Source organism: Clostridium frigoris, assembly GCF_018861865.1.
Classification (GTDB): Bacteria; Bacillota; Clostridia; order Clostridiales; family Clostridiaceae; genus Clostridium_AD; species Clostridium_AD frigoris.
The window spans coordinates 1-57,671 of the sequence record NZ_JAHLDV010000002.1; the positions used below are offsets into that span (position 1 = coordinate 1).

At 29.7% G+C, this 57,671-nt stretch carries 57 protein-coding genes, 1 tRNA gene, 2 pseudogenes and 1 other annotated feature (1 of these 61 running past the window's edge); of the genes and pseudogenes, 41 read left to right on the plus strand and 19 right to left on the minus strand.

Features of this window, described 5'->3' with window-relative positions:
* Positions 1 to 234: 234 nt before the first annotated feature.
* The 6 genes from ubiE to KPL37_RS01015 form a co-directional block, all read right to left on the minus strand.
* Positions 235 to 942, minus strand: coding sequence for a bifunctional demethylmenaquinone methyltransferase/2-methoxy-6-polyprenyl-1,4-benzoquinol methylase UbiE (gene ubiE / locus KPL37_RS00990; RefSeq protein WP_216145362.1), 708 nt, complete (start codon positions 940 to 942; stop codon positions 235 to 237).
* A gap of 157 nt (positions 943 to 1,099) precedes the next feature.
* The gene (locus KPL37_RS00995; RefSeq protein WP_216145363.1) at positions 1,100 to 2,494 is read right to left on the minus strand and encodes a 4Fe-4S binding protein; all 1,395 of its coding nucleotides are present in this window, start codon (positions 2,492 to 2,494) and stop codon (positions 1,100 to 1,102) included.
* 19 nt (positions 2,495 to 2,513) lie between these two features.
* Positions 2,514 to 3,041, minus strand: a complete 528-nt coding sequence (locus KPL37_RS01000; protein ID WP_216145365.1) for a FixH family protein — start codon at positions 3,039 to 3,041, stop codon at positions 2,514 to 2,516.
* 44 nt (positions 3,042 to 3,085) lie between these two features.
* A complete protein-coding gene (locus KPL37_RS01005; protein WP_216145366.1) occupies positions 3,086 to 3,604 on the minus strand; it encodes a DoxX family protein in 519 nt (172 codons plus the stop codon).
* 61 nt (positions 3,605 to 3,665) lie between these two features.
* Complete coding sequence (locus KPL37_RS01010) at positions 3,666 to 4,487, minus strand: polyprenyl synthetase family protein (protein WP_216145367.1); 822 nt, start codon at positions 4,485 to 4,487, stop codon at positions 3,666 to 3,668.
* Between the two features lie 171 nt (positions 4,488 to 4,658).
* Complete coding sequence (locus KPL37_RS01015; RefSeq protein WP_216145368.1) at positions 4,659 to 5,081, minus strand: hypothetical protein; 423 nt, start codon at positions 5,079 to 5,081, stop codon at positions 4,659 to 4,661.
* A 161-nt stretch (positions 5,082 to 5,242) separates the two neighbouring features.
* Between KPL37_RS01015 and KPL37_RS01020 the strand changes: the two genes are divergently transcribed.
* The 14 genes from KPL37_RS01020 to nadE (KPL37_RS01070) all read left to right on the plus strand — a co-directional run bounded on the left by KPL37_RS01020 (position 5,243) and on the right by nadE (KPL37_RS01070) (position 15,436).
* On the plus strand, positions 5,243 to 5,371 hold the full coding sequence (locus KPL37_RS01020; protein WP_216145369.1) for a FeoB-associated Cys-rich membrane protein: 129 nt from the start codon (positions 5,243 to 5,245) through the stop codon (positions 5,369 to 5,371).
* Positions 5,372 to 5,642: 271 nt separating this feature from the next.
* On the plus strand, positions 5,643 to 6,326 hold the full coding sequence (locus tag KPL37_RS01025) for a response regulator transcription factor (RefSeq protein ID WP_216145370.1): 684 nt from the start codon (positions 5,643 to 5,645) through the stop codon (positions 6,324 to 6,326).
* Positions 6,326 to 7,702, plus strand: coding sequence for a sensor histidine kinase (locus tag KPL37_RS01030; RefSeq protein ID WP_216145372.1), 1,377 nt, complete (start codon positions 6,326 to 6,328; stop codon positions 7,700 to 7,702). Before KPL37_RS01025 ends, KPL37_RS01030 begins: the two co-directional genes overlap by 1 nt.
* 207 nt (positions 7,703 to 7,909) lie before the next feature.
* Positions 7,910 to 8,374, plus strand: a complete 465-nt coding sequence (locus KPL37_RS01035; protein WP_216145373.1) for a hypothetical protein — start codon at positions 7,910 to 7,912, stop codon at positions 8,372 to 8,374.
* Between the two features lie 333 nt (positions 8,375 to 8,707).
* Positions 8,708 to 8,977 (plus strand): FeoB small GTPase domain-containing protein, encoded by a 270-nt coding sequence (locus tag KPL37_RS20225; protein WP_343216203.1) that lies wholly within the window; start codon positions 8,708 to 8,710, stop codon positions 8,975 to 8,977.
* 188 nt (positions 8,978 to 9,165) lie between these two features.
* Positions 9,166 to 9,978 (plus strand): nucleoside recognition domain-containing protein, encoded by an 813-nt coding sequence (locus tag KPL37_RS20230; RefSeq protein WP_343216206.1) that lies wholly within the window; start codon positions 9,166 to 9,168, stop codon positions 9,976 to 9,978.
* Positions 9,979 to 10,044: 66 nt separating this feature from the next.
* A complete protein-coding gene (locus tag KPL37_RS19615; protein WP_246578080.1) occupies positions 10,045 to 10,644 on the plus strand; it encodes a nucleoside recognition domain-containing protein in 600 nt (199 codons plus the stop codon).
* A 448-nt stretch (positions 10,645 to 11,092) separates the two neighbouring features.
* Entirely contained in the window at positions 11,093 to 11,284 is a 192-nt protein-coding gene (locus KPL37_RS01045) for a hypothetical protein (protein WP_216145374.1), read from the plus strand.
* Between the two features lie 15 nt (positions 11,285 to 11,299).
* Positions 11,300 to 11,569 (plus strand): FeoC-like transcriptional regulator, encoded by a 270-nt coding sequence (locus tag KPL37_RS01050; RefSeq protein WP_216145375.1) that lies wholly within the window; start codon positions 11,300 to 11,302, stop codon positions 11,567 to 11,569.
* A gap of 86 nt (positions 11,570 to 11,655) precedes the next feature.
* Positions 11,656 to 11,952: a hypothetical protein gene (locus KPL37_RS19620; RefSeq protein ID WP_246578081.1), complete on the plus strand. Its 297-nt coding sequence runs from the start codon at positions 11,656 to 11,658 to the stop codon at positions 11,950 to 11,952.
* Between the two features lie 120 nt (positions 11,953 to 12,072).
* Entirely contained in the window at positions 12,073 to 12,810 is a 738-nt protein-coding gene (locus tag KPL37_RS19625) for an FTR1 family iron permease (RefSeq protein ID WP_343216204.1), read from the plus strand.
* 393 nt (positions 12,811 to 13,203) lie between these two features.
* Positions 13,204 to 14,007: an NAD(+) synthase gene (nadE, locus tag KPL37_RS01060; RefSeq protein WP_216145376.1), complete on the plus strand. Its 804-nt coding sequence runs from the start codon at positions 13,204 to 13,206 to the stop codon at positions 14,005 to 14,007.
* A gap of 124 nt (positions 14,008 to 14,131) precedes the next feature.
* Entirely contained in the window at positions 14,132 to 14,398 is a 267-nt protein-coding gene (locus KPL37_RS01065; protein ID WP_216145377.1) for a radical SAM protein, read from the plus strand.
* A 234-nt stretch (positions 14,399 to 14,632) separates the two neighbouring features.
* Entirely contained in the window at positions 14,633 to 15,436 is an 804-nt protein-coding gene (gene nadE, locus KPL37_RS01070; RefSeq protein ID WP_216145378.1) for an NAD(+) synthase, read from the plus strand.
* Positions 15,437 to 15,514: 78 nt separating this feature from the next.
* Here the strand turns inward: nadE (KPL37_RS01070) and KPL37_RS01075 are convergent, their stop codons facing one another.
* The gene (locus KPL37_RS01075) at positions 15,515 to 17,158 is read right to left on the minus strand and encodes a methyltransferase (protein WP_216145379.1); all 1,644 of its coding nucleotides are present in this window, start codon (positions 17,156 to 17,158) and stop codon (positions 15,515 to 15,517) included.
* Positions 17,159 to 17,453: 295 nt separating this feature from the next.
* On the opposite strand from KPL37_RS01075, the gene KPL37_RS01080 reads away from it, so the two are divergent.
* From KPL37_RS01080 to KPL37_RS01120, 9 genes are all read left to right on the plus strand, one after another.
* Positions 17,454 to 18,014, plus strand: coding sequence for a nitroreductase family protein (locus tag KPL37_RS01080; protein ID WP_216145380.1), 561 nt, complete (start codon positions 17,454 to 17,456; stop codon positions 18,012 to 18,014).
* A gap of 111 nt (positions 18,015 to 18,125) precedes the next feature.
* Positions 18,126 to 18,202 (plus strand) — tRNA-Lys (locus KPL37_RS01085).
* A gap of 192 nt (positions 18,203 to 18,394) precedes the next feature.
* Positions 18,395 to 18,625 (plus strand): hypothetical protein, encoded by a 231-nt coding sequence (locus KPL37_RS01090; RefSeq protein ID WP_216145381.1) that lies wholly within the window; start codon positions 18,395 to 18,397, stop codon positions 18,623 to 18,625.
* A gap of 579 nt (positions 18,626 to 19,204) precedes the next feature.
* Entirely contained in the window at positions 19,205 to 19,579 is a 375-nt protein-coding gene (locus KPL37_RS01095; RefSeq protein WP_216145382.1) for a BlaI/MecI/CopY family transcriptional regulator, read from the plus strand.
* Between the two features lie 183 nt (positions 19,580 to 19,762).
* Positions 19,763 to 20,713: a M56 family metallopeptidase gene (locus KPL37_RS01100; protein WP_216145383.1), complete on the plus strand. Its 951-nt coding sequence runs from the start codon at positions 19,763 to 19,765 to the stop codon at positions 20,711 to 20,713.
* Between the two features lie 292 nt (positions 20,714 to 21,005).
* Positions 21,006 to 22,673 (plus strand): DUF4158 domain-containing protein, encoded by a 1,668-nt coding sequence (locus tag KPL37_RS01105; protein ID WP_216145384.1) that lies wholly within the window; start codon positions 21,006 to 21,008, stop codon positions 22,671 to 22,673.
* 227 nt (positions 22,674 to 22,900) lie between these two features.
* Entirely contained in the window at positions 22,901 to 23,188 is a 288-nt protein-coding gene (locus KPL37_RS01110) for a hypothetical protein (RefSeq protein WP_216145386.1), read from the plus strand.
* Between the two features lie 406 nt (positions 23,189 to 23,594).
* Positions 23,595 to 24,371 carry a LytR/AlgR family response regulator transcription factor gene (locus tag KPL37_RS01115; protein WP_216145387.1) on the plus strand — a complete coding sequence of 259 codons (777 nt, stop codon included), beginning with the start codon at positions 23,595 to 23,597 and terminating at the stop codon, positions 24,369 to 24,371.
* Complete coding sequence (locus tag KPL37_RS01120; RefSeq protein WP_216145388.1) at positions 24,358 to 25,614, plus strand: sensor histidine kinase; 1,257 nt, start codon at positions 24,358 to 24,360, stop codon at positions 25,612 to 25,614. Before KPL37_RS01115 ends, KPL37_RS01120 begins: the two co-directional genes overlap by 14 nt.
* Here the strand turns inward: KPL37_RS01120 and KPL37_RS01125 are convergent.
* Positions 25,600 to 25,737: a hypothetical protein gene (locus KPL37_RS01125; RefSeq protein WP_216145389.1), complete on the minus strand. Its 138-nt coding sequence runs from the start codon at positions 25,735 to 25,737 to the stop codon at positions 25,600 to 25,602. The genes KPL37_RS01120 and KPL37_RS01125 overlap by 15 nt on opposite strands.
* 2 nt (positions 25,738 to 25,739) lie before the next feature.
* Positions 25,740 to 26,306, minus strand: a complete 567-nt coding sequence (locus KPL37_RS01130; protein ID WP_216145390.1) for an accessory gene regulator B family protein — start codon at positions 26,304 to 26,306, stop codon at positions 25,740 to 25,742.
* 263 nt (positions 26,307 to 26,569) lie between these two features.
* On the opposite strand from KPL37_RS01130, the gene KPL37_RS01135 reads away from it, so the two are divergent.
* The 5 genes from KPL37_RS01135 (at position 26,570) to KPL37_RS01155 (ending at position 30,414) form a co-directional block, all read left to right on the plus strand.
* Positions 26,570 to 26,995: a PALP domain-containing protein gene (locus KPL37_RS01135; protein WP_216145391.1), complete on the plus strand. Its 426-nt coding sequence runs from the start codon at positions 26,570 to 26,572 to the stop codon at positions 26,993 to 26,995.
* A 114-nt stretch (positions 26,996 to 27,109) separates the two neighbouring features.
* Positions 27,110 to 27,889 carry a hypothetical protein gene (locus KPL37_RS01140; RefSeq protein WP_216145392.1) on the plus strand — a complete coding sequence of 260 codons (780 nt, stop codon included), beginning with the start codon at positions 27,110 to 27,112 and terminating at the stop codon, positions 27,887 to 27,889.
* 400 nt (positions 27,890 to 28,289) lie between these two features.
* A complete protein-coding gene (locus tag KPL37_RS01145) occupies positions 28,290 to 28,757 on the plus strand; it encodes a hypothetical protein (RefSeq protein WP_216145393.1) in 468 nt (155 codons plus the stop codon).
* Between the two features lie 80 nt (positions 28,758 to 28,837).
* Complete coding sequence (locus KPL37_RS01150; protein WP_216145394.1) at positions 28,838 to 29,476, plus strand: ABC transporter ATP-binding protein; 639 nt, start codon at positions 28,838 to 28,840, stop codon at positions 29,474 to 29,476.
* A 113-nt stretch (positions 29,477 to 29,589) separates the two neighbouring features.
* The gene (locus KPL37_RS01155; protein ID WP_216145395.1) at positions 29,590 to 30,414 is read left to right on the plus strand and encodes a hypothetical protein; all 825 of its coding nucleotides are present in this window, start codon (positions 29,590 to 29,592) and stop codon (positions 30,412 to 30,414) included.
* A 251-nt stretch (positions 30,415 to 30,665) separates the two neighbouring features.
* Here the strand turns inward: KPL37_RS01155 and KPL37_RS01160 are convergent, their stop codons facing one another.
* From KPL37_RS01160 to KPL37_RS01170, 3 genes and pseudogenes are all read right to left on the minus strand, one after another.
* Positions 30,666 to 31,064: an ATP-binding protein gene (locus tag KPL37_RS01160; RefSeq protein WP_246578082.1), complete on the minus strand. Its 399-nt coding sequence runs from the start codon at positions 31,062 to 31,064 to the stop codon at positions 30,666 to 30,668.
* Positions 31,064 to 31,651 (minus strand): annotated as a pseudogene (locus KPL37_RS01165) (Mu transposase domain-containing protein); the annotation flags it as partial. The pseudogene KPL37_RS01165 and the gene KPL37_RS01160, both read right to left, overlap by 1 nt.
* 41 nt (positions 31,652 to 31,692) lie before the next feature.
* Positions 31,693 to 34,776 carry a Tn3 family transposase gene (locus tag KPL37_RS01170; RefSeq protein ID WP_216145396.1) on the minus strand — a complete coding sequence of 1,028 codons (3,084 nt, stop codon included), beginning with the start codon at positions 34,774 to 34,776 and terminating at the stop codon, positions 31,693 to 31,695.
* A 162-nt stretch (positions 34,777 to 34,938) separates the two neighbouring features.
* Here KPL37_RS01170 and KPL37_RS01175 point away from each other — a divergent pair, with 162 nt between their 5' ends.
* Positions 34,939 to 35,541, plus strand: a complete 603-nt coding sequence (locus KPL37_RS01175) for a recombinase family protein (protein WP_216145397.1) — start codon at positions 34,939 to 34,941, stop codon at positions 35,539 to 35,541.
* Between the two features lie 360 nt (positions 35,542 to 35,901).
* Here the strand turns inward: KPL37_RS01175 and KPL37_RS01180 are convergent, their stop codons facing one another.
* From KPL37_RS01180 to KPL37_RS01190, 3 genes are all read right to left on the minus strand, one after another.
* Positions 35,902 to 36,318, minus strand: a complete 417-nt coding sequence (locus tag KPL37_RS01180) for a YjdF family protein (protein ID WP_216145398.1) — start codon at positions 36,316 to 36,318, stop codon at positions 35,902 to 35,904.
* 410 nt (positions 36,319 to 36,728) lie between these two features.
* The gene (locus KPL37_RS01185) at positions 36,729 to 37,238 is read right to left on the minus strand and encodes a DUF445 family protein (protein ID WP_216145399.1); all 510 of its coding nucleotides are present in this window, start codon (positions 37,236 to 37,238) and stop codon (positions 36,729 to 36,731) included.
* A 5-nt stretch (positions 37,239 to 37,243) separates the two neighbouring features.
* Entirely contained in the window at positions 37,244 to 38,320 is a 1,077-nt protein-coding gene (locus KPL37_RS01190; RefSeq protein WP_216145400.1) for a DUF445 domain-containing protein, read from the minus strand.
* Between the two features lie 355 nt (positions 38,321 to 38,675).
* Here KPL37_RS01190 and KPL37_RS01195 point away from each other — a divergent pair, with 355 nt between their 5' ends.
* Positions 38,676 to 40,898 carry an SPFH domain-containing protein gene (locus KPL37_RS01195; RefSeq protein ID WP_216145401.1) on the plus strand — a complete coding sequence of 741 codons (2,223 nt, stop codon included), beginning with the start codon at positions 38,676 to 38,678 and terminating at the stop codon, positions 40,896 to 40,898.
* A gap of 64 nt (positions 40,899 to 40,962) precedes the next feature.
* On the opposite strand, the gene KPL37_RS01200 is transcribed toward KPL37_RS01195, so the two are convergent.
* Positions 40,963 to 42,450, minus strand: a complete 1,488-nt coding sequence (locus KPL37_RS01200) for an alanine/glycine:cation symporter family protein (protein ID WP_216145402.1) — start codon at positions 42,448 to 42,450, stop codon at positions 40,963 to 40,965.
* A gap of 434 nt (positions 42,451 to 42,884) precedes the next feature.
* Positions 42,885 to 43,310, minus strand: coding sequence for a hypothetical protein (locus KPL37_RS01205; protein ID WP_216145403.1), 426 nt, complete (start codon positions 43,308 to 43,310; stop codon positions 42,885 to 42,887).
* 246 nt (positions 43,311 to 43,556) lie between these two features.
* Here KPL37_RS01205 and KPL37_RS01210 point away from each other — a divergent pair, with 246 nt between their 5' ends.
* The 3 genes from KPL37_RS01210 (at position 43,557) to nhaA (ending at position 47,360) form a co-directional block, all read left to right on the plus strand.
* Positions 43,557 to 45,143: a ClC family H(+)/Cl(-) exchange transporter gene (locus tag KPL37_RS01210; protein ID WP_216145404.1), complete on the plus strand. Its 1,587-nt coding sequence runs from the start codon at positions 43,557 to 43,559 to the stop codon at positions 45,141 to 45,143.
* 21 nt (positions 45,144 to 45,164) lie between these two features.
* Complete coding sequence (locus tag KPL37_RS01215; RefSeq protein ID WP_216145406.1) at positions 45,165 to 45,785, plus strand: GGDEF domain-containing protein; 621 nt, start codon at positions 45,165 to 45,167, stop codon at positions 45,783 to 45,785.
* A gap of 67 nt (positions 45,786 to 45,852) precedes the next feature.
* Positions 45,853 to 45,911 (plus strand) — a sequence feature (sodium ion sensor (DUF1646 type); this cis-regulatory element may regulate processes involved in with the transportation of sodium ions).
* A 255-nt stretch (positions 45,912 to 46,166) separates the two neighbouring features.
* Positions 46,167 to 47,360, plus strand: a complete 1,194-nt coding sequence (nhaA, locus tag KPL37_RS01220; protein WP_216145407.1) for a Na+/H+ antiporter NhaA — start codon at positions 46,167 to 46,169, stop codon at positions 47,358 to 47,360.
* Positions 47,361 to 47,497: 137 nt separating this feature from the next.
* Here the strand turns inward: nhaA and KPL37_RS01225 are convergent, their stop codons facing one another.
* Entirely contained in the window at positions 47,498 to 48,040 is a 543-nt protein-coding gene (locus tag KPL37_RS01225) for a recombinase family protein (RefSeq protein ID WP_216145409.1), read from the minus strand.
* 175 nt (positions 48,041 to 48,215) lie between these two features.
* Here KPL37_RS01225 and KPL37_RS01230 point away from each other — a divergent pair, with 175 nt between their 5' ends.
* From KPL37_RS01230 to KPL37_RS01255, 6 genes and pseudogenes are all read left to right on the plus strand, one after another.
* On the plus strand, positions 48,216 to 49,661 hold the full coding sequence (locus tag KPL37_RS01230) for a SulP family inorganic anion transporter (RefSeq protein ID WP_216145411.1): 1,446 nt from the start codon (positions 48,216 to 48,218) through the stop codon (positions 49,659 to 49,661).
* A 35-nt stretch (positions 49,662 to 49,696) separates the two neighbouring features.
* Positions 49,697 to 50,116, plus strand: a complete 420-nt coding sequence (locus tag KPL37_RS01235) for a universal stress protein (protein ID WP_216145412.1) — start codon at positions 49,697 to 49,699, stop codon at positions 50,114 to 50,116.
* A 183-nt stretch (positions 50,117 to 50,299) separates the two neighbouring features.
* Positions 50,300 to 51,640: pseudogene (locus KPL37_RS01240) on the plus strand (ribonuclease J).
* Between the two features lie 197 nt (positions 51,641 to 51,837).
* Complete coding sequence (locus KPL37_RS01245; RefSeq protein ID WP_216145414.1) at positions 51,838 to 52,314, plus strand: NADH-quinone oxidoreductase subunit NuoE family protein; 477 nt, start codon at positions 51,838 to 51,840, stop codon at positions 52,312 to 52,314.
* Between the two features lies 1 nt (position 52,315).
* A complete protein-coding gene (nuoF, locus tag KPL37_RS01250) occupies positions 52,316 to 54,190 on the plus strand; it encodes an NADH-quinone oxidoreductase subunit NuoF (RefSeq protein ID WP_216145416.1) in 1,875 nt (624 codons plus the stop codon).
* A gap of 4 nt (positions 54,191 to 54,194) precedes the next feature.
* The gene (locus KPL37_RS01255) at positions 54,195 to 55,874 is read left to right on the plus strand and encodes a [FeFe] hydrogenase, group A (RefSeq protein WP_216145418.1); all 1,680 of its coding nucleotides are present in this window, start codon (positions 54,195 to 54,197) and stop codon (positions 55,872 to 55,874) included.
* Positions 55,875 to 55,965: 91 nt separating this feature from the next.
* On the opposite strand, the gene KPL37_RS01260 is transcribed toward KPL37_RS01255, so the two are convergent.
* A complete protein-coding gene (locus tag KPL37_RS01260) occupies positions 55,966 to 56,544 on the minus strand; it encodes an NUDIX hydrolase (protein WP_216145420.1) in 579 nt (192 codons plus the stop codon).
* 305 nt (positions 56,545 to 56,849) lie between these two features.
* On the opposite strand from KPL37_RS01260, the gene KPL37_RS01265 reads away from it, so the two are divergent.
* Together KPL37_RS01265 and KPL37_RS01270 are read left to right on the plus strand one after the other, a co-directional pair.
* A complete protein-coding gene (locus KPL37_RS01265) occupies positions 56,850 to 57,242 on the plus strand; it encodes a hypothetical protein (RefSeq protein WP_216145422.1) in 393 nt (130 codons plus the stop codon).
* 116 nt (positions 57,243 to 57,358) lie between these two features.
* On the plus strand, positions 57,359 to 57,671 hold the beginning of the coding sequence (locus tag KPL37_RS01270) for a VgrG-related protein (RefSeq protein ID WP_216145424.1). 605 nt of this gene lie beyond the right edge of the window; 313 of the gene's 918 nt are visible here — the first part of the coding sequence; its start codon is at positions 57,359 to 57,361; its stop codon lies beyond the right edge, outside the window.

A 57,671-nucleotide genomic window follows, 5' to 3' on the forward strand; every position in this document is an offset into this window, starting at 1 on the left:
ATATCAATTCCTATAACTAATGTACTTTCTGTTATTGACATTATCTTTTCATTTTGTGTATAATTCATATTGAGTACCTCCACTGATAATTATAAATTAGGGATAAAAGTTCGAACTGTTATACCCTGTATTTTATCAGTAGGTGCTCTTTTTTTCAAAGTTCATTTTAATTCATAACAGGAATGCTCCTTTTTATTTAAAGTTTCTTTAAAATAGCAAATCAAATATTTATTTTTATAAGGGTTTAATGCCATAATGGATAGAAGCTATTCCACAAGTTAGGGATTTAAACTCTGAGTTTTCAAAGCCAACATTTTTGAATTCATGTCTTAGTTGCTTTTTTGTCATAAACCCATTTACTGAATCTCTTAGATAGTAATAAGCTGCTTTATCTTGGGTGCCTAAGTAGCCAATAACTGGTAGTACATAGTTGAAATATAAGTTATATACATTTCTGAAAATAGGTATTTCTGGCTTAGATAATTCTAAGCAAACTACCTTTCCACCAGGTTTTAAAACTCTATACATTTCAGAAATAGATTTTCGTTTATTAGGTATATTTCGCAGTCCAAATGCTATGGTAATACAATTAAAGGTACTATCCTCAAAAGGAAGCTCCATGGCATCTCCTTGCATTAAGCTGAATTTATAGTTAGTTAATGATTTATTAAGGTTTTTGTATCCTACATCAAGCATCTCTTTATTAAAGTCTAGGCCTACAACTTCAGTATTTTCACCTACTGCTCTACATTCAAGTTCTACCATTTTACCTGTGCCACAACATAAATCTAATACCCTATCATTTTCTTTTATGGTGCATAGTTTTACAGCTTTTTTTCTCCATATTTTGTCTATATTTAAAGTTAATATTGTATTTAATTTGTCATATTTACTAGCAATTGATGAAAAAACACTTTGTACATCCGTGATCATTTCTGACATTATTCAAACCTCCTTACATTAAATGTAATACTATAAAACTTGTAGTGGGTATGTTCGCTTTAAATTGTAAATCGATAGCAAATTGTAAACACATAATTGTAAAAAAAAAAAGAGTATAAAGTATTTCAACATATACTCTCTTTTTTTATGATATCTGCTACATACGCATTGCCATTGGAAGGGAAAATAATAGTATATTTGCTACTGCAAGTAAGATCATTAGAACTGCGTAAACTACTGATGTACCTAAAACATTTTTATTGTTTTGACTACTCTTAGCAAGTCTATATGCAGTATAAATTGAACCTACAGTACCAATTACAATTATAATATATTGAAGCATTTGTATAGTTGGACTAGAGAATATTGCAGTTGAAGCTCCATGATACTCTACTCCGAAAAGACCCATTGCAGTGTAAAACACTGATTTACCTTCTGCTAACAAGTGAAACAAGTTATGAGCTATATGGCCAGCTAAGTCCAATGGTATAATAGCATACCCGAATTTTGCAAAATTTTCTTTAACAGAAACTTTGTTGAATTTTTTAGCAATAAGACCTGTTAAAAGTAGTAATACAACAGGGATTAACATAGCTATGATGAAAGTTACAGTAAATGTTATATAATAGCTAGTTGTACCTAATATATTTTCAAGGGAAGTTAATATTTTTTCCCATACTGTTAACATAGTAATGTTTTGAACAAACACAATACCCATAATTACGATGGCTAAAAATGCAACTTCTATTCTTGGTTTTCTAATATTCCATAATTCTTTAGTAGGAACACGAGGGCTTATTCTTATGGAATCGTTTGGACAATTTTTCACACAATTACCACATAAGTTACATTCTGCACTGCTGTCCATAGTTTTAGGAAATTCAAACATAGGGCATCCAGGAACTTCACTTGTTCCTTTATAACAGGAAGCTGTAGTACATTTCTTACATACTTCTGGTGTTGCACGTAGTTCCAGCATACCGGCTCTTGAATAGTTACCAGATAATCCACCAAGGAAACATAGGTATCTGCACCAAGTCCTTCTCTCAAAAAGTGCACCGGAAAATATTACAGCGGTAGTTATCATTAAAAGCAATATTCCTGAACCTCGAGGATTCTCAACAACACCCCAAACATGGTCACTCCAGGTGATCATAAGAAAAGTTGCATCAATAATCCAAATCCCGTATTTTCTTAGAAATTTTGGAACTGGTTTATTATTTCCTATGAACTTCTGAACCACATCATTTAGAAGCCCAAAAGGGCATACAATACACCAAAATCTACCGAAAAGTAGTAGAAGAATAGGAAGTAGTGGCCACCATAACACCCAAGTTCCCGCAGTACCGAAATTATCATGAGCCTCAGAAGGCCCAGCAATTAATTCAAAGACGATTAAGGCGAAAATTGCCGCTACTGGCCATTGAATTATACCAGGATACCATTTACTTTTAATGAATTTTTTGAAAGTTTTATTTTTTAAAAAGTCTTTCTGTTTTTTTACCGTTGAAGGCGGTAAGTCTGGTCTTAAAGGTGTTTTTATATTTGCCATCTGTACATATCCTCCATTTCTAAGCTTTATTAGATTTTTTCTTGTTTATAGCAGCGATAACTATGATTAGTACAATTACTCCTGAAAATCCGCCAATTATGAGAAGGTTAGGGCCTGCGCTTTGTACATCAACATCAAGATCAATGGTTTTTGCCTGTCCTTGTACATCAAAGGTAGATTTAATAACCCATTTACCCTTACTTTTGAGGTCTGCCATGCCAGTATATTCGCCTTTTTTGGAGCCTTCTTTTAAATCTATCATCATAGGTTTATCTTCTTTCATACCACCCATATCAGTAGAGTTGTCCATAGAAGCTGTAGCTTTTAAATTAGCATTTGGTAAAGGCTTTCCATCTTTATCAAGTAATGAAATTGTAAATTCGTTACTTCCTGGTTTCAATTTTTCAGTTGCAAAGGTTAATGAGGCTTTTACACCATCAACCGTTTTATTTATTTGAGTACCAGTTGTAGATGCAAATGCTAAAGTTGAAAATGATAAGGTTAATATTACTGTTAATGCAAAGTTCTTTAATAATTTAAATTTCATGTTTATAGGGCCCCTTTCATTTTGAAAAATATTGGTTTGATTTTTTATGAGGAGATTAGATCAGAATTCGATTTCTTGCTAAAAGCCTTTTTAATAATGGGTAATATAAAGTGGTCAAGTCCAATAGTATAGGCATTAGCTCCAACAAATAGGAGTATGAATGCTACTGTATACATATTTGGATTTGTACTAGTAGTTCCAGCTAACATATAATTTAGGTTCATAAGTGCACCAGCTATAAGGCCTACAACTGTAAGAGCACCTAGGATTAAACTAATACCAACAAGAAGCTCACCAAATGCAACTAGATAACTAAAGGTAACAGCATTTGGTAGCGCTATGTTTTTGATAAAATCAGCATACCACGACTGAACTGCCGGGTGAGCGCCGGTTGCTTTAACTAATGCAGCTTCTAAAAACCCGGTTATACCAGTGCCAGCAGTACTGCCAACCCATCCACCTCCAGTAATTTTTTCTAGTCCAGCAGAAATCCACTGGTAACCTAACCATATACGTAGTGCTGTCCATACGATGTTAAAGTATTTATTTTTAAGTGTTTTCATTTTTTAATCCCCCTTAATTTAAATCTAGCGTATTTATTATTTAGAAAGTTTAACATTTTGGTTATGAGGCGCTTGCTTTTGCATGAGAAAGACTAAGAATAAAATTAACAAGATTTATTAAACTAATTTTGTATGAAGAATCTTCAAAAGCATTAAGTGAGTCTATTGCTCTGTCACCATATAATTTAGCATCATCGACTGTTATATTTAGTCTGGAATTAATGTCTTTATCCATGCAATCATCCATTATTTGGTATGCCATTCCTAAATTTAATCCATACTCTTCTATGCTAGTAATTTGCTTTTTTGTTGCTCCAGCCAATTCAGCAGCAATTTTGCAACTAACTGACATAAATAATGCTGTTTTACCATTAATAACATTTAAATAAATCTCACGAGTAGGTGAATTATTGTCTGCTTGAATTATTTCAGCGGCACACATGTATTCAGTTAAATCAACTATAATTTTTTCGAATTCTTTTGGAAGTGAATTTGCGATGGTAGAGAATGCTAAGGAATAAACAACATCACCTACTAATACTGCTATTTTCTTTCCATAAATTTTACTTATGGTTTTTTGGCCACGCCGGAACAAATCACCATCGATAACATCATCATGTATTAAACTTGCACTGTGCATGAGCTCAATGCCTGCAGCAAATCTAATTAGCTGGCCATGGGTACTCTTTGGAAGATTATTATTTACAATGCCGGCTGAGAGTAAAGCTAGCGTAGGGCGAAGTCTTTTTCCAGGGATTTTAAAAAAATACTCTATAATTTCTTGTAAATAATTGGTGCTTAAATTCCCGCATACTCCCTTTAATTCTTTTTCCATAAGATTTAAATCATCTTTTATTGGATTATAAATATCTTCAAATTTCAAATCTCATCACTACCTTTCTATATTCTAATAATTAAAAAATATATTAGTTTAAAGTACGAGCAGTTGAAATTCTTTTGCAAGTACAATAATGATTATATTAAAATGTTATGAAGATAGTATGTAGAAGAAGATATTTTTTTAATAAATTTCTGGGCATCGATGTAAAGAAAATTACAAAAACAACATTAAGGTTCTACAATTCATGTTTTTAAATGTTAGCCTTCTTAGTTGAGCAATTATTTCTTTTTCACGAGAATCAGGTGCTACAAGGTAAAGATTACATTTTGTATCATGAAATGAGGTTGATAAATCCATTAGTCTTTTAGCATGTACTTCTACATGTCTTTTTTTTAGTGCTTTTTCTAACTTATCTTTTTCTAATTTTATAGCTGTGTCACAATTTATATCCAAAGAAATTTTACAAATACCTATATCAAATAATAAACCTGAAATAGCTCCTAAATCAGTAGACATTATAGAGCTATTTTCTACATTTATTTTAATAATAGTTTCTCTCATTTCTAAATACTGTTGCCATGAACCTAATCCTTTTATTTTATAACTATAAAATTTTATAAATTCATTGAAATTCACATCTTAAAATATAAGTAATAATTTTAAATGGGTAATCTTCATAAAATCTACATAATAAATTGATATATTATAAAAAAAGCATTAATTGTTTAGAAAACAAGTTTTTATAGATATTTATGAATTTTGACTTGAATTATATTAAGAATAGGAGGACTAAGTTTATGTGGGTAGAGATATCGATAACTTTATTTATTATAGCTATAGCAGGACATATTATTTATCATAGTCTAAAGTCAAAAGGTTCAGGAGACTGTGGATGTGGAAATTGTTCCTCAAAGAAAAAAAAGTAATTAACATTATATTTATAGTGAAGAACTTCAACTGATTTATGTTGTTCAGGATTTATTCAACATGAACATGAATATGCTGATTTTGGCATAAGACTTGGAAGAACAACTTAGTAACAAATGAAAGTTGGAGTAAGTGTATCTAGAGATGATTATATAACGACGAGATGGTTAAAATAGACTGTATTAACTTATAATTGCGTAAAGCCTCTAACTGGTGCTAGTTAGAGGCTTTACGTAAATATACTAAAAATACTCAAATAAGGAGCAAAGCATGAAAAATATACTAATAATTGAAGATGAAGAAAAGGTAGTTCAAGTTATAAAAGCATACTTAGAAAAAAGTGGATATAATGTTTACGTTGCATTAAATGGATTAACTGGTATTGAAATATTTAAAGAAAACAAACTTGATTTGATAATACTTGATTTAATGTTGCCTGATATTAACGGGGAAGATATATGCAAGGTTATTAGGGAAACATCAGAGGTATATATTTTCATGTTAACGGCAAAAGGATCATTAGAAGAGAAAATAGAAGGGCTTAATATTGGGGCAGATGAATATTTGGTTAAACCTTTTAGCCCGAGAGAACTTACAGCAAGAGTTAATGCTTTGTTTAGAAGGTTTAATAACGTTAACGCTTCAATTCTAAGTTATGATAGTGGCAAATTAGTTATAAATACTGAGGAGAGGTCAGTAAAAGTAAAAGGTATTACTATAATGCTTACACCAAATGAATTTGATATACTTTATACGCTTGCTATTAACAAGGGAAGGGTATTAACAAGAGACCAATTAATTCAAAAAATATTTGGATTAGATTTTGAAGGTTATGATAGAACTGTTGATGTCCATATTAAAAATTTAAGAAAAAAAATAGAGGAAGACAGTAAAAATCCAAGATATGTAATAACAGTTGTTAAAATCGGTTACAAGTTTGGATGTGATAATTGATGTATAGCATAAGAAAAAAACTTAGCATTATTCTAGTTGCTAGCTCAATTATAGCAATTTTATTAACTTCTCTATTTGTTAATTTAAGTATAAATAATACTTTTAACAAGTATTTGGCAGATAATCAAACGAAAAGAGATATTAGAATTGTAGAATATTTTCAAGAAGTTTATAAAAGGGATGGTAAGTGGAGCAAAAATTCTGGTTCAGAAATGATGCATGAGGCCTACATGAGTAATTATTGTTTGACTTTATTAGATAATAGTAAAAAGCAAGTATGGGGAATGAATCCAAATGATATAAATGAGAAAGCACATCTAACAAAACTTAATTCAGAGAATAGCGGGGTATACAGTTCAAAATATCATGAAATAAAATCAGGTAAAAACATTGTAGGGTATGTTGTAATTGGTCAATATTCTTCAGTTTTATTATCTAACGATGATATTAATTTTAAAACTTCTGTTAATGAAAGTATAGCAATAAGTGTAATTGTAACACTTTTAATAACTATATTAATTAGTTTATACATTTCAAAACAATTTTCGATTCCAATTAAGGCGGTATCTGATATGTCAGTGGATTTATCGAAAGGTAATTTTAATTCAAGGTCGAATAGTACAAGTAATATAACTGAAATTGAAAGTCTTTTGACAAGTATAAATACACTGGGAGAGAAATTAGAACAGCAAGATGTAATAAGGAAAAGGCTTGTTTCTGATATATCTCATGAAATTAGAACACCATTAAATATTTTACAGAATAATTTAGAGGCTATGATTGATGGATTGTTTCCAATAACTATAGAAAGACTAATTTCATTAAATGATGAGGTAATTAGATTTGGAAAGTTACTAAATAATCTAAATACCTTGAAGAAATTTGAGTCAGAGCAAATACCATTAATATGCGAATATATCGATGTGAAAGAAGTTATTTATTCTGTATGTGAAGATTTTTCTTCACTTTTAAAGGGAAAAAACATTATGTTAAATTATAGTGTAAACAATAAGGTCAATTATATTATTCTTGGTGATAAAGATAAGCTTAAACAAGTGTTTATTAATCTAATATCAAATGCGGTAAAATTTAATAGAAACGATGGGTATATAGATGTAACTATAAGTAAAAGTAACTCTAAAATAATGGTTAATATCAAAGAGAATGGAATAGGAATAAAAAAAGAAGATTTACCATTTATATTTGAAAGGCTTTATAGAGGGGATAAGAGTAGACATGAAATAGAGGGCAATGGTATAGGATTAACGGTTGTAAAAAATATATTATTAATTCATTCTGCATCAATAGAAGTAAAAAGTGAAATAGGTGAGGGTAGTGAATTTATTGTTAAATTTAAAAATGTAGAAAATACTTAATGTTAATCAAAACTTTGTAATTAGCTTAATATAAGGTAATGTTTAGCTGAGTACGTGAAATCTTTTTTTACAATGTGAATTTAGTTAAACTTTAAAATGAGTTATATTTAAATTATGTAGGAACATTTCAGTTGTGTAAATTCAATAAAGATGTTCTAAATAAACAATGACATGAAAATAAAGACAAATGAATGAGGGGAGATTAATATGAAATATATATTTTCAAGAGCGCAAATACTAACGGGAATACTAACAGGAGGCATACTTTTATCAGCAGTTAATATAACTTTTGCATCACCTGCCTCTTCAGTATATTTTAATGGAAAGGCGCCTTTAACAAGTGAGAGTAAACAAATTAACACTAAAAGACAAAAGGGTTTAGATACAAATTATGATAACATTGCAATTGTGAAGACTATAACACAAAATCAAGCAAATAAAATTAGAGCTGTCATAAATAAAGATGAGTCTTCAAAAAGAGCAAATTTTAAAAACACAAAAACTGTGACTGATCAAGAACGTAAAATATATGTGGATAGTAACAATATAAATCATATAAATCCTTTTACAGCCCTTATAGATAATGGAACCATAACAGAGGTGCAGGCTGAAAAAATTATAATGAAGCAACTATACCTATATCATGACAAAATGATAAATAGTATGTTATAACAATTTATTTTAAAAAGGTTCTAATATAAATATAAGGATACTACTAGGTGAAAACCTAGCAATATCCTTAATAATTATACTCTATTTTACCAATAGGGCCAATTTAACATATGAAATTTTAAACTTAGTAAGTTTCCTTTATTAAAATCAATACAATGTACATTACCTTTTATGGATATACTCATATTACCTGGATTATAATAATCCATAATTTTTAATGTATTATCTAACGTTTCTTGTCCTATATCGTCCGTAATAAAACTAGCATTCACACCATATTCAATTACGGTACTTCCTGTCTTACTTAGTATTTCTTCAAATAGGTCTACTTCTTTGGCATATAATAGCTTAGGTAAACTTAAGTTTGAAGGTAGAGAGCTAACGGTAGTAGATTTACCTGGTACCTATAGTCTTGGGGCATATTCAGAAGATGAAGTGGTAGCACGAAACTTTGTATTAAAAGAAAAGCCAGATGTAGTAATTAACGTAATTGACTCAACTAATCTTGAACGAAACCTGTATTTGACAATGCAGCTTATAGAAACAGGTGCTAAGGTAATTTTAGCACTTAATATGACAGATGAGGCAAAGAAAAAAATATAGAAATAAACATAAAAGAGCTGTCGAAAAACTTAAAGCTACCTATTGTAGCTACAGTAGCAACTAAAGGACAAGGTATAAAAGAGCTAATAAAAGAAGCAATAAAACTAGGTGATCAGAGAGAAAACAATGTATATAAAATTAATTATGGAAAGGATCTTGAAAAAGAAATTAAATTAATTAAGGATGTTATTTCAGAAAGCTCAGCAACTTTGGAATTTCCTTCTGAATGTTCAGCCCTAAGGCTTTTAGAAAGTAATCAATATGTAAAGAAATACATAGAAGAATTAGAAAACGGTGAAAAAATAAATGATAGGGTGCAAAAAAGTATAGAGAATATAGTAGCAGTTATAGGCTATGAACCTGATACATTCATAGTAGATAAAAGATATGAAGCAATAAGCGCGGCAACACAGAATTGCGTTAAAAAGGAAGCTATTAACAGTGAAGATATATCTGACAAAATAGACAAAGTGGTCACCAATAAATGGTTCGGAATACCTATATTTGCTTTGATAATGTTTTCTATGTATCAAATTTCAATAATTTTTGGTAATGGATTCTTAGGGGCAAAAGTAACATTTATTTTCGCCGCATTAAGTAATTTCTTAGGTACCGCATTAGTAAATATAGGTGCTCCTAAACTTTTAATATCATTTATTACAAATGGACTAATAGGTGGTGTTGGTTCGGTACTTGTATTTATGCCAATTATTCTTACTATGTATTTCCTTATGTATATACTTGAGGATAGTGGTTATATGTCTAGAGCCGCATATGTAATGGATAAACTCATGAGTGCATTAGGACTCCATGGAAAGACCGCTGTATCTCTAATATTAAGTAGTGGATGCAATATTTCAGGTATAATGTCTGCAAGAACTTTAGAGAGTAAGAAAGATAGAATGATAGCTATATTAATTAGTCCTTTCATGTCATGTCCAGCAAGATTAGTAATCTATGGAGTATTTGTGGCTGCTTTTTTCTCCACTAAAAAAGTGTGAATTTTTAATACCGGCGGATTAATAATATTTATACTTTATGTTTTAGGAATTATTGTTGCTATATTAATGGGTAAATTCTATAGCAAGAAAGTATTCAAAGGAGAAAATTCATATTTTGTAATGGAACTTCCACCATATCGTATACCGACAGCTAAAGGCATATTCGTTCATATGTGGGAAAAATCACAACATTTTTTAAAAAGAGCAGGTACAATCATTCTAGGAGTAGTTGTGATTGTTTGGACACTTTCAAACTTGCCATTTGGAGTTGATCCTGGAAGTCAACATAGTTTACTTGGGATCATAGGTTCATTCATAGATCCAATATTTAAACCAGCAGGTTTTGGTAATTGGCAGTCTGCAGTAGCTCTTATAGCAGGGTTTGCAGCTAAGGAAGCCGTAATAGGAACACTCGGAACAATATATGGAGTAGAGAATGGGCCTCATCTTGTAGCGGCAATTCAACATTCGTTTACACCACTTACAGCGTTATCATTTATGGTAATGACTCTTTTATATGTACCTTGTGTAGCGACAATAGGAGCAATTAAGCAAGAAACAAACTCGACAAAATGGGCTGTAATATCAGCAACATTAAGCTGTGTAATTGGTTGGATAGGAGCAGTTTTAGTATATCAAATAGGATCGCTTTTAGGATTTAGCTAATATAATTGGCTAAAAAGAGCGAAGTCTAGCATTTGAGTAATAATGACTATCAATATCAGAATATATACAAAGAAGAGGTGAACTTTGAGTATATTGGTCATAGGTGAAGATAATATTGGAAATGTTACTAAAAATTATCACGAAGCGGATTTAAAGACATAGAACATATAACAGGTAAAAAAAAAGACGCTAAGAATTTCAAAGTACCTAGAAACATAGATTTAGAAACGGTTATGGTAGACTTTGTATGGCTCCAATTATCAAAGATTGTTAAATAAAAATCAATAAGATCCGATGTGAAGATTGCATTTTATAAACGTTATGGATACACATGGAAAGAAAGATACAGGAGTGCGTTAAGGAGCTTACGGGTGTTAACAAAGTTGTTATTTAATTCAAAAATAAAACAAATATATCATGATATATTTGTAAAAGGATTTGATAAATAATGATTAATAAAAGAAGAACCATCAATTGCATTAGAGATAAATTGATACAAAGAGGATATAAAATTACTAAAGCCAGACTTGAAATTAAAAGAACTAACGTTGTTTTATCAGGAATTTGTAAGGAGTGTGAAATGAAACTCCAAATTAGAAGTCATTCAAATACTACACTAAATATTAAAGAATATATATAGAAAGGATGTTGAAAAATGTTAATAAAAATATTGAAAAGACTGGCTCAAGGTGGATTGTACTCAAATAAGTTAATGGCAAGAGAATTGGGAATGGATGAAGGGGTGGTAGAACAAATGATAACACAACTTCAAAATTTAGGATACATAGAAAAAGATGATGAGGAAAAATGTTCGTCAGGTTGTGATTGCGGAAGCTCGAAAAAAGATAGTTGTTGTGGTAAAACCGATATTGGAGTAAAAATATGGAATATTACTGAAAAAGGTAAAAAAGCTATATCGGTGTAATAGTAGACAAATTTATTGACCAATGGTAGTAAAATATGCCAAATGGAATCAATAATATAATCAATACTAATGAGGAGGATCAAACTTTGCGTAAATTTCTTGTATTGTTATTATCAGTATTTTTAATACTCCCCTTCTTTTCTACGAAAGCATTGGCTGTAGATATTAAAGTAGAGTTTTCTAAGCAAAATGAATTCATTGTAAGCTCAATCAAAGCGGTAAAGTCTAATGACCTTTCTAAAGGAAAAAATCTATATGAAAAATATAGTCAATCCTGGATTGATTTAGAGGATGGGGTTAAGGCACAGTCTAAGGTAGCCTACGGATATATAGAAAGTAAAATGGGAATGGTTCATTTTTTATTAGCTCAAGACCATGTATAAAAGGATAAAGTACTCATAGCTTTAATAGATTTAGAAAAAGTTAATAAGGTATTTTTATCAGGTGGTTATAAAACAGAAAATATAAAACCAAGTGGCGCTACTTACACTGTTAAAGATCTAGTGGCGCTTTTAGATAAAGCAAAAACTCAAATTAAAAATGGAGATACTATTTCTGCTGCTAAAACCATGGATACTTTTAGATCATCTTGGCTTGATGTAGAAGGTGTAGTTCTCACTCAATCTAAAAAGGTATATGATGATGTAGAAAATGATATGGTTAGTGCTAAGGCTTACCTTACAGTAAAACCTATTCAAAAAGATAAGGCTATAAAAGTAATTGATAGAATGCATGGTTATTTATCTTTAATAGCTGGAGATACTTCTTACGGTATCACAGACGTACTTACCATTATACTACGTGAGGGTTTAGAAGCTCTTTTAGTTGTGATTGCACTTCTAGAATTTCTAAAAAAATCTGGACAAGAAGACAAAAGAACATGGATTTATGGCGGTGTTGGAATTGGGTTTATAGTAAGTATAACATTAGCTGTACTAGTTAAGGTTCTATTCACATCAGGAACTTTTGGAAATAATAATTTCTTAATCTCAGGATGGACGGGAGTGTTTGCTGCTGTAATGCTTATTTATGTAAGTTATTGGCTTCACAGTAAATCTAGCACTACGGCGCGTAAAAATCAAATTGAAGATAAAGGTAATCAATCATTAGCTAAGGGAAGTTTATTCTCTTTAGGTTTCTTAGCATTCCTAGCAGTATTTAGGGAAGGCACAGAAACTGTTCTCTTCTATATTGGAATAGCATCTTCAATTAAATTAACAAATTTGAGGAGTTATTTATGAAATCATTAAAAACTTTATTAATAGCAAAAACTTTAGTAACTACTTTTCTATTAGCAGGGTGTGGTGCTCAAAAAAACCAACAAACTATTCCTAAAAAAAATGTAGCTGAAAAATAATCTGATTCAAAAGTGAATAAAGCATCTTCTGTTGATGATAAATTGCATTAATACTACATCTGTAAATTTTGTTGCTAAAATATTAACTCTCAATCTTGGTGAAAATGATGAAGAGTAAGGAAAAATAAAGATTTGGAGAGACTTTTAATTTAAGAACTTCTTCATTTTAAAACAATATGTGACATTTGTTTTTATGCAATAATAAGTGCTATCATATGGGGTAAATAGCATAATATGTGTTATAATAACCGTATACATAAGTTTAGGGAGGCTCTATATGAATAAAATTAAACAACAAGAAATCATGAAAGAATTTGCTATACCTCATCCTTTTCAAGATGAGTCAGATGAAAAATATGCAATTAGAATGATAGAAGAAACTTCAGATTTTTTAAAAAAGTATGCGCAAGCTACAGGTAAAAAAGGTTATGTTTGTCATCTAACAGGTGGAGTAGATAGCTACGTTACAAGTATGTTAATTAGAAAATCTGGACTAGAATTAATTAATTTATCACTTCCTTTTGGAATAAAACAAGATATAGATGATGTAGAAAAAGCTAAACGTGTAATAAAACCGGATGTATTTAGAACGTACGATATAATGGGTCCTGTAATTGAATCTATTGAACTTTTACGTAATTTACCTTCTTCAAAAGTAGATATTGGTAATACAAAAGCTAGAATAAGAATGACTGTGTTATATAGAATAGCTGAAGTTTATGATGTTTTAGTTGCTGGTGTCTCAAATGCTGCAGAGTTATCATTAGGAATGATGACTAAATATGGTGATGGTGCGACAGATGTACAACCACTTGCAGGAATAACAAAAGGTATAGTATATGAAATGGCTAAAATACTTAATGCACCTCAATCCATAATTGATAAGCTTTCTACAACTGGTGTATGGGATAATGGATCAAATCAAAAAATAGTAACACAATTAAATCATCAGGTTTGTATATACTTAAGAGGTGGAGATATAGAGGAAGAATATGAAGAAAAAATATTAAAGCTATATGAAATTTCAAAACACAAAAGACATTCACCAGTTTCTCTAAAAGATACTTGGTGGGTTGAATAAATTTATAAAAACCTACAGTAAAAGAGATGTATAACATCTCTTTTTTACGTTAGTCATTAATTTGAATTAATGACTAATGTGAGTTAAGGTGACGATATAGGGCAAAATAGTAACTTATTTTACAATGCCTCGTCCTACCTATAATAATTCAAGAGGGGGAAGAGGAGGGATTGTTTCATCAGTACTAAATACTATAAGGATGGCATCAAAAGAGTGCCATGTAGAGGTGACTACACTGCTTGTAAATGATGAAAATGATTCAAAGTGCGAGGCAAAGGAAATTACAAGTTTTATAGTTTCATTAAGTAAAGACATTCTAATTTATTTATCAAGATACTTTCCTAATTATAAAATGGGAAAACCTGCAACAAATATTGAAGCAATGATTTAAGAGAGAAAGATTGCAAAAAAATATCTTAATTATGTATATATGGGTAATGTTTTTAATATTGATAACTCAACATACTGTCCAAAGTGTGATTGTAAAATAAATATTGTATGCTAAGTTTATTCTTAAAGATAATCGTCAGTTATATAATCATAATAATTAATAGCGTTAATGTTTTAACGCTATATATATAATGTGTGTTATAATAAGTATAAAATAAGTGTAAGGGGGAACGAAATGAATAAAACTAAACAAAGCGAGATAACGAATGAATTTGGTATACCTTGTCCTCTTGAAGATGAGTCGGATGAAAAATATGCATATAGAATGATAGAGGAAACTTGTGATTTCTTAAAAAAGTATGCTCAGATTGCTGGTAAAAAAGGTTACGTATGTAATCTAACAGGTGGAGTAGACAGCTTTGTTACTAGTATGCTTATTAAAAAATCAGGACTTGAGCTAATCAATTTATCTCTTCCTTTTGGAATTAATCCTGATATAGCGGAATTAGAAATTGAGAAGCATATAATACAACCTGATGTATTTAGAACATATGATATAACAGGACCTGTAAATGAATCTCTTGATCTTCTCCATAATCTGCCTTCTTCAAAAGTAGATATAGGAAATACAAAATCTAGAATAAGAATGACAGTTACATATAGAATAGCTGAAGTTTATGATGTTTTAGTTGCAGGATACTCAAATGTTGCTGAATTAACTCTAGGAATGGTGACTAAGTTTGGTGATGATGCTGCAGATGTAAAACCACTTGCTGGAATAACAAAAAGTATAATTTATGAAATGGCTAAAATATTTAATGCTCCTAAATCTATAATTGATAAGGTATCTACAAGCGGTATGTGGGATAATAAATCAAATTTAGAAGAAGTAACAGAATTAAATCATCAAGTTTGTATGTATTTAAGAGGTGAAGATATCTCCGATGAATATGAGGCGCAGATATTGAAGTTATACAGTGTATCTAAACACAAAAGGCATTTACCAGTTTCACCAAAAGATACTTGGTGGGTAGAATAAATTTTAATATAACAAATGCACCTATTATTTATTAGGTGCATTTGTTTTTTTTTATATATAAAATTAATTTATTATTATTTATTTTACTCGTAGAACAAAAACGTGAGGTGTAAGTCTACCACTTTCAATCTTTATTTCTTTAAGCAATTCAAGTTGATCATTACCTAGTAAGATTTCCCTAAATAATTCTTTCTCTATTGTGTACACAAATGCCATTCCGTTAGATTTTACAAGAGTGGGTATTTTAGCTATAAATGCACTATATAGGTCTGCGTACTTGTTATGAGTGGTAGATTTATTATCAAAAGGCATATTTGTTATAATCTCATCATATAAAGTATAAGGAATAAATTCGATTGTATCATCAGCTATAAGTTCTATGTCTACATTAGCTAACTTAGAATTTATTGTTGCAGCTGTTATAGCGGTTCTAAATATATCAATTCCTGTTAAAGACTCAGATTGTTCAAATTTAGATCTTTCTATAAGCATTGTTCCTGCACCACAAAATGGATCTATAACTTTAGCACTTGGCTCTAGCCATTGCTGTATAGATTTTATTACGATAGCTGCAGTTACTGGATTTATAGATGTAGCTAGGTCATTCTTTCTATAGTCAAATCTATCATCTTTAAAGGAATATAGCTTAATATATATATTACAAAGATTATCTTTTTCTAGTATTCGAATTTCAACTTCATATGAGGAAGGGCTATTTCTTAAATTTCCAGAGGAGATTTCATCTAACTCTCTAGATAAATTTTTTACAAAATCTGATCTATCCCTATTGGAGTCCATAGTTTTAAACTCAATTCGGTATCCAAAAGGTGTATTCGATTCATTATCGTGACACCCATTTAAAAAGCCTACAATGTCTGCATTTATAATTTCAGATGCAATTACCTTATAATCAAACTGCACGTCACAGCAATCACCTAAAGGATATAAAAGCTCATAAAAAGTCCTACAGGTATAAATTTTGTCTAAATTATTCTCACAGATAAGTATCCCATCATTAACAAGTCTACCTTCAATTGATTTTTCATCAAGTTCAGCTAAAGTAAGGTGATATTGATAATTCATAATTGTGAGTAACATTGGTACAGGCTCGTCAAATCCTTTAAATTCATGGCGAGCAGTTGGAGATAATTTATCTATTGCTCTTGTAAGTGCTAGTTTTTCTTCATTAATATGTTTATTAGTTGTAATTAACGAGTCATTATCTTTTGAAGCTTTTTCATTTTGTACTACTTCCTCAAACATTTTCTTTAGCTTTTCTCCATCAATAGCGCTACCACAGTTACCTATTGCTAGCACATATGAATATCTCACAAATAGTTTTTCTTCGGCGTTGTAGGCGTTATATAGGCCTTCTAAATATTCAGGGTCTCCTAGTTCTCCGATGACACCACATACATTTTTTCGAACCTTTGGATCAGTATGCGAAAGAAGAGCAATGAGCTTTTCCTTTGAATTGCCGATAGTTCTTTTAAACATTCCCTTTGGTTTTTCCTTTTTTAAAATATCTCTCATAACAGAAAGTAATGTCCTTGGGTCATCCTCAGTTATTATTTTTGACCATAACACTGGAATGGCATTATTATAATCTAAGGATAGTTTGTTTATTATAGCTGATCTTTGTTTATCATCTGAAGTTTTTAAATTTTCTATTAAAATTATAATTTTATTATTTATTTCTAACTTATCATTTATATCTATCATTATGTTTCACCTCTTATGTTTAAATTTAATAACTTTAATTATAGCATATATTTAATTTTTTTTAACAATAAATGAGTGATTCTGTGCGTTTAATGACATTTCAGAAGGAAAGTTTCCCATTTATATAAGTAATAGTTAATTACCTTAGCAAAAACAAGACTTCAGTGAGGATAAATCTCCTTTTGAAGTCATTAATATGCAGCGACCCAGGAGATGATTTAATGAAGAAAATATGATATAGTATTATTTTAGTGACTAGATGTTAAAAAAATAAATATACTTAGGAGGAGTTATTATGAATGAAACTTTGAAAAATATAAGAAATAGAAGAAGTACAAGAGCATTTTTACCTGAACAAATTAATGGTGCACATTTAACAGAGATAATAGACGCAGGTATTTATGCGCCAAGTGCTAATAATCAGCAACCATGGCATTTTACTGTAATACAAAGAAAAGACATTATAGATAGATTAAGTGATGCTTTTAAAGAAATTGCAAAAGACTCTGATAATGAATATATTAGAAGATTTTCTGATAATGAAAAGTTCCATGTATTTTATAATGCACCAACAGTAGTATTAGTGTCAGGGGATATAAATAGTAATTCAGCTTCAGTTGATTGTGGCGTTGCTACTGAGAATATGCTAATAGCTGCGGAATCCCTAGAAATTGGTGCATGTTGGGTTGGTCTTATTGCTATTCTATTAAATAGTGAAAAAGGTAAGGACTTCATTAAAGAACTTGAAATTCCAGAAGGATTTAAACAAATACATTCATTTTGCCTAGGATATAAAAAAATTGAAATAACTAATGCACCAAAAAGAAAAGAAAATAATGTAAATTATATAAAATAATAGAATGATTTGTTAAATAAAACTAATAGATATATATTTATCTGTTAGTTTTATAAAAAAAGTATTTACAAATACATAAAAATAATATATACTAAAGAAGTTGTCTAACATGCTTCATTAGCTCAGCTGGTTAGAGCACCTGACTCTTAATCAGGGGGTCCAGGGTTCAATTCCCTGATGGAGCACCATAATATATACAGATATCTCAAATAGTTGAGATATCTGTATTTTTTTGTTTCCTCAGTGGTTATAATAATTATTATAAGAAAATATAATGATAGCAGATATTTATCTTTAACTATTTTTGGTTAATAAAATATAAACTTGATAATTAGAAGTATCAAGTTTATATCTAAATAAATTTAAAAGGAGTGAAAATTATGGGTTACAGTGCTACTATGGATAATCATAAAGAACATTTTAATATTCAGCTAACTAATACAAAGGGTTGTACTTATTGTAAAGATGGAATACAATTATTGGATACAACAGGGGATAGTAATTGGTATATTGATGATAGTAAAAACGAAATTCATTCAAATAAGGATGATATACCAGTTCAAATAATTAAGATTGCGTATTGTCCTATGTGTGGTAGAAAGTTAAATTAGTTACTAGGCTAAAAGATAGGAAATTAAAAAGTACACAATAACGTCAAGAAATTATATGATATATACTTTTTAGTGAAGGAGCAATTCATCACTTTTATTATTTCAAAAATTAAGATTGAATATATTGGGTAAAATAAAATCATAAATCAGACGCGTTAAAATGAAGATAAATCCACCAAATAAGGCACCGACAACGCAACCATTTAGACGAATTCCATGAAGTTGGGTGTTTTTGCCCATCCCCCCGAAAAGGTGGAATAGGCAAATTACTAATTAGGTAATACCTTGAACTGAGCCTGTTTCTGAATGATTACATTCATGTTGATATGCTCAGGTTTTTTATTAAACTCATATTGACCATGGAGATCAATATGTTGCCATGCAACCGGAGAAATATGTTTTAACACAAATTTATAATAAAATATTTTATTTTTGCCTATTTCTATAATATCAAAAATCTAAAAGTAGCGATTATTTTTGCACTAATTGTCGTACCCCTTATAATTGTAATTTAATAATACAAATGTATTGACAAACCAATAATACAATTGTATTATTAAATTAAAGGAGGTTTTAATTATGGATTTTAAAAAACTTCCACAGACTGAATTGGAAGTTATGAATTTAATTTGGAGTAATGAAGAAACTTTATCAACAAACGAGGTTGCTGATATAATAACTCTTCAAAAGGGATGGAAAGCTGGAACAACAGCTACACTTCTAAAACGTTTAATAAAAAGGGATTTTCTTTCAGCAGAAAAGCGAGGAAAACAGTTTTACTATTTTCCAAAGGTAGAAGAAAAAGAATATAAGTCTTTAGAAACAAAGGAATTCCTCAAAAATATTCATGGTAATTCTTTAACTAGCCTTGTATCAATGTTACATGATACTAAAGATTTATTATCAGATGAGGATTTAGAAAAACTAGATAGAATGATAAAAAATAGGTACTGATATGGTAAAAATATTGTTTGAAAACATTATACAAGCTTCAATAACAGGTACCTTATTGATTTCATTGCTATTAATAATCAGAAGAAAAGTACTTAGTAAATATAGTGCAAATTTCAATTACTATATTTGTATAGGGATAATTTTAAAATGGTTCTCACCTTTAAAATTTCAATATATGTCCCTATGAATGTGTTAACGTTGAAAGATAAAGCAAGTAATATAAATGAAGTAATCCCTAGTGGTGCCTATGATATTATGGATAAAGTTAGTTGGATTACAACTATAATTCCATATGTTTATTTCATAATAGCTTCAATAATATTTTTATTTATTGTTCTATCTAATAAAAGATTTAATAGCTGTATTAAAAAGACTTCAAGAAATATATACAATGTAAAAACAATGAGAATATATATCAAATTGAAAAATGAAATGGGTATCAAAAAAAATATTCCTATTAAATTTTGCAGCAGTATTTCAACACCCTTTATTATGGGTATAGTAAAACCAATAATTATATTACCAGAAAGAACATATGAAGATGAAGATTTAAAATGGATAATAAAACATGAATTAATTCATTTTAAAAGAAAAGATTGGATATATAAATTTCTAAGTATTTTAGTTATATCACTGCATTTCTTTAATCCTTTAGTTTATAAGTTAAAAAGTATTTTAAATGAAGAATGTGAATTATCATGTGATGAAAAGATCTTAAAATCACTAGGAATTGATGAAAGAAAAAATTATGCCTTAACACTTATAAATTCAATTAAATTCAATAGTCAGTTTAAATTATCAAATAGCTTAATATCATCCTTTAATGATGATAAAAATATAATAAATAGGAGAATTGAGAATATGTTAAATATGAAATCAAAGAAAAAAGGAATAATTATAGGGGCATTACTGATTGTACTTACAGGAGCCTCACTATTTACAGTAAAGGTATTTGCTGATACCCCAGAAGATCATATTAATGATAATATTAATATAGTTCAACAGAAATTTCAGGCTGATTTAGAGCAAGGAGTCAAAGATAAGGATTTGAAGATTTCAAATAAAAATGGTACAAAAGTTTATTATGAAGTTATTCAATCATCAGCAGAAATATCGCCTGATGTAATTAAATAATTATATATAAAAACAAGGTGATTGAAATCACCTTGTTTTTATATAATTATTTTGCACCGTTAATTAACTTATTCCAAGTATTAGGGGTATGAAGAACATAGCTGCTGGCAACCGCAAACCGGAATCCATATAATGTAAGCTTGGGTTTTAAAAGTTCCGAATTCTATTTTGGAACTTGAACTTAGGTGCATTTGAAGCATTTAATTGAGTATTTTTGGGCTATATGCTATGCTAATACCAGAAAAAGTTCCTACTCTTGTGATTCTAGGAACTTATTAAAGGGTAGGTTAATATGAAAAATTTAGATTTAAAATCTTTAAAATTTGATTTAGATGAAATGATACTAATAGGTGATAAAAGAAATGAAACAAAATTAGGATTCGCTATACTGTATAAATATTTTCAGATTAAACACCGGTTTCCTCAAAATAAAAGTGATATCCCTGAGGACATTATTAATTTCATTGGAACACAAATAGGTGTAGAGGGAGCTTTATTTGATAAATACAGTTGGGATAGTCGCTCCATCACATATCATAGAAAGCAAATAAGAGCTTTATTTGGTTTTAGAGAATATGTTATTGCAGATTCTGAAAGTATGAAAAAATGGTTGTTAAATAACGTTTTGCCATTTAATGATGATACAAATTATTTGAAAGAAGAATTTTACAAAAGACTATGCGAGTTAAGGGTTGAGCCCACTTCTGACGAGAATATAGAACGTATTATTAGTTCAGCTACAAACGCATACGAATATAACATATTAGAAACTATTTTCAATAACTTACCAGTTGAAACTATCTCAAAATTTGACTCGTTCCTTGCTATTGAATCGGAAAACAATAACACAGAGCAAACAATATGGTTCAATGATTTCAATATTGATCCTGACGGTGCAAATATTAAAAGTGTTTTTAATGAATCTAATAAATTAAAAACTATTGAAGGTATGATGATACCAGAAGATATTTTCAAAGACATACCATCAAAGCTTTTAAAAAAGTATTATAAACGTAGTAAAGCTGAAAATATCAGTGAATTTAAAAGGCATCCGGATGCCATGAGAAATGGTCTATTAGCTATATTTTTTTATTTTAAATCAATGGAAATTAAGGATAATTTAGTAGATTTACTTATAAAAATACTGAACAATTTAGACACAAGTGCAAATAGAAAAATAAAAAAAGAACTTGCAGAGAGCACAAATTATACTAGGAATAAAAATAAATTACTTTTGAAAATTGCTAAAGCTGTTGTCGAGAGCCCAGAAGCTAAGACATGCGACTTAATATATCCAATAGCTGACGAGCAAAAATTAAAGGATTTAATTAATGAGTTAGAAAATAAGAGTGATGATATATTAAATAAGAAAAATTATAATAACATGAGATCTTCCTATCAAAGGCATTATAGGCGTATTTTGCCGGATATAATAAATGCGTTGAATTTTAATTCAAATAATGATAGATATAAGCCTATAATAAAGGCAATAGAACTTATAAAGAAGTATTTAGATTCAAAATCACGTTATTATTCAAAGGATGAAATAGTTCCCCTTGAGGGTGTTGTTAGACCTATGTGGAAAGATATGATAGAAGATAAATCGGGGAAAAATAACGCACTTAGAATTAAGAGAGCTAACTATGAATTGTGTGCCTTGCAGGCTTTAAAGGATAAGCTTCGCTGCAGAGAGGTTTGGATAAGTGGCGCTGATAAATACAGGAATCCTGATGAGGATCTTCCAAAAGACTTTGATATAAAAAAAGAGGAATATTACTTAGCAATAAATCAGCCTTTAGATGTAAATGACTTTATTGAAAAGATAAAATCATCTATGAAAGATTCTTTATCTAAGCTAAATAAAACTATTCCTAAAAATGAAAAGGTTAAAATTCTAGATATAGGAAATGGAAGAATAAAAATTTCGCCATCTCCAAAACAACCAGAGGCAAAAAATTAAGTTTTGTAGATGTTGGAAATAGACGAAAACTATATTGTTTTATTATGAATTATTGGTGTTGCAATTAACTATAGGTTTTTGAGACACTAACAAGTAATTTTCTACCACCTAAAATTTTGGATGTTTTTATTTTTGATTTCACGTTAAAATTTATAAAGAATTGTGCAAAGTAACAGCTATTTATATTATAATCAATATAAATATTGATTAACTAGAAGAGGTGAAGTATGGCACTACGTGATGTATATCCAATAAAGTACTATAGCAAGGAAGGTTTTGTAGAACGAAAACTTGAGATCAATGAGGAAGAACTACAGGAAATTATAGATGAATACTTAATGAGAAATGCTGATTTTGATTTTGATGAAGTCGAGATCATAAATAACCGTCCGATGAATATCTGGCTATACGCCAAGTGTAGAAAATATATTGACCCAGATAATCCTGAAGAAGACGAAGCACTGAATGAAGTGGAAGTAGAAATAACTGGAGACTATGACGAAAATCCTACATAACATCTACAACCTCAAAATCACGGGGTTTAGGCTTAAGACCCTCAGTAGTGAGATATGATTTTTTACTATTTTTTAGGAGGTTATTTTTACATTAGTCGTTGCCGTACCCCAATAGTACCTTGGTATTGTGTTACTTTTACTTTGTTTTTTATACAACAACTATAAAGTCACTCAGTATAAATAATTAGAAATTTGAAGGTACCGCTTATTATGGAATAATATTTTTTTAGGTATAAATAAGCATCTTTTTTTGATGATTTATGTGCCTTTACAAAGAAATATAGTAAAAAAGTGTCATATAACTGCTTTTCATGTATTATATATGTTGAAGTTAAAAGTGTTAATCGAATATATTATTTATTTTATTAAAAGTATAATTTATAACATTTGAAAGGAGCATGTTTAAATGAATATGCTAATAGCAGAAGATGATAGAATACAAAGGGAAAATCTCAAGAAAATGCTTGGAGAGATAGATAAGAGCTTAATAATCTATGAAGCAGAAGATAAGGACGAGGCTTTGAAAATTTCAAGAGAAAATATTATAGATATTTTTTACATAGATATTGTTTTAAAGAATTCTTCGGGACTAGATTTATCAATAGAAATTAGAAAAATATATAAATATGAATTCAGCTGGATTATTTTTTTGACAACGCATGTAGAATATATAACTCAAGCTTTTAAGGAAGTTCATTGCTATGATTATATTTTAAAGCCATATGATAAAAAAGATTTGATAAATATGAGTAAAAAGATTATTTTACGTCAAGGCATCAATACTGTAATCAAGAGAAAGTATGTTGTTTTTAACTTAGGAGATGGTATTTTCATAAAGGTATATATAGATGAAATAATTTTCATTGAAGTGTATATTAGGACATGTACTGTACATACCAAAAGGGCTAAATATGAAGTAAAAGGACTTTCGTTAAAGCAGTCTTTAACATTAATTAACAGTGATTATATTATTCAATGTCATAAATCATTTGCCGTTAATATAAATTATATAATCAAAATTGAAAAATCAACTATAAAATCTTATAAAATATTCTTTGAGAATTATGAAGAAAATGTTATTTTAAGCTATAAATATAAAGATGTGATTATGAAAAGTTTTAAAAATAACGGAGTAGACATATTGCCACTAAGCAATGGTGGGAGTGATAATGGATATAATTAAAATATTTATAGATACTTTTCTTGAGGAAGTGTGTATTTTTATTATATGGTCTAAGGTTAGCTTAATAGATAAAGATTTTCTTAAAAAGAATCTAGTTATAATATCAATTGGAGCATTAGTAACATCATTAACCGGATTTAATATATATTTTAACATGGGCATTAGTTATTTAACTATAATACTTTTAGTTTGTATAATGTATAAGAAAAAATTTATTATAACAACTATAGAATTTTTTATGATTTTAGCTTTAATTATGATAATGCAGCTCATCGGTATGTTTATATATAATAAATATATCGGTAAATATCAATCGGAGTTTTCAATAGATACTATTATACAGCTAATAATAGTGGTTTTCTCAGTAGGCGTAGCTTATTTTATTCCTATACTAAAAAAACGTTTGATTTATGCTATAAATATAAGAATTTTATTTTATTTTATAATAAATCTATTAAGTTATATATTAATATTAAAAATTATATGGAATTATGATAGGGATTTAGTTCTTAATAACATAGTAGAATTAATTTTTACAATAATTATTGTATTCTCTGTTAATATATTATTGTATTTTTATATAATAAAAGTTGAACAAGAAAAAAAAGAATCCAAAGTTCAAGTCAGGTATAGTGAAATTTTAAAGAATATAACTGAGGAGCTTCGTGCAAGACAACATGATTTTAAAAATCATTTAAATGTTATGAATGGATTAATTGAAACTACAAATAAATTTGAATTAAAGGGTAAGTTAAAAGATTATATAGGTTCATTAAACAAGTCTATGATAATGCTAGAAGACATTGTATACATGGATAACCCAGTAATTAGAGCTATAATATATAATAAACTGAGTGAAGCAGATAACAAAAATATAAAATTATTATATAGCGTAAATAATTCATTTACTAGTGTAAATGTAAAGGATTATGAATTATCAGAAATATTAACTAATCTTATAGATAATGCATTTGATGCTGTCGAGAATCAAGACGGCGAAAAAATAGTTTCTGTTAAAATATATTCGGAAGATAAATCAAACATTATTGAAGTTATAAATAGTGGAATAACTTTAAAGTTGAATAATGTTAAAATAATATTCGAGAGAGGATTCTCAACAAAAAATGGTAACAATAGAGGGTATGGTCTTTATAATGCAAAAAAGATAGTTGAGCGAACAGGTGGTAGAGTTCAACTATCTTTAGAGGCTGATTCAACAATTTTTAAATTATTTATTAAGTAAGCTTTCGGGTGGATCTATTTCTCCGAAGAAACCTAGGCTGGCAGTATTAGTTATAATACCAGCAACAGCAATTAAACACAATCCTAGCATGTTTATAATATTAGATTTTTTAAACTTTTTCATATTTACATCTCCTTGTTTGTATATAATAATGGTAATGACTGTAGTGAAATAGTGGCTATGCCACAGTTCAAGTAGGTTGAAGTTGTTATATAGAAAAGTAAAATATATATCCAAAATATTGAAAAAGAGATTGCTAGTATTTTTAAATACAGCTTTCTTTTTTTCTTTTTTATTGGTCTTTTGGGATTTGGGTATGGTGCTCTTATAATTATTATTGAAAGACTTAATAAACTTAATAAGCAGTAAACTGATAGACTTAATTTAGGTAATATAGGTGCAATTATTGTAGTCAAAGTAAAAAAAAATATTGTCCACATTAAGCAGCCTAATGAAGTTTTTGCATGTAGTCCACAAGAAAAAAATCTTATTGATAATAAAACTATCATTGAAAACAAAAGATAGTTCAACTTGCCAATTATACTAAACAAAATAATTAAGATTATGAGCTTAAAAACTTCATTTAAGATAGTAGTTAATGAGTATTGTATTTGTTCTAATTCTTCTATCTTATTAAATCTGCTATTACTTTCTATATAACATGTAAGATTATAAGCAAGTTTATTTATCATTTTAAATTCACCTTTAACAACTTATTTATATTTATAAAATAGCATAAATAAACAATTATGCAAGTGATTTTGCATAAAAGGTAAAATTTACAGCATAAGAAGATAAATATGCAAGATTAGAGATGTTATGCATAGAAATATACCTTTGATGTATTTTTTATTGTTTTTTGTTAAAAATCTAGTAGAATTTGGTTTGTAGGATTCTTACATCAAGATATATCTTAAATTTTGTTATAAAAAATTATAAAATGGGGGGAAGTAAAATGAATTTAAAAAGTTTATTAAAAACAGGGGCTTTATGTACTTGTTTAGCAATTACAAGTAGTACATTTTTTTCAGTTGTAGCAACATCAGCATTAACTAGAAACACACCATCATATAATCTATATGTTCCAAGGGTTGGAGGCAATGCTTATTCAAATCCAGCAGCAAAGGTTAGTGCAGAAAGTGCTGTGAACAATAATACAAGTAATGGTGGTGGTAAAACACTATATTCAACAATAGATTTTGGTACAAGTAATGTATCAGGTGAGATTAAAACAACTACAGGGAGTAGAGTCATAATACCATATAACTCAGGTCAAAACATATCAGGTAAAAGCTATAGGTTAATGATGGAAACTAGTGTATTTGAAGCCGCTACAATACAATCACAAGGGACTTGGTCTCCAGATCTTGCTCCAAAATAAAAAATTAAAATGCAATATAAATATAAAAGCACTCAGCTAGTGCTTTTATATTTATATACTTTTGTATAAAATTATTAATTTAAATGATTCTGGAATATATAAAGGAGTTTAAATATGTTAAAACTAATTAAAATAGATTTAAAAAGAGGTTTATTCTCATATTCGTTTCTTTTAGCTTTAATAACAGGAATAGTAGCATCATTTTATGGCACTCTACCTTCTATATTTAGTTCTAGAACGGATGTGATTAATCTATTTACTAAAGCATCTGGAGACGGTTCAGGAGCAATATATATATTGCTCACTTTCATAATAGTGCAAATACCATTATCAACTTCTTATGTTACAGAAAGAGACAACAATTACTTAAATTACATTCTCTCCAAAACAACAACTAAAAAATACTTATTATCACGATTTATTTCCAATTTTCTTGCTGGTGGAATCTTGCTTTCATGTACACTAATAATAGTTTTGGGGATATTAGCTATATTTTTCCCGTTTTGTACGAATTTTAATTTATATATTTCAAATCAGACATTTAAAGGTTACTTTGAACCAGTGTTTATGTATAGTCCTCTTATATATTGTTTAATGATCATAGGCTTTAACTTTTTATTTGGAGGGGCCTACGCTTCCCTAGGATTAGCTATATCTTCGATAACAAATAACAAGTATATTACCATAGCATGTCCATTTATCTTTGCAATTATGTATACTTTTTTTATTGACTTTGTAAATCTTGAATTTTTATTACCATTAACGTGTCTTGTTCCTTCATATGTGCCTAACGCTACCATTTTCACTATCATAGGACAAATGATTATCTTATCTTTAGTAAGTCTAATTTTGTTTGTTTTTGGATTTTTTAAAAAGGGAGAAATCTATGTGTAATATTATAATTAATTCTACAATTCAATCTTTTAAAATTAATATATTAAATAAAGTAAGAATAAAAATCATTGTATTTGCTATTATTATTCTAATCTTTTCTAGTATATCTACCATAGCTAAGTATAAATTTAATTTTAATTTAGATAATTTCAATATATATAATTTTATTATGTATATAATAAATAATCCTCTTAATATTATTTTTATTATCACGAATTGTTTTCTTTTACTAATAATAGATTTGGGAAGGTTTAAATCAAATGAATCTTTTATGATGCTAAGATGCGGTTCAAGATTAAACTGGTACATGTCTAAGGTATTATGCATTATACTTAGTGCTATTTTTTTGAATATATTGATAATTTTACTTATTGTTATTTCAGGTATTATAAAATTCAATATGAAAAATTTATGGAATAGTAATATTGTTATTTTGTCTTCTACTAATTATAATTTTAACGTAATTTTTAATTTATCAAAGGAACTGATATTAACGTTTGCTCCATTACAATCAGTGCTTATTTCAATAGGTCTTTTAACATTTTATCTAATTGTTATAGGTTTATTGAATTTTATAATAAACGTGACATCAAAGAATACTGCTGTCGGATTTATATCAATAGAAATTATTATATTTTTTTCTCTCATCATATATAAAAAACAATTTTTAGATAATACTTTAGATAAATTTACATTAATAAAAAATGTACTTTTACAAAACCATACGTTTGATAAAATAACTGCTGCTAATTTTTTAAATTCGTTACTTTTTTCATTTTTATATTTTGGATTGATCTCTATAGTGTTGAAAGTCGTTGGACTAGCACTAATCAAAAGAATTGATTTAGATACTAGAATAAATAATTAACAAGGCCAAAATAATACAAACATAAAGAAAGGAGACCTAACTTAAAGCAAGAAAAATTCTTGACAGTTGGGAAAATTAAAATGAATATAATTGAAATTACAAATCTAACTAAAAAAATCAAAGGAAATACAATTCTAAACCTTATTAATCTTAGTATAGAAAAAGGTCAAACTATTGGAATAATTGGAAGAAATGGTTCAGGTAAAAGCATGCTTTTTAAGGCTATCTGCGGTTTTGTAATACCAACATCAGGCACAATTGAAGTGCTTGGCAAAAAAATAAACAAAGATGTAAGTTTTCCAGAAAAGACAGGTTTTATTATAGAAAACCCAGGATTTCTCCCTCAATATAGTGGTTTTAAAAATTTAAAGATACTAGCAGATATACAAGGAATTATTACTAATGATATGATAATAAAATCTTTAACTGATGTTGGACTTGATCCTTATGACAAAAAAGCTGTAAAAAAATATTCATTAGGTATGAAGCAAAGGCTTGGAATTGCACAATCTATAATGGAAAATCCTGAGTTGCTAATTCTTGATGAACCAACCAATGGATTAGATAAAGATGGAGTTAAGATTATCCATTCTCTTTTAAAAAAAATTAAAGAAAATGGAACTACAATACTAATGGCAAGTCATAATCCTTTAGACATTGAAATTTTATGTGATCATGTATATGAAATGGATAAGGGGGTACTTTCACTTCAGCACTAACCTTTTTATGATTTTATAGTGTTGCTTTATACTTAATCATTACATAAAAAACAACTTAATTTCATTATAATTAGATGTGTTTATATTAAAATAATTTTTCATGGAGGAAAATGTTGAAGCTATTGATTAAAATTTTAAAAAAAGACTTTGCAATATTTTTCAATATTTCGAACATATCCTTAATTATACTTTCATTTATAGTAATTATCGTTAGTAGTATTTCTGAAATTAATGCTTTCATTGTATCAGGAAAAACCTATATATCTTTAGAAGATGCAATGTTTTTAGCGTTCAGAGGACCAGGAAATGAATACACCTTTTTTCAATTGTTAAAATGGTTATTACCTATATTAATAGTGCTATTTATTTTTGGTAGAATGACTAATGTCGAACTTAACAACGGATATATTTATGCAATTTATCGATTTGGTAACAAGCAATCTTGGTTGAAAGGAAAGTTTGTATTTATTTTTTTATTCTCTTTCTTTTATTATATATGTCTATATGGAATTTCATTAATAGTTTTTTTCTTTAAATTTCATTTAGATGGTTCCTTTAGTTATTACCTTATAAGTTCAGCTGAAATGAATATTAGTATTATAAAATATGTAAGTCCTTTAATTCTGTTACTTATTATGTTAATACTTAATATAATATCGTGTTTTGGAATATTAATTTTACAAATACTAATTTCTATCATTACAAAAAAAGCTTATTATGGATTTTTATTTTCAATTATTTTAGCCCTCATTAGTTTAACTTCAAATAAGCTATATTACAAGTTAGATGTTTTTTTTCCTCTTAATTATGGTATCGCAAATCGTTTTAATACAGTAACTTCATCTGGATATATATGTTATTTGTACATTTGTTCCATATTTTTGCTATTGATGTATATTGGAACTTTATATGTTAAGAGAAATGAAATATTTGAATAACATGGGGTATGGCACCGATTCTTGTAAAAAACCATGGTATGAGTAAAATATTTACATTTAAGCTAGATATATATCCGAAACTGTCTATATAACATACTTTATATAGACAGTTTGCATCAAAAAAGAGACTTAATAAATAAGATTTACAGGTTTATCCTACATAAAACTATCTATATAAGTATTTAAGGTGACTAAAAAACTTAATCATAAACTAATATATCTAAGTGTTTTCAATGGATAAACGACATAATTTACAATTTTTTACTCCTGCTATGGTTTTTTACACGAATCGTTTCCATATGCCTATATGTTTTACCTGCTCCTGAAGCACCTAAAATGATTATATTATGCTTCTCTTGGATATAATTGCAGGTAGATAATCTTGTAACCTGTGGTTTGTCAAGCTTCCTATCTGCATGATATTCTATATTTTCAATGCAGGCATCATTTAAACTAAACTCTGACTTACGGATAAGCCTTGTTAACTTATTGTTTTGCCTCCTAGACCATTCTGTGTCAATAATAAGACCAAAACGCTCTTCGAAGGACAGATCCCTAAAGGCTGGATCTAGCAACTGATTGCGATAGGATTCTGCCATAGCATTAAGTTTTAATTCATTAAATTTTGTAACCGTAGGTTCATTTACCATTATGAATTCCTCCCATAATAGTCTGCACCTCTAGTAAATCCAAAATCATCAGAATCACTACTTTTTGTGCTAATTTCCTCTTTTAAAATTTTATCTTGACCTGTTTGTAAAATTGTTTGTACGCTCTTATATCCAGGTTTTGGCGTGTAAGATAATGCTTTTTCGCAAGCAGCTTCAAGCCTATTAATAGAATATTTATCTGCTAACTTTAATAATGCCATACACCCTTTATAACCTTGTTGTTCTATCTTGTGAACAGAAAGAATTGCTTTTATTACTATGCTAGTATTGTAGCCAATACTTTCAGCCCAAGAAATAAATCTTTCTGAATTCCATGTAATATACTTTTTATGATCTTCAGGCATATGATCTTCTACAGTATTATATTGGCCTTCTCGGCCATGTAATTTAGGGTGTGAACATATACGGTTATTATTATAAAAGATCTCTATTACATTGCGTGTAATACGTACATCTACTTTATGTTTAATGTATTCATAAGGTACGCTATAGTTCATTTTATCCACAGATATATGATAGTTATATTGGACAGTGGCAGTCTTCCAAGTAGCTAATTCATATTGGGTGTTTTTGCCCATCCCCCCGAAAAGGTGGAATAGGCAAATTACTAATCAGGTAATACCTGGAGCTGAGCCAGTTTCTGAATGATTACATCCATGTTGATAGGCTCAGGGGTTTTATTAAACTCATATCGACCATAGAGATTAATATGCTGCCATGCAACTGGAGAAATATGTTTTAACACATCTAAATCTTGACCATTACTTTCTCTGTAGTCTAACATATTAGATAATATGCTGGCATTATAATAAATGATGCAATTTGCTAATAGACGACTACATTCACCCCATATTTGTTGTTCCTGTTCTGTTTTGAAGCGTAATTTCCCGAAATTTGCATGAGATACAGCTCTGCGCAATTTGTGATAACTCTCGCCCCTATTTAGTGCACGTTGTACATTTTTACGTAGTGGCAAAGAATCAATATAATCAAGAAAATATAAACTTTTAAGGATATTGTCATACTCCCATAATGCGCTCTTGGTTTTGTTTTTACGTGCATAAGCACTGAGCTTTCCAATTATAATACTCTGCGTTGTTGACTTAAGAGCAAGTGACAATATTATACGCTGAATATTCTCCCACTCTTCCACAATTAAATCAGTATTGATTTTTCTTACAGGTTTTATTAATATATCGCCGTAGTGACTTGGCTGATTAAATCCATAAAAAGATTTACTTACTTTATTGTAGATGTCTTTATACCGAGGTGCAAAACGATAATCAAAAAAGTGTAGAATAGCAAAATTAACTTCATTGGCTCCATGTGTATCAGTAGAATGAATATCAGTCTGGATATCACTTGTGTTGTTATATAGAATATCAAAGACATAATGGCTTTCATGCTCGTTAGCACCAATGATTTTAGCATTAACAGGTACATGATTAGCTACCAATGTGTAAGATACAATTCCTTTTTTAAGCCCAAAATATTTAGGCGAGTGGCGAGAATTAATGGTGTTAATATTAGTTTCAAATTTTTGTCCATCACTACTTGAATGGATGACTTCATCAATATCATAGTGTCTAAATATTGGTAGCTTAGCAGTAGCGTTACTTACACGATCATTTGCCTCTTTAAGAGTTTCCAATCTAATAAAGCTATCAGATGTAGCAGAGAGCAAAGAAAAACTAATATCTGAAATTTCACCCATCCTACCTAGTCCCATATTTGTGCCCCAAGCAGTCAGACACGCAACTATAACTCGATTTTCCTTGGTCTGCTTGGCATAACGTCCCAAAACATGTTCAAATGCGTCAATGAACTGACAATGCTGATTAACATAATGCAAAACGCTCCCAATATCAATCTGATTTAATGCAGCAAAAAATGAATGATTGGTAGATTCAGGGTCACTTACATACGGAAGTGTCCAATGGGTGTTTAATCCACGTTTTTTTATTAGAAGATGTTCATTATCACCTGATGCAATTCGTTGATTGACCTCTATAATACGAGTTTCTAATTTATCCTCAAGTTCCATTAAATGATTGAGTATAGGTTTATTAAAAATGCTTAAACCAGCCTCAGCTATCAACTTTTCTTTCTGCTGCCATTGACAGTTATCTAACAGATCATCCTCAAAGCTTCGAAACCTAGCACTGTCTGGGCAAAAAATATCCCCAGCTTCCAAACTATTTCTTAAGAGACGATAGACTAAAAATTCATAGCGATCCACTATTAAAACTTTTTGCCCGTTGTTGTCTTGTTTATAAATATACTGTGTTATTCCATCAGGTATAAATTGACTTGGCAAATCATCATATGGATATTGTGAAAGTGATTTGTTCTTGATAAAAGCCTCTTTCATAAAATTTATGGCATCAATTAATGGATCGTCAATTAAAGTGGCTGCAAAATAAACCATTAAAAGTATCTGGCGTAAATGTCGCTTAAACTGGAGAGATAACTTATCAATATGTTCCCATTGAAAATTAGTTTCATCAAATTTGACATTTGTGACAATTTGATCAGTTATATCTACAAGCTTTTGACGTTCTAAAATAGAAAAAGCCTTAGCCTGGACATCCCTGAATGGTGTATTAATTTCCATTCTATCATCTGTAAATATCTTAAGTACCAGACCAACCTTTTTCATGTTTTGATTGCTCTCTGTAGCGAGCACATATATTTGCTCTTTAGCTGTGCATTTAGCTTCATCAATATAATGCCTTACGTTATAAATGAGAGTGTTTATAAGATTGTCATTCATCCGTTGATATCTGTGATAAATAAAACATAATAGGTAAATGTATACTATCCATTCATTAAATCTCTTGAGTTTGTATACAGAGTAATAATCTACCAATGAGGAATAATATTTTACACTTTCGTTAGAAATACCTAATGTCGGAAGCAAGTTCTTAACAATCTTATATAAAAGTTGTATTTGCTGGCCACGGTTGATTTCACGCTTTATTTCACCAACACTAAAATCTTTTGGCTCATGTTTAAGTTGTGTTATTTCATATAATCCTTCAGAATCTGTTAATAGCTTCTTCAAGTTTTCAAGATCAAATTGTTTCAATTGATTTTTCATAATAGTAATTAACCGATTTTGTTCGTAATTTATTGCTTTGCCTACTGTTTCTTGCATAAGGCTATACCCTGGAATAACAATATGATGCTCAGATAAATAATTGATAATTTCACGAAAAATAAATATTGGTTTACCGCATACAGCTACCGCCGTACAAGCTTTTTTATCCAATTGTTCTCGTATTTCAGAATCACAAATATGGTAGGTGAATAGTTGAAGTATCATTTGTTGTTGCTTTAGCCTGGTAGACTTATCAATTGAACTCATATCAACCATTTTAGTATTGTAAAAATGTTGCTGTAACACATGGTTAAGGTCTTCCTGAACTTCATTCAAGTCGAAGATAAAAAACAGGCGTTTGGCCTTAAAATAACCTAGTTGCAATATAAAATAAGCTCGGGATTTAGTTGAGCGCAATACCTCTAATAAATCCTTCTCCGGTTTGGAAAGCGAAAAATAATCGTATCGGTCTTCATAAGTAAAGCAAGGTCTGCCATAAATACTTTCTAATTCATTTTCGCCAAGAATTCTAAGGCGTTTTTGTTCAGTGTTATTTTGCTCAGTATCCATATATTCACCTTTCTTGTCCATTAGTGTATTTCAAAAAGTATACCTTTTGAAATGGTGATATTATTATACTTTTTATATGTCAAAACTTCAACATTTTTATATATGAAACATTTCAAATAGAATGTATACTTATTGAAGTGTTATTATGATTTTCATATAAAGTTTAAGAAGGAGCTACATAGGATGAGAAGTTTTTTTTATGCAAGAGTAAGTAGTAAAGACCAATCTGTAGAAAGACAAGTTTCTACGGCTAAAGACCTTGGAATACAGGATGAATACATATTTATAGAAAAAGCGAGTGGTAAAGATTTTAAGAGACCTGAATACCAGTTAATGAAACGTATTCTTCGAAGTGGTGATATTTTATACATCAAATCGCTTGATAGATTAGGAAGAAATAAACAAATGCTCTTAGATGAGTGGAAGGATCTTATAAAAAATAAAGAAGTTGATATAATTGTTTTAGATATGCCTTTGCTTAATACAACAAAATATAAGAATATGAAAGGTATAGAAGGTTTAATGGTTGATTTGATACTACAGTTACTAAGTTATATGGCGGAGGATGAACGTACAAGAATAAAAGAAAGACAAAAGGAAGGTATTAGCATTGCGATGAAAAAAGGAATCAAATTTGGAAGAAAAAAAATACCTATTGATGAAAACTTTAAAGCTGTTTATAGTAAGTGGAAGCAAGGTAATATAACTGCTGTAAAAGCTATGGCACTTGTTGATATGAAAAATAATACTTTTTATAGAAGAGTTAAAGAATATGAATCAATTTAATAATAACAAACCTATTTAAGGGGTAGAGTACGCAAAAATGATATTTCGTACGCTAAGAAAAATACGGCCCCCTAAATATAACAATTTAGGTTTTAATATGGTTTATTTAAAGATTTAACTATTTAAAATGTCCACTTTGACTTAGATAATCAATGTAATGTATTTGCATATATTACATAAAACAATACATTCAAATGTACAATAAGGAAAAAGATTTTACTTAAATCTACTATAAGCCTATATATATCAACGATTTATGCTATTTTTACGAATGTGATTTTTTGCTTAAAGGATTACATTTGTTTTTGAAATTATTAATACTGAATTCAAAAGAAGGAAAAACATAGAGGTCACTATAAATTAATGGCCTCTATGTTTTTCCTTCTTTTTCCGCTCATGTATTGCAAATTGCCTTTCTTTTTCTTGTTCATTTTCTTCTCTTGAAATCTTTTTTCTTTCTACCTTGTTTGTTTCTTGCTGCAATTTCATAGCGAGTTGTGCTTTAGTTCCTATTCCATTATTTTCTGTTTGTTTCTTAATTTGTTTTTGAAGTTTTTTAGGATTTATTTTTTTATTTTTAAATTCATTAATTGATAAAGAGTTACTAAACCTTAAATTACAAAATTCTTTTAATACAAAATCATACAATTCATAATCTTTTGGCTCAGAACCAAATACAACTTTTGAAACTTCATATTTTTTTTCGGATATTCTCTCAAAAACACCTACCCAAAACATACCTTCAAAAAATACAGTAAACTTAATACTAACTTCCATTTTAAATCTCCTCCTGATATGTAAAACTGAATATAGAAAATGGACGACCCCAGGAGGGAAGGATACTGCTATCTATACCCATATAGATAGGTTTGGACTACCAACCAAAACTGTGTTTTTATTTCTAATTATATAATACTATATTTACACTTAATGCACAATACAGTTTAAATCTGTAATAAATTTAATATCTGAATCTATATAAAAAATAAGCTAACCTGAAATTTGTTAAGTGAAAAATTTACAATTATAGGGTTGTATTTTTCTTAGCGTACGAAATATCATTTTTGCGAACGCTACCTCTTTATTATATTAATAAGTTCCATCAAGTTATCGGTTTTACACATTTGTAGGTGTTACCCATTTATAACTTGGCATAGAATATTTAAAAAGTTTTTCAGAGAATTTGCTTATTCCACCTTTTCGGGGGGATGGGCAAAAACACCCAGATTGGTCTCCAAACATAAAGCAAATTTTAAGGTATCCATACAAGTTAGCTTTACTATAAAATAGTCTATTAGTTTTTCATATAATTGACTTTTTATACTTATATTTTTATATATGAAATCAAGTAACCGATCAGCTATATTAATTTCTTTTATCTTATTTTTTAATATTTTTTCGCTTAGTAATTCATTTTGAACCATATTAGCTACAGCATTAACTATGCTTTCTCTGTTTTTAGATATTATAGTAGTATGAGTCGCAATTATAGGTATTTTTCCTACCAAAAATGGTTCTTTAAATAATGCAGTTATAGCAAACCAGTCAGCAATAGCGCCAACGAGTGCTGATTCAATGATAAAACTTAACATTTCAATATACTCATTACTTCCAAAATTTATCTTAATAAGATTAATTATTATAACTAATGATATTAAACAGGCAACTGATAGATCTGCAATTTTTTTATTTTTCATAATATTTAAACTCCTATACTGTACTTGATAATATATATTACAATACCAATTATACCACCCACAAGTGATCCATTAATTCGTATAAGTTGTAAGTCATTCCCAGCACTTGATTCTATTAAGTCAATTAGCATTGTATCTGTATATTTACTAAGATTTTCTTTTACTATCTTTCCAACATTTTTATGTTTATCCTCTATTAATTTATATAATATATCTTTTAGGAATAAGTCAACTTTCTTCTGAGTATCAGAATTATCTTCTAAATCATTTATCCAATTATCTATGATAATAAAAGGTTTATTATATAAATCTTCATTTTGAAGTATTTTATTACTTGTGTTTTCAAAAATAATATTAATGTATTCTCTAAGTTTAACGTTCTTTAAGAGTTTTAATTTCCAGTTTTTAATTTTCAACTTGTAAGTACTATTGTTTTTAAAATCATCTAACTTATCATAAATCCACTTATTAAGTAGTAATCTATTCTCATTATCAGTTTCTTTCATATTACCGAGGAAATATTTGATTTTTTCTTGAATACCAATTGCTAAACTATTATTGCCCTTAAATTTATCAATGAATTTTTTTCGTTTGCTTTCGCCTTCATATGAAGAACGTGCATTAATTATAAAATTAATAAGTATATCCTTAAAATTGTCATTTTGAGAATAGAGTATTATTTCATCTAGGATAAAATAATAAATTTTATCCTTATATTCAGTTTCTAAACAAACTTCAATAATTGAACTAATTAATTTATGTAAATCGGTCTTTTTCAAAAGGTTAATAGTTAGACTAGATGCAATGTCTAAAAGCTCATCTTTATTTGTTTTTTTAACATTATCTTCTATCATTAATCTTAGTATATTTTTTATACCTTCGATTTCATCATTATCTTTTACTAATTCAATAACGAGTTTTGAAGTATCATATTTACTAATTAATTTTATTAATGTATCCTTAGATAATAATTCATCACTTACCATATTAGATAGACCATCGAAAATATTTTGTTTATTCTTTGGAATAGTTTTTTTTAGTAATTTGTTTATACCCCACCAATCAGCAAATCCACCAATCATAGAAGCACAACTCCCACTATAAATAAGGCCGCCTATAAAAGTTATATGAAATGGATAGCTAAGGAGAGAGATGCTAGAGGCTAAGATTAAAATTAATGTTGCTTTATAACGATTCACTTTGAAACCTACTTTCTTTATATAATTTGTATTTAAAATGATTGATTATATTCAAATTGGATTTATTATTATTAAATATTAATGTATATAATTTAGAATACCACCCTTAAAGAAAAAGGACAATTACTTGTTAGTAAGAACTTCAAGATGAATACTATTTTAAAAATGTCAACATATAGTACAATAGTATGTTAATATCATTTATATAATAAAATATAAATTATAAAGGGGGAAAATTATGATTCCGTACACATTATTAATTATAGCAGGTATAGTAATTGTAGTACTAATTTTAATTATTTATGGCATAGGGGCTACAAGCATAGGATCAGATGAAGTAGGTATTGTTGAAAAATGGTGGAGCTCAGGTGGATCAGTGCCAGCTGATGGTCTTATAGCACTTAAAGGAGAAGCAGGTTACCAACCAGAAGTATTAAGGGCTGGTGTTCACTTCAAAACACCTTTTAAATATAAAGTTAAAAAGGTAAGGCTTGTAACTATACCACAAGGACAAATAGCTTACGTGTTTTCAAGGTCTGGGGAAGATTTAGGGGAGGGCCAAACTTTAGGTAAGGTTATACCACAAAGTAAGTCATTTCAAGACGTTGTAGCATTTTTGAATAATGGAGGACAAAAGGGACCACAGAGGCAAATTCTTCGTGAGGGTACTTACGCATTTAATTTGGCTCAATTTATTATAATTACAAAGGATAGAGTACACTCAATATATACCTCAAAAGATGAAACAGCTCAAATAGAAACAATGAGAAGCGATTTAGTTAAGGATAGTGGATTTAATCCGGTAATTATATCAAGTTCAAAGGTTTCTGAGCAATATAGTCAGCGGGATGATGGTAGTGAAATAGACGCTGTTTATAAAAAAATAGGTAATAAGTCAGTCAGTCATGATACGATAGGTATTGTAACTATTAATGAGGGGCCAACGCCTGATAATGGAGCGATTATAGCACCTATTGTTGGTGATGGTATAGAAAATGAGTTCTATCACAATAATTTTCAAGAACCAGAGAAATTTTTAGCTGCAGATGGTAGAAAAGGTAAGCAGATGCAAGTTCTTACTGATGGAGTTTATTTTATTAATAGAATGTTTGCAACTGTTGATATAGTACCTAAAAGTATAATAGATATTGGTTATGTAGGGGTTGTTGTAAGTTATTTTGGTGATAAAGGCGAAGATGTTTCAGGAACGGGTTACTCTCATGGAGAACTGGTAGAGCAAGGTAAAAAGGGTATTTGGAGAGATTCTATGATGCCAGGAAAGTATGCATTTAATACTTACGCTGGTAAAGTTGTTCCAGTGCCTACTACTAATGTAATACTTAAATGGATTAGTGGTCAAAGTGGAGTACACAAGTTGGATGATAATTTAAAAGAAATTAGTCTAATTACTAAAGATGCTTTTGAGCCTAATTTACCACTAACCGTAGTATTTAATATTGATTATAGAAAGGCATCATCAGTTATACAAAGGTTTGGGGATATTAAAATGCTTATAGAACAATCTCTCGATCCAATGGTAGCTGGTTACTTTAAGAATATCGGACAAACAAAAACTCTTATAGAACTAGTTCAAGATAGGAGTCAGATTCAACAACAGGCAGCAGATGAAATGAAAACTAAGTTTAAACTATATGATTTAGAGCTACAAGAAGTACTAATTGGAACACCAGCTGCGTCTGCTAGTGATACAAGAATCGAAAAAATCCTTGCACAGTTAAGAGATAGACAAGTAGCTATGGAAGAAATTAAGACGAATGAAGCTAAACAAAAATCTGCTGAAAAACAAAGAGAGTTAAATGAGGCAGAAGCAAAAGCAATGGCTCAATCAGCTCTTACACAATCAAGTATTGATATAGAAGTTGCTGATAATAAGGGTAAATCTGAGTTAAGACTCGCAGAGCAGTTAGCGCTTAAAACTCAAAAACTTGCAGAAGCTGACAAATACAAGAGAACTCAAGAAGCGGATGCTGAAAGGTATACAAGAGAAGCACAAGCTGCAGCCCAGGCGAAGACTATTGAACTTACCGCTGAGGCTAATGCGAAGCAGGTAGAACTTCAAGCAAAAGCAGAATCATTTAAACTTGAAACAGTTGGAAAGGCAACAGCATTAAATATTAAAGCAGTTGCAGATGCTACAGCTGAGCAAGAAACAAAGGTAGGAATTGCAAAGGGAGCTGCAGCTAAGGCTTTGGTCGAGGCATATGGTGGCCCAGATTTACAAGTTAGGCAAAGTGTTATGATAGCATTTGCAGAGGCGTTAAAGATAAGTAAGTCACCACTTGTACCTCAAACTATAATAATGGGTGGTGTTGATGGAAAAACACCTAATGCAATGGAAGGCATAATGAGTATGGTACTTGCAAATATGGCAAGCGGAAAAGGATCTATAATCCAAAAAAATATTGAGAATATTGATGTTAAAGATGTAAAAAAACCATAGGGAAAATAGTATAAAAATAAAAAAATCCAGTAGAATAATTAAATTATTCTACTGGATTTTTCTTTTAAGAAATTTTTTCTTCTTCTTTTCTATCTCTTTTAGTTTTTCTTTCATTAATTCTATACCAGGCTTCTGCATTTTTGATTCCTAATTTTTTAGGATCAAATATAAATGTTTTTTCGTTTCTTCCCATTTTAAGTTGGTTTTCGTAGTCTTTCAAAACCTTAATACCAATATTCCCAAGTATTAATATGGCAATAACATTAAGCCATGCCATAGAACCAACAGCAATATCACCAAGTGCCCAAGCGATTTCTGCTGTTTTAATGGATCCATAGAAAGTAGAAGCGAGTATCCCAACTCGTAGAACATTAATAAATACCTTGCTATATTTAGAATCTTTTACTAAATAAGTTAGGTTTGTTTCTGCTATGTAATAGTATGCCATAAGTGTTGTAATAGCAAAGAAGAACAATGCAATAGCAACGAAAGGACCTCCAAACTTTCCAATTACCGTACCAATCGCCAATTGGGTATAACCAGGTCCTATAGCTACTTTTGGAATATTTGCTATTATAAATCCACCAGCGGGGTTTATAACATTGTAGCTACCTGTTGATAAAATCATGAATGCAGTTGCAGAACATACAAATAACGTATCAAAATAGACTGCAAAAGCTTGGACTAAGCCTTGTATAGCAGGGTGGGATACTTCTGCAGCAGCAGATGATTGTGGCCCAGTTCCTTGGCCAGCTTCATTTGAGTAGATTCCTCTTTTGACTCCCCATTGAATTGAATATCCAAGGATACCTGCAAAAGCTTGTTCAGCGCCAAAGGCACTTTTAATGATTAAGGTGAACATATGTGGAAGTGCAGTAATATTTACTGCGAGTACTAATAAAGCAACCAATATATATGCAAGTGCCATAAAAGGTACTACAATTTCAGCAACTTTCCCAAGTCGTTTTGTGCCTCCGAATACAATAACAGCAAGTAAAACAGCTATTACGATGCCTGTTATATTTGTTTGAACACCAAAGGCATTCTTTACACTAGCTGCGATACTATTTGACTGGACTCCGGGAGCAAAAAATCCTAAGCCGATTACAGTTACAGCCGCAAATATAATTGCGTACCATTTTTTGCCCATAGCCTTCTCTATGTAGTAGGCTGGCCCACCACGATATTCTCCATCAACGTCCTCTTTATAAACTTGTCCAAGAGTACATTCTATAAAGGAAGAACCTGCACCAAGAAATGAAATAGCCCACATCCAAAAAATAGCACCTGGACCGCCCATAGCTATAGCTGTTGCAACACCTGCTATATTACCCGTACCAACACGTCCAGCAACTGACATTGCGAAGGCTTGAAAGGAAGATACACCGTGACTAGAGTCTCCACCACTAAATAAGTATTTTACCATGTGTTTAAGATGCCTTATTTGAAGAAAACGAGTTCTAAAAGAAAAATAGATACCTGTACCCAGACATAGATATATGAGGGCATTACTCCAAATAAGATCGCTAACTGTATTAATAATACTTTCCATAAATTCCTCCTACTTTTTATAATATGGTATATAAAAAATATATTTCCTTATAATAACACAAAATTCGAAATACTGCAATTTATGATAATAAAATTATGCAAAAAAAAGAAATGAATACTTTTAAAAATAGAAGTTAAGTTAGAAAAATATAAAAAATATAAAAAATATAAATAAAAAAAGATATATAATGTTGATAATAAATGGTTTTAGCGAAATGTAGAGTATAGTTATCACAATGATAGTAACGCTTTAATGCAAGAATATCATATTGTGATAATGCAAGAAACATATAATAACAAGTCAAAATAATAGTGATAAGGTTATTAATATTTTTCTGAATGATATTTGTTCAGGGAAATGAATAAATATTTGGTGATGTATTTCAATAATGATAAAAGGATTGTTTCATCATATTAACAGGTATAATAAATGAATTATAGCTTTATATATGATCTTGTTAAATAGTTGTATTGGTTTCTATTTGTTTTGGTATGATTATCAAATTCTTCATTAATATTTTGTTGATTAAATTGAATTATAAATTTGTAAACCTTACGTAAAGCTACTTTTTTATATGTTATGGTATTTTTTTTATACATTTTTATATATTGCAAATAAGATTCATATTGACTAGAGCTCTCTTTACTTAATATAGAAAATTTTTGCGTATTTTTTGAAAAATACCAATTAATATATTGCTCCACATCTTTGATATATGCATCAATTGTAAATTTTCTTTTGTATTTTACTTTTAAAAAACATTCAAAGTAATAAACAATTACACAACAATCAGATTTGTTTGGAAAGGAGTCTTTCTCAATTGCATTTAAAATTTCTGTAAAATTATACTTAGCAAACATTGAATATACTTCACCTCTCTTTTTATATTTGTTCTTTCTTATTATAATTATTAAATTAGTGACTAGAAAAGAGTGTATAGAATGTGAAAAAGTACTATAGCATATATATAACGACGTATATATAATAACATATATATATACGTCGTTATATGTTATTATATATATAATAACATAATCTAATTATATGCTTTATAGAATTTGAAATATAAATAATAATTGTTTTTATCTAGCAATGGGGGCAGAAAAATGGAATCAAAAAACAAACACAATACCTATAATTCTTTATTCAACTGGCGTAGTCTTAGATTAAAGCTCGTGTTTGAAGGAATAGGGGTAGGTATTATTACAGGTTTATTAGTCGTATTGTATCGTTATACACTTGAAAAAGCAGGAATTTTTGTAACTTATGTTTACAAAACTATATCTATAACCCCAGTACTTATTTTACCATGGATTTGTGTGTTAATACTTATAGGATATATTGTAGGACTAATGGTTAAACATGAACCGATGATTACTGGAAGTGGAATCCCTCAAGTGGAAGGAGTTTTACTTAGAAAACTTGATATGACTTGGTGGAGAGTTATAATTGGTAAATTTTTTGGAGGAGTTCTTTCAATCGGATCAGGTCTTTCTTTAGGAAGGGAAGGCCCATCGGTTCAATTAGGTGCAGCCGTTGGTCAAGGATTTAGTAAAGTCTTTAAAAGAATAAAGATTGAAGAAAAATATCTTATGACAAGCGGAGCTAGTGCAGGACTGTCAGCTGCATTTAATGCACCACTTGCTGGAGCAATGTTTGCCTTAGAAGAGGTTCATAAAAACTTTTCACCTTTAATTTTATTGTCTGCATTATCTGCGGCATTATCAGCTGATTTTGTAGCAAGTAGCTTTTTGGGCCTAAAACCAATTTTTGTAATGAAAAATTTATCTATATTGCCACTTAAGTTTTATTTTTATTTGATTATACTAGGTGTTATTGTTGGAGTTTTAGGGGTTTTGTTTAATAAAATTCTCCTGAAAACTCAGGACATATATGTAGCTCAAACATGGCTACCTAAAGAAATGAGAATGGTAGTACCATTGTTAATTTCAGTTATACTTGGAATTCTATTACCACAAGCATTAGGTGGAGGTCACGAACTAATAACCTCGCTATTTACAGGAAATCCATCTTTAACAATTTTAGTAATTCTAGTTTTTGTAAAATTTTTATTCACTATGCTAAGTTTTGGATCGGGTGCACCAGGAGGAATCTTTCTTCCACTTCTTGCTATTGGAGCTTTAATAGGAAATGTTTACGGGATAACACTTGTACATTTTGCGCATTTTAATAGCATGTATATTAATAACTTTATAATACTTGCAATGGCAGGATATTTCACAGCTGTGGTTAGAGCACCTATAACTGGAATCATTCTACTTACTGAAATGACAGGTTCTTTTAGTCAATTGCTTTCTTTATCTGTTGTATCTATTGTTGCGTATATTGTGGCTGATATTTTGGCATCAAAACCTATATATGAATCGTTACTTGAAAAATTTCTACATAATCAAGGAGAAAAGATATCCTTTGGTAATAAGAGAAACAAGGCTATACTGGAATTTGTTGTTTGTATGGGATCAGATTTAGATGGAAAACAAATTAAAGATGTCATATGGCCATCTCATTGCTTATTAGTAACAGTTAAGCGAGGAGAACATGAGATACTTCCAAAAGGATCTACCGTTATTTTTCCCGGCGATTATTTGATTGTACTCACCAATGAGGATAGAGTCGCTAAAATGAATGATGCTATGATGATAATGACGGCAAGTTGTGAGGTATTAAAATAAGGATTTTAAGGAGAAGTTATGATGGATAAAACACTAATTTCTATAGAGGAAATAACATCAAGAGTTAAAGAATTAATTAAAAATAATGAAGGACCTTTTAGTGTAGTTACATGTGATATTGATAATCTAAATAATATTAATAAGATTCATGGAAATGATATAGGTGATGAAGTAATTAATAAAGTTATTTCTATATTTGCTAATAATTTATCTGACACAGATTTAATAAATAGAAGTGGCGATGAATTTACTTTGTTACTTGTAAAAAAAGGTGCAGAGAGAAGCTTTATGGATTTAGAAGAAATAAGAAGATATTTATCAGATAATACCTTCGATTTAAAAAATTTAACTAAAACAGAAAATATTAATATTACTCTAAGTTTTGGAGTTGCTAGTTATCCACGCGATTCGAAAAATGTTATAGATCTTCTTAGAGTTGCGGATAGTGGTCTTTTCAGAGCTAAAAAAGAGGGTAGAAATAGAATTTGTCTATCTGAGGCAGAAAGTATGGTACTAAAATCAAGTTATTTTACTAAGACACAACTTGATAGGTTATCAGAGCTATCTAAGGCAAATGATAAAACCGAAGCATTCCTTTTAAGGGAAGCATTGGATGGTTTATTTAAAAAGTATAATAAATAAATTAATGAATATAATTTGAATACTGAGTTAATATATAATGTATTCTAAAATATAAATAGCTGTTATCGGTTGGACAAATTAATCTATAGTTTGATTCCAAGAAATCTGTTTCTGGGGTGTGAAACTCTTATTTGAGTTTCACACTTTTTCTTTTTTGATTTTTATAAGACAATCTATAATATATAAAATATTAAATCAATATTAAAAATATAAAGTAATTAATGGATACTCTCATAGAGTACCATACTATTACAGTGAAAAATCCATGTTAAATATGGAAATAAATCCAGAAAAATTTGTATTTGATTCTAAAAAACATGTGGGAATAATAAATTGTATTTTGACCTAAAATAAGAAATATAAGCGGAGAGGAATGATAATATGAATTTTAAAAAAAACAATAAGATTACTAGTCCAATTATAAGCTTTTTCAAAAATGAATCTGCCAGTGGTATAATTCTGATGGTCTGTGCTGTAATTGCATTAATAGTGGCTAATTCTGGAAGTTCATCTAGCTATGATAAGTTTCTCCATAGTTACATAACTATTGGATATAAAGATTTTTCATTATCAATGTCAATTCTACATTGGATTAATGATGGATTAATGGCTATATTTTTCTTTGTAGTTGGTATGGAGATAAAAAGAGAACTAGTTGTAGGAGAACTTAAGTCTATTAATAAAACTATATTGCCAGTGGGGGCAGCTATCGGTGGAATGATAATCCCAGCTATAATCTATTCAATATTTAATTATAATCAGCCAACTAGTTTAGGTTGGGGGATTCCTATGGCAACAGATATTGCTTTTGCACTTGGAGTACTTTCTTTAGTCGGCAGCAAGCGAGCACCTAAGGGAATAATTACTTTTCTTACAGCACTCGCCATAGTTGATGATTTAGGTGCTATTATCGTAATTGCTATTTTCTACACTAACCAAATTTCACTTATTGCACTTTTGCTGTCCTTAATAGTTGTAATAACACTTATATTAATGAATAAATTTAAGGTTAAGTATGTATCGCTCTTTATATTTTTAGGTTTGATACTATGGGCAAGTCTTTTAAAATCAGGTATACATTCTACTATTGCTGGGGTACTACTTGCTATGACTATACCAGTTAAGAAAGATAAATCAGAATTTAAAAGTTCTATGTTATATAAGCTTGAGCATATGATAACACCTTGGTCTAGTTTTGTAATTATGCCTATATTTGCATTAGCAAACGCAGGCGTAGTTTTTGATTTTAGCAGTTTCTCAAAAATTTTAGTAGAACCAATTGGACTTGGAATTATTTTTGGGCTATTTTTGGGAAAACAAATAGGAATATTTGGAGCATCGTATTTACTAATACATTTTAAAATTGCCAAGCTTCCGTCGAAGGTAACTTTAAAACATATATATGGTGCAAGTTTACTTGGTGGTATTGGATTTACAATGTCATTATTTGTATCTTCATTATCTTTTCCAGGAGGGGAATTATTATCTATGGCTAAAATAAGTGTGATATCTGCATCAATAATATCAGCAATTGCAGGTGTTTTAGTTTTTAAATCTATAAAAATTCATAATTAAAAATTGTCTTATAACATTATTGTAGAAATTAATAAGCAATTGAATAGATAATAACCAGTAGGTTTACTACTGGTTATTTTAAATAAACAAAAACAACAATACAGTTTACAACGTATGGCTTAGTTTATGCTGAAAAATTAATTTTCTAAATATCTATATAATGTTGACTTGCTAATTCCGGTTTCATCTTTTATTTTAGTTAAGTTATATTTTTTACTTTGATACATGACAATAGCTCGTTTTACATTATCGTCAGGTTTTCTTGGTCGTCCTGAAGTGATTCCCTTTTGTTTTGCTTCATACAAACCTTCTTTTGTTTTTTCGCTTATGACATCGCTTTGAAATTTAACAAGGTATTTTACAATGTTAATAAAATGATAACCAAGCGTATTACTTGTGTTAATCCCTTCAGTAAGAGACTTAAAATAAGCACCTGTCGTATCAATTATTTCTAGTAGTTCAACTAAATGGAGTGTTGAGTCAGCTAATGTAAAAAAAGTTGTTACAACTATTGTATCATCTTTGTTAAGATTATTTATTATAGCTTTTAGTTGTGTTCTTTTTTTTGCTGAAGAATGTTCCTCAGAAATAATTGTTTCACAATTTGCTTCTTTGAGCTTCTTTAGTTGAATTTCGCATTTTAAATCATTTTTATATGGTCTCATATAACCAATTAACATACATGTTCTCCTAATATTTAAGGCTTTTCTTTTATTATACCATAATATTTATTTTAAAAATAGTTTTAAAATGGTACCTTTTTGGGAAGATATATGTTAAACTAATTTTAATGTGTAAAACTAGACATTTATAAAAGTTAAAGGTCAAAAATATAAATATGAGGTGTATAAAAAATTGATTGAAAAATTAAAAGCAGAATGGTTTTCAAATGTTAGAACAGATATTCTTGCTGGAATTGTTGTAGCATTAGCGTTAATTCCAGAAGCAATTGCATTTTCGATTATTGCAGGAGTTGATCCAATGGTTGGATTATATGCATCGTTTTGCATTGCAATTATTATTTCGTTTGTTGGTGGTCGTCCTGGGATGATTTCAGCAGCGACAGGTTCTATGGCATTATTAATGGTTCCACTGGTAAAAGAATATGGACTAAATTATTTGTTAGTAGCAACAATGTTAACAGGTGTTATCCAAGTGATTTTTGGTGTATGTAAAATAGCAAAAGTAATGAAGTTTATTCCAAGGGCAGTCATGATTGGATTTGTAAATGCATTAGCAATTTTAATTTTCATGGCTCAGGTACCTCATTTTATTGGAATCTCGTTTATGACATATATTTTTGTAGCGATAACACTCTCAATTCTTTATATACTTCCTAAATTTATTAAGTCTATACCGGCACCACTAATAGCTATTATTGTGTTAACAGCGGTGTCTATGGCTACAAGATTAAACTTACAAACTGTTGGGGACCTAGGTGCTATTACGAGATCATTACCTATGTTTTCTATTCCAAATGTTTCGTTTAATATTGAAACATTAAGAATTGTTTTTTCATATTCAATTGCTTTAGCCATTGTCGGTTTATTAGAGACTTTATTAACATCATCAATTATAGATGATATGACTGAAACAGAGGGAAATAAACACAAAGAGGCTAGAGGACAAGGAATTGCTAATATAATTACAGGCTTTTTTGGTGGTATGGCAGGTTGTGCAATGATTGGGCAGTCTGTAATTAATGTAAAATCAGGTGGAAGAGGTAGGCTCTCTACTTTTGTGGCAGGAGTATTCTTAATGTTTTTGATTATTGTATTAGGAAATTTCGTAGTTCAAATTCCAATGCCTGTTCTTGTAGGTATTATGATTATGGTATCCATCAGTACATTTGACTGGTCATCATTCTCATATTTAAAGAAAGCGCCTAGAAGTGATGCTATTGTAATGCTTGCAACTGTTATCATTGTAGTTGCAACAAATGATTTATCAAAAGGTGTTATTGCAGGGGTTGTATTAAGTGCACTATTTTTCGTTGCTAAAATTTCAAAGATAGAAGTAATTAAGCAAACCGAGGAGAAAAATATAATATTTAACATAAATGGGCCACTCTTCTTTGCGTCTGTTGAGGGTTTTGTGAAAGCTTTTGATTTTACTGTAAAAGATAAAAATATTATTATTGATTTTTCAAATACACATATCTGGGATGGTTCAGCCGTTGGTGCAATAGACAAAGTAATAATTAAATATTATGAGAATAATACTAAGGTCACTATTAGAGGTTTAAATTCTTCTAGCAAAAAACTAGTAGATAAATTAGCTGTATACAATAATACAATGTAATATCATAAATACATTAATATAATAGGGGTGAGTGTATGTATAATAATATATTACTAGCTGTTGATGGATCAGAAAATTCACTAAGAGCAACGCAAGAAGCTATAAACATCGCATCATTAGTCAATGAATGCATTATAGAAGTTGTGGTTGTTGTTGATTTTTCACAATCGAAGAATGATGTTCTTCATGCCCATGGAAAAGAAGAACTAGAATTGTCTAGACGTAGGAAACTCTCGTCTATTGAAGAAAAGCTAAAATTAAGTAATGTATCTTATAAAATTAAGATATTACGTGGAGATCCAGGTGAAACAATTGTAGATTATACAAATAAAGGACCATTTGATTTAGTCATTATAGGCAGTCGAGGTCTTAATATATTACAAGAGATGGTACTAGGTGGTGTTAGTCATAAAGTAGCGAAAAGAGTTCAATGTCCTGTTTTAATTGTAAAATAAAATAAATATTTTAAATAAGTAAGTTCTATAAGAGTTAAAATTAGAAATGGCTAAAAATCTCAACTCTGATGAATATCTTATCAAAGTGGAGATTTTTTATTTCAAATTCTCTAATTACTTATGAAATTTGAGGAAAAATTGTAATGATTATAACGAAATGAAAAAAAATTAATGAGGATAATAATGCGTAACAATTATAAAAGTAAAGGCAGAAATAAAATTAGAGTTATTCCAATAGGAGGACTTGGAGAAATCGGGAAAAATATTACGGCAATAGAATATAAGGAAGAGACGATTGTTATAGATTGTGGAATAACTTTTCCGGATTCAGATATGTATGGTGTTGATTTAGTAATTCCGGATATAACTTATCTTTTATAGAATAAAGATAGAATAAAAGTAATATTTCTTACCCACGGACATGAAGATCATATAGGGGCATTACCTTATGTTTTAAAACAAATCAATGTTCCTGTTTATGGAACATAATTTACGTTAGGACTTGTAGAAAAAAAGTTACAAGAACATGGAATATTAGAACAGTGTACCCTGAATGTAATAACCCCTGGTGATATTATAAAACTAGAAAAACTCAGTGTAGAATTTATAAGCGTTAATCATAGTATAGCAGATGCTTGCACTATTGTTATACATACGCCTATTGGTAGAATCATACACACGGGTGACTTTAAAATAGATTACACTCCAATTGATGGGAAAATTATAGACTTAGAGAGATTTGCAAAATTAGGTGGTCAAGGTGAGCCTTTAGCTGCATTAACAAGAATGGCATTATCGACCCATCGAAGTATTCAAATACAAAAGGATGATCTTATTATTTTCTCTGCGTCTCCCATTCCAGGAAACGAAAAAGCAATATACAATACTATAAATGAATTGTTTAAAAAGGGAGCCAATGTAATATATGATACTACACAAAATATTCATGTTTTTGGTCATGCATGTCAAGAGGAATTAAAACTAATGCATACATTAGTTCATCCTAAATATTTTATGCCAGTACATGGTGAATATAGACATTTAAAAGAACATGCATTGCTTGCGGAAAAACTAGGAATGAATCCAGAAAGGATCTTCATTGGAGAAACTTGCAGAATATTGGAAGTGTCTCCAAGAGAATGTAAATTTTACAAAAAAATACAAACGGAAGCTATAATGGTAGATGGTCTTGGTATCAGAGATGTTGGAAACATTGTACTTCGTGATAGAAAGCACTTAGCGGAAGAGGGTATATTTACAGTTGTAGTTACTATAGAAAGAGAAAATATATACTATATTAGCAGGGCCAGATGTAATAACTAGAGGATTTATATATATGAAAGAATCTAATGAGATTATTAATGAAGCAAGGGAGATTGTAAAAAAGAGTTAGAGGCGTGTCTAGGTAATCAAATTAGAGAGTGGTCAGTAATTAAATCAAGTATTAGAAATGTTTTAAGTGAATTTCTATATATAAAAACTAAGAGAAGGCCTATAATTATACCTATAATAATGGAAATTTAACAAAAATTAATATGTATTTTATGTCACCTCAACCTAATAGGTTGAGGTGTTTTTAATTAGGATATTTATTAGTATATACCTATATAGGATAAAAAATACAAAAAGTAACAATTATGTTTGTTGTAATATTGTGAAAATTATTATAAAATAAAGTTGAGACAATATAATAAATTATAATGTGCCTAGGGGGAAGAATAATGAGTATACAAATTGATTTTAGTAACTTAGATATTATACTTGAAAATCATGAAAACAAACCTAGTAATATTATTGCAATATTACAAGATACACAGGAAATATATAGGTATTTACCTAGGGAGGTATTTGCATATTTTTCAGAAAAGCTTGGAATGAGTATGGCCAAAATATATGGTGTAGCAACTTTTTATGATAACTTCTCTTTAGAACCAAAAGGTATGTATGTTATAAAAATATGTGATGGGACAGCGTGTCATGTAAGAAAGTCTATTCCTATTTTAGATAAAATGCGAGAAGAACTAGGACTATCTGAAACAAAAATTACAACAGATGATTTGATGTTTACAGTGGAAACGGTTTCTTGCCTTGGAGCTTGCGGACTTGCACCTGCTATAACTATTAATGATAAAGTACATGGCGCTATGACTCCACAAAAAGCAATGGAGCTTTTAAACACACTTAAGGAGGGAAATTAATATGCTTCTTAATAGAGATGATTTAATTAATATAAGAAATGAATACAAAAGTAGTTTTAATAGTCAACATAAAAAAATTCTTATATGTGCGGGTACTGGTTGTATAGCAGGTGGTGCACTTGAAATTTATGATGAATTTGTAAAGTTAATGAAGGAGAAAGGGATAGATTGTGAATTAGGTCTTCAAAAAGAACCTCATGATGAATCGGTTGGAATTAAAAAGAGTGGATGTCATGGCTTTTGCGAAATGGGACCACTTGTAAGGATTGAGCCATGGGGATATTTATATATAAAAGTTAAAAAAGAGGATTGCGCCGAAATACTCGAAAAAACTATCCTTAATAATGAGTGTGTTGAGAGGCTTGCATATACTAAAAACGGGAAAATATATAAAAAACAAGAGGAAATCCCTTTTTATAAAAGTCAAACAAGGCTTGCACTTGAGCATTGCGGACATATTGATGCAACTTCGATAGAAGAATATTTTGCTATAGGAGGATACTTAGCACTTGAGAAAGCTTTATTTGAGATGGACGGCGAGAGTATTATTAAAGAAATAGAGGAGTCTAATTTAAGAGGGCGTGGAGGTGGTGGATTTCCTACAGGCCGTAAATGGTCGCAGGTGAAAAAACAACAAACAGATATAAAATATATTGTTTGTAATGGCGATGAAGGGGATCCCGGTGCTTTTATGGATAGAAGTCTTATGGAGGGAGATCCACATAGAGTGATAGAGGGAATGATGATTGCTGCTATCGCGTGCGGTTCTCATGAAGGATATATTTATGTGCGGGCTGAGTATCCTCTTGCTGTAAATAGACTTAAAAATGCTATTATTCAAGCAAGAAGTTATGGTGTTTTAGGTGAGAATATTCTTGGGACAACATTTAGTTTTGATATTAAAATAAATAAAGGTGCAGGTGCTTTTGTTTGTGGTGAGGGAAGTGCTCTTACCGCTTCAATTGAAGGTAAAAGAGGTATGCCAAGAGTTAAACCCCCAAGGACAGTTGAGCAAGGACTTTTTGCTAAACCAACGGTGCTTAATAATGTAGAAACATTTGCTAATGTTCCTTTAATCATTACTAAAGGAGCAAAATGGTATAAATCTATAGGACCTGAAAATAGTCCGGGTACAAAGGCATTTGCACTAACTGGAAACATTGAAAATACAGGACTTATTGAGGTTCCAATGGGATCGACTTTAAGAGAAATAATATTTGGAATAGGTGGAGGAATTAAAGGTGGCAAGAAATTTAAGGCTGTTCAGATAGGTGGTCCATCGGGAGGATGCCTTATAACATCAGATCTTGATTTAAGACTAGATTTTGATTCATTAAAAAAAGTAGGTGCAATGATAGGCTCAGGTGGACTTGTGGTTATGGATGAGGATACTTGCATGGTTGAGGTTGCAAAATTTTTTATGACATTCACTCAAAATGAATCTTGTGGAAAGTGTATTCCTTGTCGTGAGGGTACTAAAAGAATGCTTGAAATCCTTCAGGGAATTACTACGGGAAAGGGCAAAGCATCAGATATAGATATGCTACTCGAACTTGCAGATACGATATCACAAACAGCATTATGTGGCCTGGGAAAAACAGCTGCACTACCAGTTGTTAGTACTATTAAAAATTTCCGCTCTGAGTATGAAACTCATATTAATGAAAAGAAATGTCCATCAAAAACTTGCGTTGGACTTAAGACTATATTTATAGATAAAGAACTTTGCAGGGGTTGTTCAAAGTGCTCAAGGATTTGCCCAGTAAATGCAATTTCAGGAAAAATAAAAGAAATCTATACAATAGATAAAGAAAAGTGCATTAAATGTGGAGCCTGTATTGAAGCTTGTACATTTAAAGCTATAAAGGAGGTTTAAGGTGATGACTGGACAATTTATGCTTATAGATGATATTCCTGTAGAGATAAATGGAGAAAAAAATATTCTTGAGTTAGTTAGAAAAGCTGGTATTGATTTGCCCACATTATGTTATTATTCAGAGCTTTCAGTATATGGTGCTTGTCGTATGTGCATGGTAGAAAATAAATGGGGAGGAATGGAAGCTTCGTGCTCTACTCCTCCGAAGGCTAATATGGAGATTTATACAAATACGCCCAAGCTTCGTAAATATAAAAAAGTGATACTTGAATTACTATTAGCAGCGCATTGTAGGGATTGTACTACATGTGAGAAAAGTGGTCAGTGCAAATTGCAAGAGCTTGCTAAACAGTTTGGAATAACAAAAGTAAGATTTAGTAATACTTCGGTGAAGAGAAAAATAGATGATTCTTCAGTATGCATAGTACGCGATAAAAGCAAGTGTATTTTATGTGGTGATTGTGTACGTATGTGTGAAGAAGTACAAAATGTTGGAGCTATTGATTTTGTTAATAGAGGTTCAAAAATGACTGTAGGAACGGCTTTTGATGTACCACTCGCCGAGACTAATTGCGTTGGGTGTGGACAATGCGCAGCAGTGTGTCCTACTGGCGCAATTATTGTGAAAAATGATACGCAGAGGCTTTGGAAAGACATTAGTGATATGGAAACATTAGTCGTGGTTCAGATTGCCCCTGCAGTTCGTGTGGGAATTAGTGAGGAGCTAGGAACAAAAAGTGATACAAAAGTTATGGGTAAAATTGTAAGTACTCTTAGAAAAATGGGTGTTGATGAAGTTTTTGATACATCGACTGGAGCTGATCTTACAGTACTTGAGGAGACAAAAGAATTCCTTTCAAGAATTGAAAAAAATGAAAAATTGCCTCTATTTACATCATGTTGTCCTGCTTGGGTAAATTATGTTGAAAACAACTATCCGAGTTTAATTAAAAATATTTCTACATGCCGATCACCTATGCAGATGTTTGCGTCTGTAATTAAAGAGCAGTATAAGGAATCTAATAAGAGAATTGTACATGTGGCAATAATGCCTTGCACAGCAAAAAAATTTGAAGCACAAAGAGAAGAATTTAGAGAGAATGGAGTTAACAGTGTAGATTATGTTATAACTACACAAGAACTAATTAAAATGATAAAAGAATCAGGAATTGTATTTTCAGAGGTAGAGCCTGAGGCAGTTGATATGCCGTTTGGTGTTAGTAGTGGAGCGGGTGTAATATTTGGAGTAACAGGTGGGGTAACTGAGGCTGTTATTCGCCTTGTAATAGAGGATAAATCACCTTCTGCATTACGTGCTCTTGCTTTCGCCAGAGTAAGGGGAATGGATGGAGTTAAAGAAACAAGTATTACTGTAGATGGACGTATAATAAAAATAGCGGTGGTGAGTGGACTTAAAAATGCCGATGAACTTGTGAAAAAAATACAGGAAGGTCATGCCCAGTATGATTTTGTTGAAGTTATGGCATGCCCAGGGGGATGTATTGGTGGTGCAGGACAACCATTTGTTAAATCAAAGGGAAAATTAAAACGAGGTGCTTTATTATATGAAGCGGACAGAATGAATGTTATAAGAAGAGCAGAGGAAAATCCTCTTATGGAGACGTTGTATAAAGGTTTGTTAAAAGATAAGGTGCATAAGTTATTACATGTAGAATACAAATAAAAAACAAATCCATCATAATAAATACATTATGATGGATTTGTTTTATTTTAAACACTTCATAAGGAAAGAATAAATTGTACTTTAGATATTACTAAGCGATAAAGTTTTGAATTGAAAGAAAGGCTTTAATATCTATTTTCTCATTAGAATTAATTAAAAGCCTAGCTTCTTTCTTAGATAATAGTATAACCTCAATATCCTCATCGGGTTCTAGATAATCTTTTGATATTTCTCCCTGACAAGTACAATATACAAGGGCCGCAGATTCATCTGTCATACCAGTTGAAATGTATGCCTGTGATTTTGTCTTAGAATAATCAATATTAATTAAATCAAGTCCAGTTTCTTCTTTTAGTTCCCGACCAACAGTAGTTTTGAAATCTTCACCGGGATCAATAAGCCCAGCAGGAATTTCATAAACATAATCATTAAGAGGAACCCTAAATTGTTTTATAACCACTAATTTATCTTCAGCTATATGAGTTGCTATAATTATAACGGCATCTATAGAGCACTCTGCTTTATTAAAATAGATGTTTTTCAATGTATCTATGTTTTTTCTAGAAGCTATGGACCAATTTTTGCATTCTCCATTTTTGTTAATATATTTTGCATCGTAGAGCTTCAAATATTTTGTATCTGCTAGTGTTGTAATATGTTTTATACTCATTATTTCATATCCTATCATATTTTATTTTATTACCAAGTATCCATATCTACAAGACTTAAAAGTAACTTTTTTATATTGGATATTGTAATTTCTCATTTATATATACATAAATTAATAATAGCACTTTAAAATGGAAATAACAATGGAACAAAAGTAGGAAATAATGCTATAAAAGTAAATATGTTTATTTAATGGTTTAAACAATTAATATTAAATTAAACAGATATTTGTTATAATATTTATGGAAATAAAATTATAATGAATGATAAAAAAATTATATGTAAAAGTTACGGAGGCAAAAATATATGTTTTATTTCGTTGAAGATATAGAGAAAAATATTATGAATGTAAACTGTTTTTATGAAATTCCATTTTTAGAAGAAGCTATTTATAATATGTCATTAGAAAAAATGACTAAAGAATATGAAAATATAAAAAAATGGTTCATGATTGATAAAATGGCTAATAATTTTCAAAATAAAGGTGTCGCTGGAAAAGAAATGCAGTTTTTTCTTATAGACAATATTCCTTATGAAGAGATGGATTATACTCATGACCTTCTACATAATAAAATTAAACAAAAAATGGGGTTACAATTTGAAGAATATGAGCACTTTTTAAAATTAAAATTAAGTGGGACATGCTCTAGAATCTTATTTAATATTAAGGTGAAAAATATTCTGAAAGAATGGAGTTAGATTATAATATCTAAATTCATAATTAAAATAAAAAGTTTAACTATAAGAATAAAGTTTATCTTAAAGTATACGATAATAAATATACAGGAAAAATTTATTTAAAATGGGTGGTAGTCATGGCATTATCTTCAGATATTATTTTTAACAGGATGTTGAACGAATATATATTACAAACGAAAACCAATGTTACAGTACCGGATACAAGTACAAGCAGTGTTAAGCAAGAAGCAGAAAATCAAAAGATATTGTTCCAAACAATGCTTATTCAAATGATGGATAGTTCAGGGAATTCGACGATGACAGAGTTTATGTCTAATGCAATATCCAATGAAAAGTCTTATAGACTTAATGAGTCATTGAATTCACTTAGTAATTTTAACACTACAATGAGAGATGCGGCTCGATCATTATCAAATGATAATAATTCTA

Bases quoted from the DNA above. Each gene is read 5' to 3' on its own strand.
- ubiE (WP_216145362.1), bottom strand. From the start codon at position 942: ATGTCAGAAATGATCACGGATGTACAAAGTGTTTTTTCATCAATTGCT.
- KPL37_RS00995 (WP_216145363.1), bottom strand. From the start codon at position 2,494: ATGGCAAATATAAAAACACCTTTAAGACCAGACTTACCGCCTTCAACG.
- KPL37_RS01000 (WP_216145365.1), bottom strand. From the start codon at position 3,041: ATGAAATTTAAATTATTAAAGAACTTTGCATTAACAGTAATATTAACC.
- KPL37_RS01005 (WP_216145366.1), bottom strand. From the start codon at position 3,604: ATGAAAACACTTAAAAATAAATACTTTAACATCGTATGGACAGCACTA.
- KPL37_RS01020 (WP_216145369.1), top strand. From the start codon at position 5,243: ATGTGGGTAGAGATATCGATAACTTTATTTATTATAGCTATAGCAGGA.
- KPL37_RS01025 (WP_216145370.1), top strand. From the start codon at position 5,643: ATGAAAAATATACTAATAATTGAAGATGAAGAAAAGGTAGTTCAAGTT.
- KPL37_RS01030 (WP_216145372.1), top strand. From the start codon at position 6,326: ATGTATAGCATAAGAAAAAAACTTAGCATTATTCTAGTTGCTAGCTCA.
- KPL37_RS01035 (WP_216145373.1), top strand. From the start codon at position 7,910: ATGAAATATATATTTTCAAGAGCGCAAATACTAACGGGAATACTAACA.
- KPL37_RS19615 (WP_246578080.1), top strand. From the start codon at position 10,045: ATGGGTAAATTCTATAGCAAGAAAGTATTCAAAGGAGAAAATTCATAT.
- KPL37_RS01045 (WP_216145374.1), top strand. From the start codon at position 11,093: ATGATTAATAAAAGAAGAACCATCAATTGCATTAGAGATAAATTGATA.
- KPL37_RS01050 (WP_216145375.1), top strand. From the start codon at position 11,300: ATGTTAATAAAAATATTGAAAAGACTGGCTCAAGGTGGATTGTACTCA.
- nadE (WP_216145376.1), top strand. From the start codon at position 13,204: ATGAATAAAATTAAACAACAAGAAATCATGAAAGAATTTGCTATACCT.
- KPL37_RS01065 (WP_216145377.1), top strand. From the start codon at position 14,132: ATGCCTCGTCCTACCTATAATAATTCAAGAGGGGGAAGAGGAGGGATT.
- nadE (WP_216145378.1), top strand. From the start codon at position 14,633: ATGAATAAAACTAAACAAAGCGAGATAACGAATGAATTTGGTATACCT.
- KPL37_RS01075 (WP_216145379.1), bottom strand. From the start codon at position 17,158: ATGATAGATATAAATGATAAGTTAGAAATAAATAATAAAATTATAATT.
- KPL37_RS01080 (WP_216145380.1), top strand. From the start codon at position 17,454: ATGAATGAAACTTTGAAAAATATAAGAAATAGAAGAAGTACAAGAGCA.
- KPL37_RS01090 (WP_216145381.1), top strand. From the start codon at position 18,395: ATGGGTTACAGTGCTACTATGGATAATCATAAAGAACATTTTAATATT.
- KPL37_RS01095 (WP_216145382.1), top strand. From the start codon at position 19,205: ATGGATTTTAAAAAACTTCCACAGACTGAATTGGAAGTTATGAATTTA.
- KPL37_RS01100 (WP_216145383.1), top strand. From the start codon at position 19,763: ATGAATGTGTTAACGTTGAAAGATAAAGCAAGTAATATAAATGAAGTA.
- KPL37_RS01105 (WP_216145384.1), top strand. From the start codon at position 21,006: ATGAAAAATTTAGATTTAAAATCTTTAAAATTTGATTTAGATGAAATG.
- KPL37_RS01110 (WP_216145386.1), top strand. From the start codon at position 22,901: ATGGCACTACGTGATGTATATCCAATAAAGTACTATAGCAAGGAAGGT.
- KPL37_RS01115 (WP_216145387.1), top strand. From the start codon at position 23,595: ATGAATATGCTAATAGCAGAAGATGATAGAATACAAAGGGAAAATCTC.
- KPL37_RS01120 (WP_216145388.1), top strand. From the start codon at position 24,358: ATGGATATAATTAAAATATTTATAGATACTTTTCTTGAGGAAGTGTGT.
- KPL37_RS01125 (WP_216145389.1), bottom strand. From the start codon at position 25,737: ATGAAAAAGTTTAAAAAATCTAATATTATAAACATGCTAGGATTGTGT.
- KPL37_RS01130 (WP_216145390.1), bottom strand. From the start codon at position 26,306: ATGATAAATAAACTTGCTTATAATCTTACATGTTATATAGAAAGTAAT.
- KPL37_RS01135 (WP_216145391.1), top strand. From the start codon at position 26,570: ATGAATTTAAAAAGTTTATTAAAAACAGGGGCTTTATGTACTTGTTTA.
- KPL37_RS01140 (WP_216145392.1), top strand. From the start codon at position 27,110: ATGTTAAAACTAATTAAAATAGATTTAAAAAGAGGTTTATTCTCATAT.
- KPL37_RS01145 (WP_216145393.1), top strand. From the start codon at position 28,290: ATGAAAAATTTATGGAATAGTAATATTGTTATTTTGTCTTCTACTAAT.
- KPL37_RS01150 (WP_216145394.1), top strand. From the start codon at position 28,838: ATGAATATAATTGAAATTACAAATCTAACTAAAAAAATCAAAGGAAAT.
- KPL37_RS01160 (WP_246578082.1), bottom strand. From the start codon at position 31,064: ATGGTAAATGAACCTACGGTTACAAAATTTAATGAATTAAAACTTAAT.
- KPL37_RS01170 (WP_216145396.1), bottom strand. From the start codon at position 34,776: ATGGACAAGAAAGGTGAATATATGGATACTGAGCAAAATAACACTGAA.
- KPL37_RS01175 (WP_216145397.1), top strand. From the start codon at position 34,939: ATGAGAAGTTTTTTTTATGCAAGAGTAAGTAGTAAAGACCAATCTGTA.
- KPL37_RS01180 (WP_216145398.1), bottom strand. From the start codon at position 36,318: ATGGAAGTTAGTATTAAGTTTACTGTATTTTTTGAAGGTATGTTTTGG.
- KPL37_RS01185 (WP_216145399.1), bottom strand. From the start codon at position 37,238: ATGAAAAATAAAAAAATTGCAGATCTATCAGTTGCCTGTTTAATATCA.
- KPL37_RS01190 (WP_216145400.1), bottom strand. From the start codon at position 38,320: ATGATTGGTGGATTTGCTGATTGGTGGGGTATAAACAAATTACTAAAA.
- KPL37_RS01195 (WP_216145401.1), top strand. From the start codon at position 38,676: ATGATTCCGTACACATTATTAATTATAGCAGGTATAGTAATTGTAGTA.
- KPL37_RS01200 (WP_216145402.1), bottom strand. From the start codon at position 42,450: ATGGAAAGTATTATTAATACAGTTAGCGATCTTATTTGGAGTAATGCC.
- KPL37_RS01205 (WP_216145403.1), bottom strand. From the start codon at position 43,310: ATGTTTGCTAAGTATAATTTTACAGAAATTTTAAATGCAATTGAGAAA.
- KPL37_RS01210 (WP_216145404.1), top strand. From the start codon at position 43,557: ATGGAATCAAAAAACAAACACAATACCTATAATTCTTTATTCAACTGG.
- KPL37_RS01215 (WP_216145406.1), top strand. From the start codon at position 45,165: ATGGATAAAACACTAATTTCTATAGAGGAAATAACATCAAGAGTTAAA.
- nhaA (WP_216145407.1), top strand. From the start codon at position 46,167: ATGAATTTTAAAAAAAACAATAAGATTACTAGTCCAATTATAAGCTTT.
- KPL37_RS01225 (WP_216145409.1), bottom strand. From the start codon at position 48,040: ATGTTAATTGGTTATATGAGACCATATAAAAATGATTTAAAATGCGAA.
- KPL37_RS01235 (WP_216145412.1), top strand. From the start codon at position 49,697: ATGTATAATAATATATTACTAGCTGTTGATGGATCAGAAAATTCACTA.
- KPL37_RS01245 (WP_216145414.1), top strand. From the start codon at position 51,838: ATGAGTATACAAATTGATTTTAGTAACTTAGATATTATACTTGAAAAT.
- nuoF (WP_216145416.1), top strand. From the start codon at position 52,316: ATGCTTCTTAATAGAGATGATTTAATTAATATAAGAAATGAATACAAA.
- KPL37_RS01255 (WP_216145418.1), top strand. From the start codon at position 54,195: ATGACTGGACAATTTATGCTTATAGATGATATTCCTGTAGAGATAAAT.
- KPL37_RS01260 (WP_216145420.1), bottom strand. From the start codon at position 56,544: ATGAGTATAAAACATATTACAACACTAGCAGATACAAAATATTTGAAG.
- KPL37_RS01265 (WP_216145422.1), top strand. From the start codon at position 56,850: ATGTTTTATTTCGTTGAAGATATAGAGAAAAATATTATGAATGTAAAC.